Below are 56,024 nucleotides of genomic sequence, written 5' to 3' on the forward strand. Positions count from 1 at the left end.
CGTTGCCTACTCGCGTTGCCTTCTCGCGTCTCCCTCTCGCGCCGCCCTCTCGCATCGCCCGCCGCTCCCCAACGGCGATCGTGCAAACACGCGCCCGCCACACGACGCAACGACCTGCCCGCCACTCGCCCGACCAGCCCCCCGCGCTGAAAAGCAAAGCCCCCACGCAACGTATTGCCGCATGAGGGCTCGTTCCCAGGGGCGGCTCGCGCCGGCTACTGCTTTTTCGCCTTCGCGGCCTTCGCCGTATCCGCGAGAATCTTCTCGACCCGCTCCACGTAGGTTTCGGTGCCGAACCGGCGCACCGCCGTCGCACGCCCGCTCGCAACGAGCCGCTCGCGCAGCGCACCGTCGCGCTTCAGCGCATCCAGCGCCCCGGCCAGCGCGGCCGCATCGCCCGGCGTGCAGAGCAGCCCATTGTCGCCGTCCTCGATGATCTCGACGACGCCACCCGCGCGGGCCGCGACAACCGGCCGGCGCGCGAGCATCCCCTCGACGATCACGCGCCCGAACGGCTCCGGCGTGATGGACGTATGCGCGACGACGTCGACCGCCGTCATGCACGCGGCCACGTCGCGCTGGAACCCGAGGAAATGCACGCGCTCGTCCATCCCGTGCCGGGCGACGAATTCGTGCAGCTGCGCCGCGTATTCGTCCTCGCCGAACAGCGGCGCGCCAACCAGCACCACGTGCATGTCGGGATGCCGCGCGGCGGCCTCCAGCAGCACGTGCTGCCCCTTCCAGTGCGCGAGGCGGCTGAACGAACCGACGAGCCATGCGTGCTCGGGCAACCCCAGCCGCGCGCGCAGTGCGGCCTGGCTGACGCCTTCCAGCGCATCGAACGGCTCGGCCGAAATGCCGTTGAACACGACGTCGACGTGCTGCGGCGTGAAGCCCGTCAGCGCGCGGAACGCCTGCGCGGACGCGTCGGAGTTCGCGATCACGCGCGTGACGCCGAGCCGCGCGCAGTACTTGATCGCCAGCAACTGCTTGCTGCCGAAATGGTCGGTGCTCACGATGTCGCGCAGATGCCACACCACCGGCTTGCGCGCGAGCCGCCCGGCCAGCGCGGCGACCACCATCGCGCGCTGCGTGTTCGCGTAGATCACCTCGGCTCGGCGTGCCCGCCGCGCCACATCGCGCACAAGCCGCACGAGCTGCTTCACCGCGCCGACCGACACGCCGCCCTGCTTGCGCACGCCCGCGAGCGCCCCCTGGTCGACCACGTCGACGCGCGCGCCGATCTCGTCGAGCGCCGCACGGAACGGGCCGTCGTCGAACAGCAGCACGTCGGCGTTCGCGCGCATGTGCTTCATGATCTCGAGCAGCGACAGCTCGGCGCCGCCAAGCACGCCGCTCTGGTCGAGCACGAGCGTCGCCGGGCCGCGCGCGGCCGGCAGCGGCGCGACGGCCGTACCGCGCTGCGCGGTCGAGCCGGGCAGCGCGGCTTCCACGTAGTCGAGAAAGCGCCGCCGGAACGTATCGGCGGAAAACCGCTCCGCGTTCGCGCGGCATGCGTCCGGCGTGAAGCGCTGCGGCGCGCGCTCGAAATCGTCGACGGCCGCGACGATCGCGTGCGGCGTCTGTTCGTCGAAGAAGAGCCCGGTCGGATTCCGGTTCGATTGCGGGTCGAGCACGGTTTCGAGCGCGCCGCCCTTGCCGTAGGCGATCACGGGCGTGCCGCACGCCTGCGCCTCGACGACCGAGATCCCGAAATCCTCCTCGGCCGCGAACACGAACGCCTTCGCGCGCCGCATCCGGTCGTGCAGTACCGCGAACGGCTGGTAACCCATGATCTCGACGTTCGGGCCGGCTTTCGCGCGGATCTTCTGCATCTCGGGGCCGTCGCCGATCACGACGAGCTTGCGCTCGGGCGTCTTCGAGAACGCCTCGACGATCAGGTCGATCTTCTTGTAAGGCACCATCCGCGACGCGGTCAGGTAGAAATCGTCCTTCTCCGCGTTCAGCGAAAACGCGTCGACGTCGACCGGCGGGAAGATCACCGCCGCGTCGCGGTGGTAGACCTTCCTGATGCGCCGCGCGATGAACGCGGAGTTCGCGACGAAACCGTCCACCGCGTTCGCGGTGCGCGTATCCCAGTTGCGGATGTAGTGCAGGATCATCCGCGCGAGCAGCGATTTCGGCCCGCGCGTGAGGTTCGACTGTTCCAGGTACTGGTGCTGCAGGTCCCACGCATAGCGGATCGGCGAATGCACGTAGCTGATGTGCATCTGGTCCGGCCCCGTCAGCACGCCCTTCGCGACCGCGTGGCTGCTCGATATCACCAGGTCGTACTCCGACACGTCGAGCTGCTCGATCGCGAGCGGCATCAGCGGCAGGTAGCTGCGGTACTTGGTGCGCGCGAACGGCAGCTTCTGGATGAACGACGTCGTCACCGGCTTGCCGCGCACGAACGCGCGGTCGTCGAGGAAGTCGACGAGGCTGAACAGGTCGGCGTCGGGAAAACACGCGACGATCTGTTCGAGCACGCGCTCGGCGCCCGCGTAGGTCACGAGCCAGTCGTGGACGATCGCCACGCGCAGCGCGCGCGACGGTTGCCGCGCGCTGGCGCGCTCGGCCGGCACGGGCCGGCGCAGTGCGGCGACATCGCCGGCTTCGGCCGCGGCGGCATCGGCCGTGGCGAGATTCAACAAGGCGTGTTCCGCCAGATCGCGATTCATACTGTTCTCCTCGCATTGAGACGGACAAACAGGTCGCGCACGAGCGCACGCAGCCCCGGCGTCATCGTGAGCGACCACGCGACGTTCAGCAGCAGCACGACCGCGCACATGCCGATCGACTCGACGAGCCCCGGCCATGCCTGCGCCAGAAACAGGCTCGCCAGCAGGAACGCGAGATGCGCGAGCATGTCGAGCACGATCGCGCGCATCCGGATCGCCGACAGGTACAGCAGCACGCCGTAGTCGACGAACGCGCGCGCCGCGACGACCACCGCCGCGCCGATCAGCCCGAAGTGATGGATACCGAACCACAGGCCGCCGACGAAGAACGGCATCTGGACGAGCCCGGCCAAGGCCGCGCGGGACGGATTGACCTGCGACTGGATCAGGATGCGCGTGACGCTCGCCTGGCCGACGAGCCACACGCTGATCACCAGCACGCGGCCGACCGGCGCCGAATGCGCGGCGAGATCCGCGCCGACCCACAGCGTGAGGAACGGCGCGAGCGCGAAGATCGCGACGATGCCGACCGGCGTGAACACCCCGTTCAGGAATTCGAGCGACTGGCGCGCGAGCGTGTCCGCATGGTCGCGGCCGACGGCCGACAGGCGCGGGAACAGCGTGCGCACGAGCGCGTTCGGCAGCATGTTCAGGCGCATGACGAGGTTCTGCGGCACCGTGTAGTAAGTGACGAACTTCGCGCCCATGCCGGCGCCGAGCATCACGCGGTCGAGCGTGTCGGCGATCATGCTCGTCGTGCTCGCGATCAGCATCCAGCCGCCGAAATTGAACAGCCCTTTCGCGGTGCCCCATTGCGGCGGATCGATGCGCCGGATCCCGAGCACCTTGATGCTGGCGTGGCCGAGCATCACCGCCGCGATCAGGCGCGCGACGACCGCCGCGGCGAGCACCGTCTGCAGGTTCGGCGCGATCCACCATGCGGCGCCGAGCGGCAGCAGCTGGAACAGGAACGTGCCGATCGTCTGGTTCGTGTTGAACACGCCGAAGCGTTCGGCACCGTTGATCGCGCCGGCGAACACCCACGACACGTTCGCCAGCGGAATCGCGAGCGCGAGCCACGGCAGCGCGAGATACACCTCGTGCTGCATCGCCGCCGACACCTTCGTGAAGTAAGCGGTGTAGATGAACGCGCCGAAATAGATCAGCAGCCCGCCCACGATGCCGGTGCCGAGGTTCAGCCAGAACGCGCTCCAGAACACGCGCGCGCTTTCGTCGTCGTTGCCGCTCGCGAGCGCCTTCGAGATGTGGTTCTGCGCGGCCATGCTCATCCCGAGATCGAGGATCCCGAAATAGCCGATCAGCGTCCACACGAGGCTGACGACGCCATAACGTTCGACGCCGAGCGCGTGGATATACGCGGGCACCGTCACCAGCGACACGAAGGTCGGCAGGATCAGCCCGATGAAGTTGATCGAAACGTTCTTGAGTATGCCTTTGTCCATGCTTCTGCCTTGTGTGACGTCGTCCGTCACGGTTTCCAGCGATACATCAGCACCTTGCCGCGCGCGTCTTCCTCGACGAACACGAGGTACTCGCCGTTCTCGCGCCGGAACGCGCTGATGCCGAACGGCACGTCGACCCAGCCGGATGCCTTGCCGACCTCGGCGCCCGGGCTCATCACGCCCACTTCCTTGCCGGTTTCCTTGTCGTATACGTGGATCTTGCCGACCGGCTCCACCCCGAACAGGTAGCGGCCCTCGGCCGTGATCCCGATCAGGTCGAAGATCGGCTTCGCGTCGAGCTGCCACGGCAGCGCGACCTGGTAGCGCACGACCGGCGAGCCCGTCGACCACTTGTCGAAGCGGACCAGCACACGGCCCACTTCCTTGTTGATGCCCGGCTGCGGCGGCGCGTCGGCCGTGTAACCGGTCACGTACAGCGTGTCCGTCTGCGCGTCGTAGATCGAGCGGCGCAGCTGCGTGAACGGCTGCGGCATCGGATAGGTCGTGACCTTGTCATACGAGTAGATCGGGTTGCCGGCCTTGTCGACGCCGCCGTACTGGAAGCGGTGGATGCCGCGCACGTCGCTCGTGCGCCAGATGTCGCCCTTCGTGTCGACCCACCAGCCCCAGCCGCCCGCCTTCGCCTTGCCGGTGGTATTGATCTCGAACTCGTCGCCATCGAGCCGGCCGTTGCCGTTCGCGTCGCGCCACAGCCAGTCGCCGCCCGGCGGCTTGTTCGGCACGTTGTCGACCGGCCGCGCGCGGCCTGCGATCAGACCGGACGGAATCGCGACTTCGCCGTCGCGCTTCGCGTCGAAGCGGTAGATCTTCAGGTGATCGGCGTACATGTCCGTCAGGTACAGGAACGTGCGGCCGTCGAGGCGCCGCGCGATCGGCATGCCGGGCCACTGGTCCGTATGGAACACGGGGTCGTCCGGATACTTGAAGCGGTTCGACAGGAAGCCGACGTATTTCCAGTCCTGGCCCGGCGGCTTCGACAGGTCGAGCTCGAAGCGCTTGTTGCCCGTGTACACGCTGTTCGGCCGCGCCGGGTCGAGCCATGCGCCGTCGACGAACAGCAGCCCCTGCACCTGCCAGCGCAGCTTGCCGTCCGGCGTGTAGCTTTCGAGCACGGCGCCGAGCCCCGCGCCGATCGTGTCGTGACGCGGCCCGATGCCGTTCATCGACACGTAGATGTTGCCCGCCCGGTCGACACCGACGCCCGTCAGCCCGTTGAAACGCTGCGGCCCGGGCCGGCCCGGCACCGGGCCCGCGAAGATGCCGCCGCGCTCGCCGAGCGTGCCCGACTGCGCATAACCCTTGCCGCCTTTCGAGAAGATCAGGATCTGCTGGCGCGGCCCGTTGTCCGCGACGAGCACGCGCCCTTTCGCGTCGACTGCCACGTCCACCGCGTCGGTGCCTTCCGGCAGCGCGGGGGCGTCGTCGAGCTTGCGGCCGTCGGCGCGCACGTGCACGAGGTGCGCGGGCCCCTTGATCGTGTCCGTGAGCAGCCACAACGTGCCGTCGCCCGCGAGCGCGATGCGGCCCGGCTCGTGCGCGCTCCACGTGCCCTTCTGCTGCATCGTCTCCGCGTCGTACACGTCCACCGCGTCGCGCGTCGGATTGGTCGCGAACAGCGTCTTGTCGTCGGCCGCGAGGCCGCCCACTTCAGCCTTTACCTCGCCCACCTCCGAGCGCGCGGGCGCCGCCACCTCGTTCATCACCATGAAGCTCGCGGCCATCCGCGCGCGGCCGGCATCGGCACGCCCGCCCGGGGCCACCTGCGGCGCCGCGCGGAACGGCGCCGGCTGCTTCATGTCGCCGATCGTGCGGCGCGAGATGCCGAACCACTGCTTGCCCTTGTCCGGCCAGATGCCGGGCGACTGCAGGTGGCCGCGCTCGTTGCCGACACCGATCGCGACGTACGCATATTTGCTGTTCACGGCGATCGCGCTGCCGCCGAGGTTGCCCCAGCCGTGCGTGCCGCCGGCGAAGCCGAGCATCTTCCCGTCCTGGTAGACGCTCGCTTCGGCGCCGCTCTCGTCCCACGGCGCATTCGTATACACCTTGCCTTCAGGCGTCACCGCGATCGCGCGGATGTCGATCTGCGTCCAGCTGCCGTCGCCATAGCCGAACGTATTGCCGATCCACGACGTCGTCGCGGGCAACACCGTTTCGGCCGGTACGGCGCTCGTCAGCAGCGTCGCGCATACCGTCATGCCTACCAGAATCAGACGTCGCAATGCGCTTCTCCAGACTTGATGCAACAGCGACCGGCACCGCTGCCGGCGCACCCTGTCGCTAAATGGGTTTCAAACGTCGCGATGCAGGTTACAAGCAAAAATAATCACAAGAAATTTGGAAATATTTGGGGATGTTTCCGCCTGAAATATCGAACCGGAACAGACGCGCAAAGACACCCGAAAACGGCAATTACGACCGCCTTTCGCTTTCCAGTCTGTAGAAAGTGCCGCTTTTGACCGCCTGGCGGGCCTCCCGGGCGGCGACCATTCATCCCTCTACCGAATTAACCGGCATTTGAATGTTTGTCGTCGGATAAATGACGCACGTTTTTTTGCCGATTTCTTTTCCCTAGAATCGATTTCGATTCGATATTTCATTTAATGGCATGCATTACGTTCACGTTTACGCATCGGATGTGCGACTCGCCCCGGCTCAGGCCGCGCGTCGCGAAGGAGCGGCGCGATGACGGGCCTCTCGCGACCCGCGGCCCCCACGCCGCCGCAACACGGCCGCATCGTGCAGCTCGACGGGCTGCGCGCGATCGCGGTGGGCGCCGTGTTCCTGCAGCACGCGCTGAAGGCGCCGCTATGGATGGGCGTCGACCTGTTCTTCGTGCTGAGCGGCCTGCTGATCACCGGCATCCTGCTCGATCGCAAGGCGCGCGGGCAGTCGTACTTCAGCCACTTCTACGCACGCCGCGTGCGCCGCATCCTGCCGCCGTACGTGTTGCTGCTGGTGGTGTCGACGATCCTGTTCGGTGCGGGCTGGCTGCCGCACTGGCCGTGGTTCGCGTTCTTCTCGACCAACATCGGGCTGTCGCTCGGCAGCATCGGCCACGACAGCCTGAACGTGCTGTGGTCGCTCGCGGTCGAGGAGCAGTTCTACATCTTCTGGCCGTTCGTCGTGCTGTGGTGCTCGGAGCGCGCGCTGCTGTGGGTCGCTGCTGCGCTGATCGTCGCGGCCCCCGTGCTGCGCGCGATCGCGACGCCGTGGTTCGACTCGTTCTGGCCGATCTACTACCTGACGCCGTTCCGGATGGACCTGCTCGCCGCCGGTGCGCTGCTCGCGATCGTGCTGCGCCGCGACCGGCGCGCGCTGGAACCGTTCTATCCGCTCGCGATCGTCGGCACGCTCGTGTCGCTCGCGATCCTCGGCTGGCTGCACCTGTCGTTCCCGCGTTTCCGCGCCGCGAACACGCCGCTGTCGAACGCCGCGCTCTACAGCATCTCGCTGCTGCTGTGCACGTCGATCGTCGTGATCGCGCTGCGCGGACGCGGCCTCGTGCAGCGCGTGCTGACGAACCCGCTGCTCGTCTACGTGGGCACTGTCAGCTACACCGTGTACCTGATCCACCTCAGCGTGCTGTACGCGCTGTGGCCGCTGCACCTGAACCGCTTCGTCACGGCCGCGCTGGCGCTCGCGATCACGCTCGCGTACGCGACCCTGAGCTGGTACGGCTTCGAACGGCGCCTGACGCGCGGCCCCGCACGCCGTGCGCTGCCGGCCGCCGCCGGCACGACCGCCTGACTTTCACCCTCCATCGTTTCTACCAGGACAACGTCATGAGCCAAACTCGCAAGAAGGCCATCATTACCGGGATCTCGGGGCAAGACGGCGCCTACCTGACCAAGCTGCTGCTCGACAAGGGCTACGAGGTCACGGGCACCTACCGCCGCACCAGCTCGGTGAATTTCTGGCGCATCGCCGAGCTCGGCGTCGACGCGCACCCGAACCTCACGCTCGTCGAACACGACCTGACCGACGCCGGCTCGAGCCTGCGCCTGCTCGAACGCACGCAGCCCGACGAGCTGTACAACCTCGCCGCGCAAAGCTTCGTCGGCGTGTCGTTCGACCAGCCGGCGACGACCGCCGAAGTGACCGGCCTGGGTCCGTTGAACCTGCTCGAGGCGATTCGCGTCGTGAGCCCGAAGACGCGCTTCTACCAGGCGTCGACGTCGGAGATGTTCGGCAAGGTACAGTCGATTCCGCAGACGGAAGCGACCTCGTTCTATCCGCGCAGCCCGTACGGTGTCGCGAAGCTGTACGCGCACTGGATGACGGTGAACTACCGCGAATCGTATGGCCTGTTCGGCAGCAGCGGCATCCTGTTCAACCACGAATCGCCGCTGCGCGGCCGCGAGTTCGTCACGCGCAAGATCACCGACACCATCGCGAAGATCAAGCTCGGCAAGGCGACCCGCCTCGAGCTCGGCAACCTCGACGCGAAGCGCGACTGGGGTTTTGCACTTGAATATGTCGAAGGCATGTGGCGCATGCTGCAGGCCGACGAACCCGACACCTACGTGCTCGCGACCAACCGCACCGAGACCGTGCGCGATTTCGTGCGGATGGCGTTCGCGGCGGCCGGCTACCAGATCGAATGGACCGGCAAGGGCGAACAGGAACGCGGCCTCGACGCGTCGAACGGCAACGTGCTCGTGGAAGTGAACCCGAAGTTCTATCGCCCTGCCGAGGTCGACCTGCTGATCGGCTGCGCCGACAAGGCCAGGTCCAAACTCGGCTGGGAACCGAAGACGACGCTCGAACAACTTTGCCAGATGATGGTCGAAGCCGATTTGACGCGGAATCAACACCATGACACGTTCTGAAGCCGGACGCCCGTCGCGCCGTGCATTCGTCACCGGCCTGACGGGCTTCACGGGCCGCTACATGGCCGAGCGCCTGCAGGCGGCCGGCTATGAGGTCTGGGGCACGGTCGCGCCCGGCGCGGCGCGCCCCGACGATCCGGCCTTCGCGCACTGCACGCTGCTGCCCGTCGACCTGCTCGACGCGCAGGCGCTGCGCGCGGCGGCCGCCGACGCCCGGCCCGATGCGGTCGTGCATCTCGCCGCGCGCGCGCATGTCGCGCAGGACGAGCCGTCGGAAACCTACGCGGTCAACATCGTCGGCACCCGCAACCTGCTGGCCGCGCTTGCGGGCCTCGACCGCCGCCCGTCGGCCGTGCTGCTCGCCAGCAGCGCGAACATCTACGGCAATTCGACGGCCGGCGTGCTCGACGAAACCGTCGCCCCCGCCCCGGCGAACGACTATGCGGTCAGCAAGCTCGCGATGGAATACGCGGCGAAACTGTGGGCCGACCGTCTGCCGATCGTGATCGCGCGGCCGTTCAACTACACGGGTGTCGGCCAGAGCGATGCGTACCTGCTGCCGAAGCTCGTCGCGCACTACGCGCGCAACGCCCCGCGGATCTCGCTCGGCAACCTCGACGTGAGCCGCGATTTCTCCGACGTGCGCGACGTGACGGCCGCGTATCTGAAGCTGGTCGAAGCCGCGCCGGCCGGCGAGACGTTCAACGTGTGCTCCGAGCGCGCGTATTCGCTGAAGGAAGTGCTGGCGATGCTGTCGCGTATCGCCGGGTACGTGATCGACGTGACGATCGATCCGCGTTTCGTGCGGCACAACGAGGTGAAGAGCCTGTCCGGGTCGCGCGACAAGCTGCGGCGCGCGGTGGGCGAGCTGCCCGTCACGCCGCTCGACGACACGCTGCGGTGGATGGTGGAGGCGATGCGCAACGACACGCACGCCAGCGACGATCGCACCGGGTAAGCCGCGCGATTTCATCGGCACACAAAACGAAGGGCCGCTCGCTTGCGCGAACGGCCCTTCGTCCATCGTCACGTCAGATCACGTCACGGCATGCGTGACGTGCCGCGCTCAGCCTTCCAGCCCGCGCGCGAGATCTTTGCGCAGGTCGCCCGCATCCTCCAGGCCCACCGACAGGCGGATCAGCCCTTCGCTGATCCCCGCTGCCGCGCGCGCCTCCGGCGTGATGCGGCCATGCGTGGTGGTCGCCGGATGCGTAATGGTCGTACGCGTGTCGCCGAGGTTGCCGGTGATCGAGATCAGCTTCGTGTTGTCGATCACGCGCCAGGCATTCGCGCGCTGCTGTTCGGGGGTGTCGCCCTTCAGCTCGAACGACAGGATCGCCCCGCCCGCCTTCTGCTGACGCTTCGCGAGCTCGTGCTGCGGGTGCGATTCGAGGCCCGGATGAAACACGCGCGCGACCGCCGGATGCGAATCGAGCCAGCGCGCGATCTCCAGCGCGTTCGCCGATTGCTTCTCGACGCGCAGCGACAGCGTCTCCATCCCCTTCAGCAGCACCCACGCGTTGAACGCCGACAGCGTCGGGCCCGCGCTGCGCACGAACGGGAACACCTTGCCCATGATGAATTCCTTCGAGCCGACCAGCGCGCCGCCGAGCACGCGGCCCTGGCCGTCGAGGAATTTCGTCGCCGAGTGCATCACGACATCCGCGCCGAGCTTCAGCGGCTGCTGCAGCACCGGGCTGCAGAAACAGTTGTCGACGACGAACAGCGCGTTCGATGCCTTCGCGATCTTGCCGATCGCCTCGATGTCGGCGAGTTCGGTCAGCGGGTTCGACGGCGTCTCGAGGAAGAACATCTTCGTTTCCGGACGCACGGCTTCCTTCCACGCGTTCAGGTCGGTCGGGTCGACGAAGGTCGTCGTGATCCCGAACTTGTTGAAGATCTGCGAGAACATCCCGAGCGTCGAGCCGAACAGGCTGCGCGAGCTGACGAGGTGGTCGCCGGCCTGCAGCGCGGCCATCACGACCGACATGATCGCGGCCATCCCGGATGCCGTCGCAATGCACGCCTCGCCGCCTTCGAGCGCCGCGAGACGATCCTGGAACATCGTGACGGTCGGGTTCGTGAAGCGCGAATAGGTGAAGTAGTCTTCCGAATTCGCGAAGCGCTCGGCCGCGTCGGCCGCGCTCTGGAAGCAGAAGCTCGACGTGAGGAACAGCGCTTCCGAGTGCTCGTTGAAGTCGCTGCGCAGCGTGCCCGCGCGCACGGCAAGCGTGTCGAAGTTGAGGGAGTCGTCCATGTTCCGTTTTCCGTATCCGATGGCCACGCGCGTCGCGCAGGCCAGATCAAAACCAGGCCCAAAAACAAAAAGCCCGCTATGCGTCGGCATCAGCGGGCTTCGGTGCGGTACGACAGCGATCGACTCGGGCCGGTTGCCACCGGCCTTCGCTTTAGCTGTTTTGGGAAGTCGCCCCGCGTCCGCAAGCTGATATCAAATCGACGCAAGGCCACATCCTATCACGCCTCGATCAAAGCGTGCGCCGGTGTCACTCGACCGACAGCTGCAGGTTCATCTGCGAACGTTCGGTGTCGCCGGCCGTATCGCGATCGGCCTGCGACGCCGGCGTGAGGCGCGCGCGCTCGATCGCATCGAGATACTCGGGCGTCACGTCGCCGGTGATGTAGTTGCCGTCGAAGCACGACGCCTCGAAGCGCTCGAGCTTCGGGTTGATGTCGCGCACCGCGCGGCGCAGGTCGTCGACGTCCTGGTAGATCAGGTGGTCGGCGCCGATGATCTTCGCGACGTCTTCGTCGGTGCGGCCGTGTGCGACGAGCTCGCCGCGCGTCGGCATGTCGATGCCGTACACGTTCGGGAACTTCACGGGCGGCGCGGCCGACGCGAAGATCACCGACTTCGCGCCCGCGTCGCGCGCCATCTGCACGATCTCGTGCGAGGTCGTGCCGCGCACGATCGAATCGTCGACGATCAGCACGTTCTTGTCCTTGAACTCGATGCTCATCGCATTGAGCTTCTGGCGCACCGACTTCTTGCGCACGGCCTGCCCCGGCATGATGAAGGTGCGGCCGACGTAGCGGTTCTTGAAGAAGCCTTCGCGGTACTCGACGCCGAGCTTCGCGGCGACCTGCATCGCGGCCGGGCGCGACGAATCGGGAATCGGCATCACGACGTCGATCGGCACGTTCGGCAGTTCGCGCTTGATCTTCTCGGCGAGATAGTCGCCCATGCGCAGGCGCACGTTGTAGACCGGCACGCCGTCGAGGCACGAATCCGGACGCGCGAGGTACACGTATTCGAACATGCACGGGTTCAGCGTCGGGTTCTCCGCGCACTGCTGGCTGTGGAAGTTGCCGGCCTTGTCGATGAAGATCGCTTCGCCCGGCTCCAGGTCGCGCACGAATTCGAAACCGATGCCTTCGACCGCGACCGACTCCGACGCGACCATCCATTCGGTGCCGTGCTCGGTCTCGAGCTTGCCGATGCAGAGCGGGCGGATGCCGAACGGGTCGCGGAACGCGAGCAGGCCGTAGCCGGCGATCAGCGACACGATCGCATACGAACCCTGCAGGCGGCGATGCACGCCCGAGACGGCCTTGAACACCGAAGCCGGATCGAGCTCGAGGCCCGTGGTCGACAGTTGCAGCTCGTGCGCGAACACGTTGAGCAGCACTTCGCTGTCGGAATTGGTGTTGATGTGCCGGCGGTCGATCCGGAACATCTCGTCCTTCAGTTGCTGCCAGTTCGTCAGGTTGCCGTTGTGCGCGAGGATGATCCCGAACGGCGCGTTCACGTAGAACGGCTGCGCCTCGGCTTCGCTCGACGCCGAGCCGGCCGTCGGGTAGCGCACCTGGCCGATGCCGTAGGTGCCGGGCAGGCTGCGCATGTTGCGCGTGCGGAACACGTCGCGCACCATGCCGTTCGCCTTGTACATGTGGAAATTGCTGCCGTCCGCCGTCGCGATGCCCGCCGCGTCCTGACCGCGATGCTGCAGCAGCAGCAGGCTGTCATAGATCAGCTGGTTGACCGGGGATTGGGAGATAACGCCTACGATGCCGCACATGGCATGTCCTTCAGAATGACAAAATCGGTTCCGTCCTGCCCAGCCGCGTCGTCACACGCGTACGTACTGGGCCATGCCGTCGGGCAGGAGCTGCTTCAGCTCGTGCACGCCCTGTTCGGCGAAAGGACGCAATAGCGCATTGCGCCAGAAATCCTGTTTGGGCAGTTCGGTCAACCCGGCCGCCGCGACCAGCAGCACCACCAGCACGCAGCCGCGGACGAGCCCGAACATCATGCCCAGCGAGCGGTCGACGCCGCCCAGGCCACTGGCCTGCGCGATCCGCGACAGCAGCGCGTTCGCGACGCCGGCGACCAGCACCACGCCGATCACGACCAACGCGAAGGCGATCACCCACTGCGTCAGCGCACCGCCCGGCCAGTTCGCCGGTATATACGGTACGACCAATCCGACGTAGCGGCCCGCGATCACGATCGCCGCGATCCAGCCGATCAGCCCGAAAATCTCGGACACGAAGCCGCGCCACGCACCGCGCAGCGCCGACAACACGATCACCGCCAATACAGCGTAGTCGAAAGCCGTCAGCATCGTGCGTTACTGCGTCAGACCGGCTTCGCGCACCTTCGCGATCGCGGCGGAAGCCGCCGCGCGATCCGCGAACGGGCCTGCACGCAACAGTGTAGCCGTGCTGCCATCCGACTGCTTGCGATGCTCGACATATGCGGGCACGCCCGCCGATTTCAACTTGGTGGCCCACGAACGGGCCGTCGCGTCGTCCTTGAACGACCCGAGCTGCACCGCGAAGCGCGCACCGGCCGGCGACGACGGCGACGACGCGTCGCCGGTGTCAGGGCTCGCGGCGTCGGCATTCGCGACGGCCGCGGGTGCGGGCTTCGGCGCAGCCGGCTTCGCCGCGGGCGCAGCCGGTTTCGGCGCAGGCTTCGGCGGCGTCACGCTCGCCGTGGTCGTGGCATCGGGTTTCGCGGCCGGCTTGGCGGCATCCTTCGGCGCGGGCGCCGGTGCGGCCGCAACGGCCGTGTCGGATGCCGGCGGTTCGTCATGCGCGACGCCGGCCTGCACGTCGGACACATCGTCGTCGCGCGGCGCGACCGCCTGGTGCGCGGGCCGGTTCGGGATGTCGATCGCGATGTCGTCGGTGACCGGCTTCGGGTGCGAATCGAGCACCATCGGCAGCACGATCACCGCGGCGACGACGAGCGCGATCGCGCCGACGAGGCGACGGCGTGCGCGTTGCTTTTCTGGAAGGGTCGGATCGAGGAGCAGCGCGTCCGATTCCGGACGTTCGGTGCGGCGCGAGCGGCGCTCGACGCGTTCAGTGGTGCGCTCCGTGCGCACGTTCCGGGAGGTCCCGGTGCGACCGCCGCGCCGCGGGGGCGCGTCGTCGTCTTTCTTGCCGAACGAGAAAATTCCCATGAATGGCTGAGTCCGAAACTGCCCGTCAGTCAGTGTTGCTGCGATTTACGGTAGGCCAGCACGCCGGCAACCGTATGGAAACTGCCGAAAACCACGATTCTATCATTCTCGGATGCTCTTTTTAGTGCATCGCGAAACGCTTCGGCGGGCGACGCGTAACGCGTGACGCTCGAATCGGGCCCCTCCTCGACGCCGGCCTTGCGCAGCGCGGCTTCGAGCTGCTCGGCGGTGGCCGCACGCGGCAGCGGCAGGTCGGTCACGCACCAGTGGTCGATCTCGCCCTTCAGGTGCTGCAGCACGCCGTCGATGTCCTTGTCGTGCATCGCGCCGAACACCGCGTACGTGTACGGGAAGAAACCCATGTTGCCGAGGTTCTGCTCGAGCACGGCCGATGCATGCGGGTTGTGCGCGACGTCGAGCACGATCGCCGGCTTGCCGGGCAGCACCTGGAAGCGCCCCGGCAGCTCGACGTTCGCGAGGCCGAGCCGGATGTCCTGCGCCGACACCGGCAGCACCGGGCGCAGCGCCTCGAGCGCGGCAAGCGCGGCCGATGCATTGATCAGCTGATTCGCGCCGCGCAGCGCCGGATACGCCAGCGCCGGATAGCGCTTCTCGCGGCCGAGGTAGCTCCACTGCTGGCGCTCCGCGCCTGCCTGCGCCTCGTAGCGGAAATCGCGGCCGACGAGCCACAGGTCGGCGCCGATCGCTTCCGCGTGGTCGATCAGCGTTTGCGGCGCGGCCGGATCGCCGCAGATCGCCGGCTTGCCGGCACGGAAGATCCCGGCCTTCTCGAACGCGATCTTCTCGCGCGTGTCGCCGAGGTATTCGGTGTGGTCGATGTCGATGCTCGTGACGATCGCGCAATCGGTATCGATGATGTTGACCGCGTCGAGCCGGCCGCCGAGGCCGACTTCGAGGATCACCGCGTCCAGCCCGCGCGACGCGAACAGGTGCAGGATCGCGAGCGTCGTGAATTCGAAGTACGTGAGCGACACGGGCGCGGGCAACGACGTGCGCGCGGCTTCGACGGCCTCGAAGTGCGGCAGCAGTTCGTCATCGGTGACGTTCTGCCCGTTCACGCGCGCGCGCTCGTTGAATTCGAGCAGGTGCGGCGACGTGTGGCAGCCGACCTTGTAGCCTGCGCGCACGAGGATCGTCTCGAGGAACGCGCAGGTCGAGCCCTTGCCGTTCGTGCCGCCGACGGTAATGACGGGGCACGCGAATTCGAGCTGCAGCGCCGCCTTGACCTGCCCGATGCGGGTCAGGCCCATGTCGATGCCGACCGGGTGCGCGCGTTCGAGATGCGAAAGCCACGCGTCGAGAGTGGGAAAAGTGCTCATCGGTTCAAATCTGGATCGGTACCGCCACTACGCCAAAAAACGAAGCGCGTCGCCTGACGCGGAAGCCAGGCGACGCGCAGAGTTCACAACCTTGCGCCGGTCAAGCCAGCGCGTCGGCCGGCTGTCGCTGCAGCAGCGCGAGCAGTTGCGCGATCTCGTCGCGCATCTTGCGACGGTCGACGATCATGTCGATCGCGCCCGTCTTGATCAGGAATTCGGCGCGCTGGAAGCCTTCCGGCAGCTTCTCGCGGACCGTCTGCTCGATCACGCGCGGGCCGGCGAAGCCGATCAGCGCCTTCGGTTCGGCGATCACGACGTCGCCGAGGAATGCAAAGCTCGCCGACACGCCGCCCATCGTCGGGTCGGTCAGCACCGAAATGAACGGCAGCTTCGCTTCGGCCAGCTTGGTCAGCATCGCGGTGGTTTTCGCCATCTGCATCAGCGACAGCAGGCTTTCCTGCATCCGTGCACCGCCCGACGCGGTGAAGCAGATGAACGGCACCTGCTGTTCGAGCGCGTTCTGCGCGCCGCGTGCGAAGCGCTCGCCGACCACCGAGCCCATCGAGCCGCCCATGAACGAGAACTCGAAGCAGGCCGCGACCACCGGCAGCGTGTGGATCGCACCGCCCATCACGACCATCGCGTCGGTCTCGCCCGTGTCGTCCATCGCTTCCTTCAGACGATCGGGGTACTTGCGGCTGTCCTTGAACTTGAGCGTGTCGACCGGCACGACTTCCTGACCGATTTCATAACGGCCTTCCGGATCGAGCAGCCCGTCGAGGCGCTCACGCGCGCCGATGCGCATGTGGTGATCGCACTTCGGGCACACGTGCAGGTTCGCGTCCACGTCGTTGCGGTACAGCACGGCCTCGCAGGACGGGCACTTGACCCACAGGCCTTCCGGAATGCCCTTGCGGCTTTTCGGGTCGGTCTGCTTGATCTTCGGCGGCAACAGTTTGTCGAGCCAGCTCATCGTATGGTTTCCTGTTCCGTGGCGGGCCGGGCCGACCGGCCCGTTCCCGCTTCCTGTGTTGTGTTTATCGCGCCGTCTTGCCCGCGCCGTCCAGGGCGGCGCGCAGCTCGGCAATGAAAGTCTTCAGCGCGGCGGCGGCACCCTCCGGCGCAGCGCTTTCGAGCAGCTGCACGAGGCGGCTGCCGATCACGACCGCGTCCGACACCTCGGCCACCGCGCGCGCCGTTTCGGCGTCGCGGATACCGAAGCCGACGCCGACCGGAACCGGCACGCGCGACTTGATGGCCGGGATTTTACCCGCAATGCTCGAAACATCCAGATTTCCTGCGCCGGTCACGCCCTTGAGCGACACGTAATACACGTAGCCGCTCGCGATCTTGCCGACGTCGGCGATACGTTCGTCGGTCGACGTGGGCGCGAGCAGGAAGATCGGATCGATCTGCGCGGCGCGCATTTTCTCGGCGAACACGCCCGCCTCTTCCGGCGGATAGTCGACCACAAGCACGCCGTCGACACCGGCCGCCTGCGCTTCGGCCGCGAACGCGTCGACGCCCATCCGCTCGATCGGGTTCGCATAACCCATCAGCACGACGGGCGTTTTGGGGTCGGTTTCGCGAAAGCGCTTCACGTCGGCGAGCACGCTCTTCAGCGTGACGCCGCGCGCGAGCGCGCGCTCCGACGAGCGCTGGATCACCGGGCCGTCGGCCATCGGGTCCGAGAACGGCACGCCGAGTTCGATCACGTCCGCGCCGCCTGCGGCGAGCGCGTGCATGAATTCGACGGTTTTCGCGGGATCGGGATCGCCGGCCGTGATGAACGGGATCAGGCCCTTACGGCCTTGTTCGGCGAGCGCGGCGAAGGTTTGCTGAATACGGGACATGGCAATTTTTCCTCAATGCTTCGGCGACGCGGCGGCGCGATTCACGCGCACGCCGGCGCAGCGAGCGCGTTCACACGCTCGTGCGCGATCGCACAATAGCTTTCGTTGATCTCGTAGCCGACGAAGTCGCGCCCCTGCCGTGCGCAGGCCACCGCGGTCGTGCCGCTGCCCATGAACGGATCGAGCACGCGGCCGCCCGGCGGGCAGCTTGCGAGCACCATCCGCTCGATGATTTCCAGCGGCTTCTGGGTCGGATGATCGACGCGCTCCGCGTGCTGCCGGTGCAGGCGCGAAACCGACCAGACGTCCTTCGGGTTGTAGCCCATCTCCAGCCACTTGCTGCCTTCGAACAGCTTGCGCGAGCGTGCCTTCTTCGTGTCGGCGTCGTACGGGATGCGGACCGGATCGAGATCGAAGTAATACGCCCTGGAAACCGCGAAAAAGCCGATGTTGTCGTGCACCGACGTGAAACGGCGCGTCGTGCCGCCCATGCTCGGCACGCGCCGGTCCCAGATGATCTCGTTGACCATCGTGAGCTGCGTCTTCAGGAAACTGAAGATTTCCGGCGCGTACTGCCACGTGCAGAAGATGTACATCGACCCGCTCGGCTTCAGCTTCGGAATCGCGAGCTCGAGCCACTCGCGCGTCCACGCGAGAAAGTCGTCGCCCGAGCGCTTGTCCGAGTCGTTGCCGTAGTCCTTGCCGAGCCCGTACGGCGGATCGGCGACGATCAGGTCGATCGACGCGTCCGGCAGGTGCGCGGCATCGGTCAGGAAATCGCGGTTGTGCAGTTCGATCCCGGACGGCAGCGCGCGCGGCACGGCGGCGGCGGGTTGAACCGCCGCCCCCGCCTCGCTCGCGGCACCGCCGCCCGGTTCTTCGATCAGGTCACGCATCGGTCGGGGTCAGAGCTCGATGCCCGATCGCTCGGCGACCGTGTGCATGTCCTTGTCGCCGCGGCCCGACAGGTTGACGAGCAGGATCTTGTCCTTCGGCAACGTCGGCGCGAGCTTCACGCCGTACGCGATCGCGTGGCTCGACTCGAGCGCGGGAATGATCCCCTCGATCCGGCAGCAGTCGTGGAACGCCTTCAGCGCTTCCTCGTCGGTAATGCCGACGTACTGTGCGCGGCCGCTGTCTTTCAGCCATGCGTGCTCGGGGCCGACGCCCGGATAGTCGAGGCCCGCCGACACCGAATGCGTCTCGATGATCTGGCCGTTGTCGTCCTGCAGCAGGTAGGTACGGTTGCCGTGCAGCACGCCCGGGCTGCCGGCGATCAGCGACGCCGCGTGATGGCCCGTGTCGAGGCCGTCGCCGGCCGCTTCGACGCCGATCAGCTGCACCGACGTGTCGTCGATGTACGGATAGAAGATGCCCATCGCGTTCGAGCCGCCGCCGACGCAGGCGATCACCGCGTCCGGCTGCCGGCCCGCGAGCTCGGGCATCTGCACCTTGCACTCGTCGCCGATCACGCGCTGGAAGTCGCGCACCATCATCGGGTACGGGTGCGGGCCCGCGACCGTGCCGATGATGTAGAACGTGCTTTCGATGTTCGTGACCCAGTCGCGCATCGCTTCGTTCAGCGCGTCCTTCAGCGTGCGCGAACCCGATTCGACCGGCACGACCGTAGCGCCGAGCAGCTTCATCCGGTAGACGTTCGCGGCCTGGCGGCGCACGTCTTCCGAGCCCATGTAGACGACGCACTCCATCCCGAAGCGGGCGCAGATCGTCGCGGTCGCAACGCCGTGCTGGCCGGCGCCCGTCTCGGCGATCACGCGCTTCTTGCCCATGCGCTTCGCGAGCAGCGCCTGGCCGATCACGTTGTTGATCTTGTGCGCGCCCGTGTGGTTCAGGTCTTCACGCTTCAGGTAGATCTGCGCGCCGCCGAGCGTCTCGCTCCAGCGCTGCGCGTGATAGATCGGCGACGGGCGGCCGACGAAATGCTTCAGCTCACGCTCGAATTCGGCGACGAAATCGGGATCGTTCTGGAATTTTTCATACGCCGCGCGCAGTTCGTCCAGCGCGTGAATCAGCGTCTCGGCGACGAACACGCCGCCATACGGGCCGAAGTGGCCGCGGTCATCAGGAAGGTTGTACATGGTGTCTCTCTCGATCGGTCGGGGCGCCCCGCTTTTGGGGCCGCGCCGGCTTGCATCACCCGGCGTCCGCTTCGCGCACCGCGCGTACGAACGCCGCCATCCGGGCGTGATCCTTCACGCCCTTCGCGCCCTCCACTTCGATGCCACTCGAGACATCGACAGCAAACGGGCGCAACTGGCGAATCGCATCACCGACGTTTTGCGCGCTCAAGCCACCACTCAAAACGGCCCGATGCGCGAGCTCTGCGGGAATAAGAGACCAATCGAAGACCTTGCCGCTACCGCCGTAATCCGGCACCAGGGTGTCGAACAGGAGGCCGCGCGCTTTCGAATAATGAAGTGCCGATTCTACCAAATCGGCACGCTGCGTCGAGGGGCCGACGCGCACCGCGCGCAACCACGGCAGGCGGGCCGCGCGGCCGAGCGCATCGCACTGTTCCGGCGTCTCGTCGCCGTGGAACTGCAGCAGCGTGAGCGGCACGTCGCGCACGACGGCTTCGATCTCGGCTTCGGTCGCGTTCACGAACAGCCCGACCACCGACACGAACGGCGGCGCGAGGCGCGCCAGCTCGGCCGCCTGCGCGATCGTCACCGCGCGCGGGCTCTTCGGGTAGAACACGAGACCGATCGCGTCGGCGCCGAGCGCCGCCGCGTGCAGCACGTCCTCGGGACGCGACAGCCCGCACAGCTTGATGCGCGTGCGCGGCGGCAGGCCGGCCGCTGCGGGAGTCGAAGGAGACACGGCGTGATCCGTCATGGTTGAGGGTCCAGATCGGCCCAGACGCTGCTCCACGGCACGCTGCCGAGCTGCGCGGGCGGGACGGCGAATTCCGCCGGGTAGCCGACGTGGGCGAGGTACAGCCCGTCGGCCATGAACGTGGGCGCCGCGAGAGTGCGATCGCGCCCGGCCAGCACGTCGGCAAGCCAGCCGGCCGGATAACGGCCGCGGCCGACCGCGACGAGGCAGCCCATCAGGTTGCGCACCATGTGGTGCAGGAACGCGTTGGCGCGGAACCGGAAATGAATGAATTGGCCCACGCGCCGCACGTCGATCTGGTACAGGTGTTTGACCGGCGTCTTCGACTGGCATTCCGACGACCGGAACGACGAGAAGTCGTGCTCGCCGATCAGGTGCGCGGCGGCGGCGCGCATCGCGTCGTCGTCGAGCGGCGTGTGAATCCAGCCCGCGCGCCCCGCCAGCATCGGCGAGCGCACGGGATGCACGTACAGCGCGTAGTAATAGGTGCGCTCGAACGCCGAGAAACGCGCGTGGAACGTCTCCGGCATCGGCTTCGCCCATTGCACCGCCACGGTCGGCGGCAGGAACGCGTTGGTCCCGCGCACCCACGAGAACACCTCGCGATCCAGGTCGGTATCGAAATGCACGACCTGCCCGAGCCCGTGCACGCCCGTGTCGGTCCGCCCGGCCACCGTCGTATGCAGCGGCACGCGCGCGAACTCGGCCAGCGCGTGCTCGAGCCGGTCCTGCACCGTCTTGCCGTGCGGCTGCGCCTGCCAGCCGCAGAACGCCGCGCCGTCGTACTGAATGCCGAGCGCGATCCGCATCACGCCTCGTCCGCCAGTTTCGCGAGCAGCGCACGCGCATCGTCGCGCGTCGCGGTGTCGTTTGCGTCGACCACTTCCTGCAGCAGCGTCCGTGCGCCGGACAGGTCGCCCAGCTCGACGTATTCGGTCGCGAGGTCGAGCTTGTTGCGCGCGATGCGGGCAAGTTCGTCCGGCGTCAGCGCCGGCAACGCGGCGCCCGGCGTGGACGGCAGGTCCAGATCGAAGTCGAGCTTCAGCGCGCCGAACTGCGCGCCGCCGAGCGGCGGCAGCGACGACGTCGCGAACGGGCTGCCCGCCTGGCCGGCAGGCGTCGCCGCGTCCGGATCCCAATCGAACTCGTCGTCCTGGTCGGCCGGATGTTCGGGGGCCGGATCGATCGCGCCAATCGGGAGGCGCTGGCTGGCTTGACCGTTAGTTGCAACTTGATCGATGTCGGACTGCGTTGCCTGCGCGGCAGACTCGTCCGCCGCCAGCGACGGCTCGTCCTGCGTGCGCGGCGGCAGCGGCATGTCGAGGCTGTTGAGCGCGCTGATCGCGTTCTGCATCAGCGCCGCGTGCTGCGTTTCGGTGGCCGCGGGTGCGATCGGCGTCTCGGCAGGCTGTTCCGCGGGCTTTTCGGCAGCGATCTTCTCTACCGGCTCGGCATCGTGCGGAGCCGGAGCCGCCTCGCTCGCGGTCGGCACTACGGTGTGCCCGGCCGGTAATTCGGGCTGCTCGTCATGCGGCGGCACCACTTCCGGCGCCGGCGGCACATCCGTATCAGGCGTCTCGACCGTCTCCGCCGCTGCGGCAGTGGCCGCGGCAAGGCTCAAGTCGGAAGCCGCGTCGCGTGCGACCGGCATCTCGGGCCGGATCGGCAGTTCCGGCTCGAAGGACGGCGCGGCGTCGGTTTCTGCCGCAGCAGCCGCGGCCCCGCCCGCGACGACCGCAGCAGCCGTCGCGCTCGTACCCGCATCACCCGTTTCTTCCGCGCGCCGGCCCTTCCGGCGCTTGCGCCACGCAAAACCCGCGGCGAGGACGATCACGACCGCACCGGCCACCGCGGCCGGACGCCAGTCCATCTGCCCGGTACTGCGCGCAGGTGCCGCCACCGGCGCGGCCGGTTGCGCGGGCGCCGATACCGATGCCGTCTGGACTGCGCTGGCAGCAACGCCGGACGCGGCTTCACCTGCCGTCGGCGCGGCAGCGGACGCGCCCGTATCGTTCGCGGCCGGACGCGGCGCAACAGGTGCCGGCACGGGCGCCGGCGTGACCTCGTTCGTCGTGGCCGGCTTGCCGATGCCGTGCTTCTGCAGCTCCATCAGCACGCGGTTCTTCAACGCCAGCAGTTGCTGCAGGCTCGACGGCCGCGGCTGCGACGCGCCCGTGGCGGGCGCCGCACCGGCCGGTTCGTTCATGCCCGAAACCTGGCTGCCCGCAACAGGCGGAAGCGCGACACCGCTCGCGGACGACGGCACCGACTGGATCGCGCCGCTCCACACATGCGGACCGCTTGCACCGGCAACGGGCGCCGCCGGCTGCGTGCTTTCGACGGCCGATGCGCCGTGTGCCGTCGAAGCGCCGAGCGATGCCGCCGCACCGGCGGCCGTCGCGACGCTCGCACCGCTCACCGGAGCCGCATGCACGGCCGGCGCCACCGGCGCGGATGGCACGGTCGCCGCCGGGGTCGACCCCGGATGCGGCGCCGACGCACCATGCTGCGCGACCGCCGTGCCGCCGGATGCCGCCGCGGGCGCGGACGCTGCCGTCGTACCCGATGCACCGGATGCAGCAGATGCACCGGCCGGCACGAGTGCCGCGCCTGTCGCATCGAGCGCCGGCACGGTCAGCGTCGCGCCGACTTTCAGGCGGCTCGCGTCGTGCTTCATGAACGCCTGCGGATTGGCGTCGAACAGCGCGCGGCCGGCGCGCGCGAGCACACCGGGATCGCGCGACTGCGTGGCCGCTTTCGCAATGTCGTTCAGCGACTGGCCGGGCTGGACCGTCACGGTAAGCGGCACTGCACCGCCGGCAGCGGACGCCGGCAGTTCGCCGGTGCCGGCCGCCCAGGCCGATGCGGTTGCGCCGAGCGCCAGGATCGCCAGCGCGCCACGCATGGCGCGCGACAGACGGGACTGACGCGGAAACAAGGAAATTCGGGACATCGTTGGCTCTATCGCCGCGCGCGGGCGCGGCTCGGATTCGCGGTTGAAAGCGTCAATAAAGTTGCCGCAGAAATGCAAAAGCGTCGCGTTGAACGCGACGCTTTCGGCGGGTCTGTGCGTCGTAACCGCGTAGTTTACTTCACGTGATCGGGTTCGGGCCGAATTCGTCGCCGCTGGGTGCAACCGGCCGCGTTCGCGCGTCCGCGCACCCGCCGGCCGAGCCGCTCCGATGCCCGGGTTCACACGGTGCGACCAGCGTTCCCGATCGATCGGAAGCACACCTCCCTCGACTGAAAAACGCCCGGCCGCATCCCGTCCCGAACGATTGGCGCGCCCCTTGCCGCTCACCCGGCGGCCTGCCCACTCCAGGGCTCGATGCCGCGCCACGACCGCGAAATCGGGCACGTTTGCTCAATAAATCGCGCCACCTGCCGTTAATGAATTAGCAATATCCAATAAAAACAAATCCCGCCGATCCCCCAATCCATTGAAATAAATTTCAATTGATCGATAAGAGGCCAATTCCCCTATCTTATCGTCAAATTGGACATTTCCACCCACAAACCCCCGCCCCACAAGGCTTCCAAGCCTCACCCCCGTTTCATTGCTCATACGAAATTGATCATTTCGACAGCAATTCAATTACATTACACAAAATTACACAGATCGAATAATTGCCGTCGTTACGATCGTCTTCAAACAAGAATCGGCGCAGTTCGACCATCGCGCACGCACCTGCCGGAAAGGCGGGCACGCGCGTGGCCGGGCTGACGTCGTGAGGTGCCAGGGAGGCATCGCGCAGTCGCACGACTGCATCTACTCACCAGCTCGTTACGGGGATCGAACATGGGCTATCAGCAGGGTTTGAGCGGGTTGGCCGGCGCGGCGAACCATCTCGACGTGATCGGCAACAACATTGCGAACGCAAACACGGTCGGCTTCAAGCAGGGGCGCGCGAACTTCGCCGACATGTACGCGAATTCGGTTGCGACGTCGACCAACACGCAGATCGGCATCGGCACGCGGCTCGCGTCGGTGCAGCAGCAATTCGGCCAGGGGACGATCAACACGACGAAGTCGTCGCTCGACATCGCGATCAACGGCAACGGCTTCTTCCAGATGTCGAACAACGGCGTGACGACGTACTCGCGTGACGGCGTATTCCACCGCGACAAGAGCGGCGCCATCGTCGATTCGCAAAACCGCAACCTGATGGGCTATGCGGCAGGCCCGGGCGGCGCGATCAATACCGCGGCGACCGTGCCGCTGCAGGCGCCGACCAACAACATCGCCCCGCAGGCGACGACGAAGATCACCGGCCAGTTCAACCTGAATTCGCAGGACAAGGTGCCGGCCAAGACGCCGTTCAACCCGGGCGACAACACCACGTACAACTACAATTCGTCGATCCAGGTGTACGACACGCTCGGCGGCTCGCAGCAGGTGTCGATGTACTTCACGAAGAACGCAGCCGGCACCTGGCAGGCCTACGCGGGCGTGCAGGGCCAGACGCCGACGAATCTCGGCACTGTCACGTTCGACACATCGGGCCGGATCACCTCGACGACGTCGGCCGCCACCGGCCAGCCGACGCCGAGCCTCGGTCAGTTCGCGTTTTCGATCCCCAACGCGTCGGGCGGCGCCAATCCGCAGAACCTGACGCTCGACCTGGGCGGCACGACGCAGTTCGGCGGAAAGAGCGGCGTGACCAACCTCGCACAGGACGGCTTCGCGAGCGGCACGCTGACGACGTTCTCGATCGGCACCGACGGCAAGCTGACCGGCAACTACTCGAACGGCCAGAGCGCGGTGCTCGGCCTGATCGCGCTCGCGAACTTCAACAACCCGAACGGGCTCGAGAACATCGGCGGCAATCAGTATGTGGAAACCGCCGCGTCGGGCGTGCCGCAGATCTCCGCGCCGGGCAGCACGAACCACGGCACGCTGCAGGGAAGTGCGCTGGAAAACTCGAACGTCGACCTGACGACCGAGCTCGTGAACCTGATCAAGGCGCAGCGCGATTACCAGGCCAATGCGCAGACGATCAAGACCCAGCAGACCGTCGACCAGACGCTGCTGAACATGCGCTGACGCGCACATGAAAAACGCGCCGCGCCAGCCCTGATATCGTCAAGGCCGGCGCGGCGCGCCATCTTGTGCAACGCGGCCCGCGCATCGCGGGCCGGACACACGAGCTTACTTGTCGAGCAGGATGCGCAGCATGCGGCGCAGCGGCTCGGCCGCACCCCACAGCAGCTGGTCGCCGACCGTGAACGCCGACAGGTATTCGCCGCCCATCGCGAGCTTGCGCAGGCGGCCGACCGGCACCGTCAGCGTGCCCGTGACGTTCGCCGGCGACAGGTCGCGCATCGACACTTCACGCTCGTTCGGCACGACCTTCACCCAGTCGTTCGCCGACGCGAGGATGCCGTTGATCTCGTCGAGCGGCACGTCCTTGTTCAGCTTGATCGTCAGTGCCTGCGAGTGGCAGCGCATTGCGCCGATCCGCACGCACAGGCCGTCGACCGGGATCGAACCCGGCTCGCCCATTGCCGGCTTGCCGAGGATCTTGTTGGTTTCCGCGCCGCCCTTCCACTCTTCCTTCGACATCCCGTTGCCGAGATCCTTGTCGATCCACGGGATCAGCGAGCCGGCGAGCGGCACGCCGAAGTTGCTGGTCGGCATCGCGTCGCTGTTCATCGCGGCCAGCACGCGGCGGTCGATGTCGAGGATCGCGGATGCCGGATCGGCGAGTTGCTCCTTCACAGCGCCGTTCAGCGTGCCCATCTGCGACAGCAGTTCGCGCATGTTCTGCGCGCCCGCGCCCGATGCGGCCTGGTAGGTCATCGCCGTCATCCAGTCGACGAGGTTCTCGCGGAACAGGCCGCCGAGCGCCATCAGCATCAGGCTGACCGTGCAGTTGCCGCCGATGAAGTTCTTCGTGCCCTTGACGAGCGCGTCCTTGATCACGTCGAGGTTGACCGGATCGAGGATGATGACCGCGTCGTCCTTCATCCGCAGCGACGATGCCGCATCGATCCAGTACCCGTTCCAGCCCGCCGCACGCAGCTTCGGGAACACGTCGTTCGTGTAGTCGCCGCCCTGGCACGTGATGATCACGTCGCACTTCTTCAGCTCGTCGACGTTGGTCGCGTCCTTGAGCGTGGTCTCGTTTTTCGCGAACGACGGCGCTTTGCCGCCCGTGTTGCTGGTGCTGAAAAACACCGGTTCGATCAGGTCGAAATCGCCCTCTTCCTGCATGCGCTGCATCAGGACGCTGCCGACCATGCCGCGCCAACCTACGAGACCTACGTTCATGACTAACCCTTTGATGGAGCTTCCCCGCCATTTCCGTCCCCGGTGTGACCGCGCGGGGAAATAGGCGGGCACGACGGACGATCAGCGTTTAATGATCGTTTTCGTGGTAATGGTTTTCGTGATGACGATGGCGCGCGCACCCGCACGGGCAATGTTGCCGTGGAGTTTCAAGACCGGGGAGATCAGGGAAATTTGCGCCATCGTTCGAGTCTACACAAAGCCGGTTGCCCGCACAACGGCCAACCGCGCGCGAACCGGCCGATTTCGCGGCCCGTTCGCGCCCTTTCTACTTGCCTGCGTTACAGCGCCGCGACCACCGCGTCGCCCATCGCCGTCGTGCCGACCTGCTTGCCACCCGGCGTCGCGATATCGCCCGTGCGGTAGCCTTGTTCGAGCACCGTTTTCACCGCGCGCTCGATGCGATCGGCCTGCTCCGCACGATTCAGCGAGTAACGCAGCATCATCGCGGCCGACAGGATCGTCGCGAGCGGGTTCGCGATGCCCTTGCCCGCGATGTCCGGCGCCGAACCGTGCGACGGTTCGTACAGGCCCTTGTTGTTCTTGTCGAGCGACGCCGACGGCAGCATGCCGATCGAGCCCGTCAGCATCGACGCTTCATCCGACAGGATGTCGCCGAACATGTTGCCGGTGACGATCACGTCGAACTGCTTCGGCGCCTTCGCGAGCTGCATCGCCGCGTTGTCGACGTACATGTGCGACAGCTCGACGTCCGCGTACTCCTTCGACACGTCGATCATGATGTCGCGCCAGAACTGCGACGTTTCGAGCACGTTCGCCTTGTCGACCGACAGCAGCTTCTTCGCGCGCTTGCGGGCCGCCTGGAACGCGACGTGCGCGATACGGCGCACTTCAGGTTCCGAATAACGCATCGTGTCGAAGCCTTCGCGTTCGCCCGCGAACAGGCCGTCCGGTGCGGCACGCACGCCGCGCGGCTGGCCGAAGTAGATGTCGCCGTTCAGTTCGCGCACGATCAGGATGTCGAGGCCCGCGACCAGCTCGGGTTTCAGCGGCGACGCATCGACGAGCTGCGGGTAGCAGATCGCCGGGCGGAAGTTCGCGAACAGCTCGAGATGCTTGCGCAGCCCGAGGATCGCCTGCTCGGGGCGCAGCGCGCGCTCGAGCGAGTCGTACTTCCAGTCGCCCACGGCGCCGAACAGGATCGCGTCGGCTTCCTTCGCGAGCGCCAGCGTCACGTCCGGCAGCGGATGACCGCTTGCCTCGTAGCCCGCGCCGCCAACCGGCGCCTGTTCGAGTTCGAACTTCTCGTCGAGTGCGTTCAGCACCTTCACCGCTTCATTGACGATTTCCGGACCGATGCCGTCGCCGGGCAGCACTGCAATCTTCATGCGAAATTCCTGACTGGATAGGTTTTATGAGGCAGGCCGGCGGGCGCGCCGCCGGCGCGCCCACCCGAAAGGCACGTCAGCCGACCAGCTTGGTATTGAGCCACGGCTGCTTCACGAGGCGCTCGGCCTCGAACTGGCGAATCTTGTCCGCGTGGCGCAGCGTGAGGCCGATGTCGTCGAAGCCGTTCAGCAGGCAGTACTTGCGGAACGCGGCGATCTCGAACGGATATTCGCGGCCGTCGCCCGCACGCACGACCTGTGCGTCGAGGTCGATCGTCAGTTGAAAACCGTTGAACGCAGCCGTCTCGTTGAACAGGTGATCGACCTGCTGCTCGGTCAGCACGATCGGCAGCAGCCCGTTCTTGTAGCAGTTGTTGAAGAAGATGTCCGCAAAGCTCGGCGCGATGATCGCGCGGAAGCCGTACTGCTGCAACGCCCACGGCGCGTGCTCGCGCGAGCTGCCGCAGCCGAAGTTCTTGCGCGCGAGCAGCACGGATGCACCCTGGTAGCGCGGCTGGTTCAGCACGAAGTCGGGATTCAGCGGGCGCTTCGAGTTGTCCTGGCCCGGCTCGCCGTGATCGAGGTAACGCCATTCGTCGAACGCGTTCGGACCGAAGCCCGTGCGCTTGATCGACTTCAGGAACTGCTTCGGGATGATCGCGTCGGTGTCGACGTTCTCGCGATCGAGCGGCGCCACGACGCCGGTATGCACAATGAATTTTTCCATGATCCGTCTATCCGGTTGAAGGGCCGGCGTTCAGCCGGCGCACATCGACAAATTCTCGGCGGGACTCGTCACTCCGCGGCGCGCTTCAGCGCATTGCCGGCGGCGTTGACGTCCTGCCCGAAGCCCTGGACGGTATTGCAGCCCGCAAGGCCGAAACCCAGCCCCGCCAGCGCCAGCGCGGCAACCAGCCGCGCGATGACCTTCGATGCCGTCACGCGTCACCCCAGCTTGCGAATGTCGACGAAGTGACCTTCGATCGCCGCGGCCGCCGCCATCGCGGGGCTCACGAGGTGCGTGCGACCGCCCGCGCCCTGCCTGCCTTCGAAGTTGCGGTTCGACGTCGACGCGCAGCGCTCGCCCGGATCCAGCCGGTCGGCGTTCATCGCGAGGCACATCGAGCAGCCCGGCTCGCGCCATTCGAAACCGGCATCCGTGAACACCTTGTCGAGCCCTTCGCGCTCGGCCTGCGCCTTCACGAGGCCCGAGCCCGGCACGACCATCGCGAGCCGCACGTTCGACGCGACGCGACGGTTCAGCTTCTTCACGACGTACGCGGCTGCGCGGATGTCCTCGATGCGCGCGTTCGTGCACGAACCGATGAAGATCTTGTCAACCTTGATCGACTCGATCGGCGTGTTCGGCTCGAGTGCCATGTAGGCCAGCGCACGCTCCATCGCATCGCGCTTGACCGGATCCTTCTCGCGTTCGGGATCGGGCACGCGACCGTCGATCGACGTGACCATTTCCGGCGACGTGCCCCACGTGACCTGCGGCACGATCTCGGCCGCGTTCAGCTCGACCACGCGATCGAACTGCGCGCCTTCGTCCGACTTGAACTGACGCCAGTATTCGACGGCCTGATCCCATTCCGCGCCGGTCGGCACGAACGGACGGCCCTTCAGGTAATCGATGGTCGTGTCGTCCACCGCGACCATGCCCGCGCGCGCGCCGGCTTCGATCGCCATGTTGCAGACGGTCATGCGGCCTTCCATCGTCAGCGCGCGGATCGTCGAGCCGCCGAATTCGATCGCGTAGCCCGTGCCACCGGCCGTGCCGATCTTGCCGATGATCGCGAGCACGATGTCCTTCGCGGTACATCCGCGCGGCAGCGCACCCTCGACCTTCACGAGCATGTTCTTGCTCTTCTTCTGCAGCAGGGTTTGCGTGGCGAGCACGTGCTCGACTTCCGACGTGCCGATGCCGTGTGCGAGCGCGCCGAACGCGCCGTGCGTCGACGTATGCGAATCGCCGCACACGATCGTCATGCCCGGCAGCGTCGCGCCCTGCTCCGGCCCGATGATGTGGACGATGCCCTGGCGCACGTCGTTCATCTTGAACTGCGTGATGCCGAACGCATCGCAGTTCGCGTCGAGCGTGTCGACCTGCAGCTTCGAGACGGGATCGGCGATGCCGTGGCTGCGATCGGTGGTCGGCACGTTGTGGTCCGACACGGCCAGGTTCGCGCTGATGCGCCACACCGGACGCTGCGCGATCTTCAGCCCTTCGAATGCCTGCGGGCTCGTGACTTCATGCAGCAGCTGACGGTCGATGTAGAGCAAAGTCGTGCCGTCTTCCTCGGTGTGGACCACGTGGGTGTTCCACAGTTTGTCGTAGAGAGTCTGTGCCATGGGTATGCGGGGTCGTTGTGACTACAAGCCTTGCGGATGCGGTCGATTATGCCACGCAGAACGCGTCACGGCGCGGGCCGCACGCGAAAAAACCCATTAAAAACAGTGGTTTGGCTGGTAGTGCCAATACCTGTATCGGCATTACCCGGCAAATGCGGGCGCGCACGGCGCGACGGCGGTTGCAGCCGTCGCGTGGGATGCGTGTCACGGCGACACGCACCGGCTGGCCGCCTTCGTGGGGGCGGTATCGCGCTGCACGCGGAAGCGCTGCGCGTCCTTCGGCGAGTGGAAGCGGCCGTTGCGGAACAACGCCCTTCGCTGCGACGTGTCGTGCGGCGAAGGCGTCTTGAACGGCCCGTAGCTCGCGATTGCGCCGCACACCGGGCGCCCGGAACGTGAAGTCGTGCGGCAGCCGATGCCGCGAGTGCCCGCAGCGTCAGCCGTTCGGGTATTCGCGGTTGATCAGCTCGAGCCGCAACATCCCGAGTTGCACCCCGACGTTGCTCAGCAGGTAAAGATCGCGGCGCCGCAAGGCCGGCATCTGCGCGGACGCGTCGTAGAACGACGGCAGCGTCAGGCCCGCCGGCACCGCGGCCTGCATCCCCGCGGCATTCGACACGCGCACGGCAATCGACGCCTGATCCGAATGCGTGACGACACCGACGTTGCCGAGTGCCGACGCCGAGCCGGCCTGCCTGACGATCGCGGTTACGACGCCGTCGGGCGTCGGTATCGGGCTGCCGGCGGCCGGCGCCGGTGTCGCGATCGACGTCACGCCGGCCGTCAGCCCGTATTTCGACGCGAGCACGCTCGCGACTTCCTGCTGCGCAAAGATCCGCGCGGCAACCTTCTGGCGCAGCACGAACACGGCGTCGGCAATCGCCTCGTTCACGGGGCCGGGCACGGGCGCGGCGCCGGACGACGGCGCGGCGCGACTGCCGAATGCGAATGCGGCAATCGTGTTGATGGCCGTGGCCTGGACGGTCGGCGGCGTCCACGAGAAAAACGTCTCGAACAGGTAACCGGCCTCGTCGGCGGCGGCTGCGCGGTCGTTCAGTTCGTTCGTCAGCTTGCCGAGCATCTGGCGTTGCAGTTCGGCGTCTGAAGCGGGAGCGTCGCCGGCGAAGCCCGGCGTGCTGGCGGTACCGGTCGCGGCAAGCGCGGCAGCGGAAGCGAGGAAATGGCGGCGGGTCTGCATGGTCATCGGAATCGGGAGAAAGAAAGTGCGTCAGCCCTTCGGGAACGCCTGCATCGTCGCGCCGACCGCGCGGGCGAGCATCTGCGCATACATGTCGTGCACGAGGTACAGGCTGCGGTTGCGCGTCCACGGCTGGCCCGACTGCGGGTCGTAGCGCGTCGGCAACGGCACCTCGGCAACCGCGGCCGCCTTCATGCCCGCCTGCTGCGAGGTCTGGATGCAGCGCTTCGCATGATCCCGATGGCCGACCACCGCGACGCTGCCCATCGCGGCCGCGCCGCCCGCGCGCGACACGGCCTCGGCGGCCACGCCGGCCGTGCTGAGGTACACGATCGTGCCGTCGCTCGCGATCACGGGCTCGATCGACGACAGCACGTCGGCGCCCATCCCGTATTTCGACACGAGAAAGCGGGCGATCTCCCACTGCGCGTAGACCTTGACCGGCTTCAGTTGCCGAATGCGATAGACGGCATCCGCGAGCGCTTCGTTGACGGGCCCCGGATCGGGCAGCGCGGACTGGTTGCCGCCCGTGCTCGACGTATTGCCGCTTGCCGCGTTCGGACGATTGCCGAAGCTGTACGCGACGATCGCGCCGGCCTGGGCCGCCGGCATCGTCGGCAGGTCCCACGCAAACCCGACGTCGGTCAGCGCCGGCTGGATCGCGCCGACCGTCGCGGCATCGCCGAGCTGCGCATTCAGCTTCGCGGACATCTGCGCGGCCAGCGCGGCGTCGGTAACGGGCATCGACGTGACGTCGTCGCCGCCGCATGCGCTCAGCAGCGGCACCGCCGCGACGGCCGGCGCGGCGGCCAGGAATTTTCTGCGTGAAGAAGCCAGCGGATTCAGTTTCATGAGAAATACGAAATGATGCGAATGACGTCGACGCGATACCCCGGCATCGCATTCACGGTCACGGGAAATCGCAGTCGGGCGAGTCGCACAGGTGGCGACGGACGGCAGTACCGCAGCGCGGGCCTAATCGCCGCGCTTCCGTCGATTGACGAGCCCGGATCGTAGTCGGCGTTTGTTAAATTGCGGTGAAGCTTGCGAGCCAATACGCGCAATCGCGTCTTCGTTTCACGGATGGATGCCCGCGTTTCACATAGGGTGAGCACCTGCGCGATTCGTTCCACGGATGGCGATCATGCGCCCCGCACGCCGCGCGACTTCCCCCGCATGACGCGCTACGATGGCGCAACGCACATGGGCAATCCCCACGACCCGGACCCGGAGTACACGACGATGAAGCTCGGCCTGAACGAATCGCTCGCCCGTCTCGACGAAGCAGGCACGCTGTTCACGACGCTGTTTCGCCACGGCACGCTCGACGTCGAGCTGTACCGGCCGCGCATCGAGGACAAGCAGAAGCCGCATACGCGCGACGAGGTCTACGTGATCGCCACCGGCACGTCGCACTTCGTCGTCGACGGACGCGAATGCGCGGTCGCGGCCGGTGACGTGCTGTTCGTCCCGGCACACGCCGACCACCGCTTCACCGGCTTCTCCGGCGACTTCTCGACCTGGGTGTTCTTCTACGGCCCCGAAGGCGGCGAGCGCGGCGCGTAGCGCGTGATGGTGACGCGCGGCACTTTTCCCGCGATCGCCTAGACTGTCTATTCGCAGCGGGCGGCGCGCGACGCGCGGCCGCCCGATCGTCACGATGCCGGTGGCGGCCGCTTCAACGAACGGGAAAACACCATGCGATACGAACTGTATTACTGGCCCGAGATCCAGGGCCGAGGCGAATATGTGCGGCTCGCGCTCGAGGCGGCGGAAGCCGACTACGTCGACGTCGCGCGTGAATCGGGGCGCGGCATGGGAGTGCCGGCGATGATGCGCATGATGGACAGCGCGAAGGCGGAATGCGTGCCGTTTGCACCGCCGTTCCTGAAAGCCGGCGACCTGGTGGTCGGGCAGACCGCGAACATCCTGCTGTTTCTCGGCGCGCGGCTCGGGCTCGCGCCGGACGACGAAGCCGGCCGGCTGTGGGTGCACCAGCTTCAGTTGACCGTGGCCGATTTCGTCACCGAGATCCACGACACGCACCATCCGATCGCAAGCGGCCTCTACTACGAGGACCAGCAGGCGGAAGCCGCCGAGCGCGCAGCCGATTTCCTCGAGAACCGGCTGCCGAAATTCCTCGGTTACTTCGAGCGCGTACTCGACCAGAACCCGCACAAGAGCGGCTACATCGCCGGCCACGCACTCAGCTATGCGGACCTGTCGATGTTCCAGTTGATCGAGGGGCTGCGTTACGCGTTTCCGAAGGCGATGAAGCGCGCGGAGCGGAAAATCGCGGCGCTGGTCGCGCTGCACGACCGCGTCGCGGAGCATCCGCCGGTGGCGCGTTATCTCGCGTCGGAACGCCGCATCCCGTTCAACGACATGGGCATCTTCCGGCACTATCCGGAGCTGGACAAGTAACCCCGGCACTGCATCCGCGCCGCTTCACGCAGGGCGGCCGACGCCCCGCTCACGCGGCGACCGGCGTCTCGTGCAAATGGCGCCACACGATCAGCCCGTCCGCCTCGCGCCGGAACACGACCGTCGAGCGCCGCACCGTGCGTTGCCCTTGCGCGTCGGTCTGCGTCTCGCGATAGCCGATCGTCGCGCCATCGGACCACACGGCAAGCCCGCGCAACTCGTCGATGTCGATCACCAGCCCGGGGCGCGCGCCGTGCCCGTGTGAAAACAGCGCATCGATGCCCGCGTAATCGAGCACCGTGCCCGACATCGTGATCATCGAAAATCCCGGCGAAAAGCGCGCCATCAGCGTCGCGAGCCGCTCGGGGCCGGCACGGCCGGACAACCAGCACGCGATGTCGGCAACGGTGTCGACGACTTCCTTGAAATACGGATTCGGCAAATTCATAAGGCTCTCAGGTTCTCACGAGTGGGATGAAACGGGTTGCGCGACCGGCGCACGGTATGCGGGAAGCCGCGCAATCAGGCCCAGCGGCAGCAACGTCAGCACGACCGCCAGCCCGAAGCACCAGCGGTACGGCGCGAGCGACGGCCCGCCCGCGTCGAACGCCAGCAACGCATTGAGTGCGCTGCCGAGCACGGCCACGCCGACGCAGAAGCTCAACTGGCGGTTGATGTTCCACAGCGCGCTCGCGTCGCCCATCCGGTCGGCAGGCACATCGACGAACGCCGCGCTTTGCGACGTGCTCGTGCACAGGCTCGCGCCGAACCCCATCGCCGCGAATGCCGCGATGCGCACGGCTTCGACGTCGGCCCAGGGCGTCGCGAGCAGTGCGATGCCGACGCAATCGATCGCGATGCCGCTCGCGAACAAGGGTTTCGCGCCGTGGCGCGCAAAGCAGCGGCGCGTGGTCGCGATCGCGAAGCACGCCGCGATCGCCCACGGCAGCATCAGCGCGCCGACATGCGCGGCGCTCAACCCGAGCGCGTTCTGCAGATAGAGCGACGCGACGAGGTTGACGCCCGTGAAGATGCCCGGCACGCACAGATAGACCACCACGCCGGTTCGCAGCAGCGGCTGCGCGAGCAGGCGCAGGTCGACGACCGGCGACAGGGCGCGACGCGCATGCGCCGCATAGCCCGCGCCCGCCGCGCTCGCGACGGCCAGCATCGCGAGCGGGAATGCCGCGCCGCCGGGCTGCCCCGCGGCGGTCAGCCCGAGCAGCAGCGCGACGAGCGTGACCGCACTCAGGCCGAGCCCCGGCCAGTCGAGCCGCGGCGGCCGGTCGCGCGCGCCGTCGCGCGGCAGCCATGCGAACGCGAGCGCGCAGGTCGCGGCCGCGATCGGCAACATCGCGAAGAAGATCGCGCGCCACGAACCGCGATCGACGATCGCCCCGCCGATCGCCGGCGACAACGCGGGCACGAGCAGCGCCACCATCATCACGACCGACGTGAGCCGCGCCCGTGCCTGCGGCGGATACGCGCGATAGGCCATCGTCTGTCCGACCGGTATCAGCAGCCCGCCGCCGAGCCCCTGGACCAGCCGCCACGCGAGCAGCGTCTCGATCGACGGCGATGCGCCGACGCCGGCACTGCCGAGCCCGAACAGCAGCAGCGAAGCCGCGAACACGCGCCGCTCGCCGCAACGGCGCGCGAGCCACGTGCCGAACGGAATCACGACGGTCAGGCCGAGCACGTACATGTTGCCGACCCACGCAAGCTGCGCGACCGACGCGTGCAGTTCGCGCTGCAGCGCCGGATACGCGGCGTTCAGCATGAACATGTTCGCGAGGTCGATCGCGAAGCCGAGCAGGTAGACGGCGGCGATTCTGGAACGGTCTGGCATGGCGGCGGGAACATCACGAAACGCCGCAGTGTAGAAGCCGGCACGCGGATCGGTAAGCGGCCGGATGCGACGAGTCCCGTCGCAATTTTTTGACAATCGGATCGCGCCGCCACGATGCCACGACGACGCAACGCCGCACGGCCGCACATTCGGGTACCCTTCGAGCGATCCAACACCCAGACAGGACCCACGCCCCAACCATGGTGAGCCTCGATCGTTTCGCCGTTTTCCGTGCCGTGGTCGAAGCCGGTTCGTTCACGGCCGCCGCCACCGCACTGAACCAGGCGCGGGCGGCCGTCAGTTTCAACGTGAAGCAGCTCGAAGCCGAGCTCGGCGTCACGCTGTTCACGCGCACGACCCGGCGTGTCGAGCTGACCGACGCCGGCGAGCGCTTCTACCAGCGCTGCCTGCGCGTGCTCGACGAAGCCGAAGGGGCGATCGACGAAGTGCGCGGCGAGCATGGCGGGATGCAGGGCATACTGCGCGTGACGTCGACGGTCGAGTATGCGGCGCGCGTCCTGGCACCGATGCTGCATGCGTTCACCGCGCAGCATCCCGCGTTACGCGTGCGGCTCGAAACACATACGTCGCAGGCCGATCTCGTGCGCGACCGCTTCGACGTCGCGATCCGGCTCGGGCGTCACGAGCATTTTCGCGACCTGCCCTATCGCGGCGTCTGCCTCGCCACCTACGACGTCCTCGCCGTGATGGCACCCGACCTGCCGGCGAAGGCCGGGCGCCCGAAACCGGCGTCGCCCGACGACCTCGCCCGCCTCCCGCAGCTCGGCCACAGCCGGCTCGAGCGAATCGCGGAATGGACGCTCACCGATCGCGCGGGCAACGAACATGCGTTTCGACCGGCCGCGAAGCCTCGCGTCGTCGTCGACAACGCATCGGTGTTGACCGAACTCGCGCGCCGGGGCAGCGGCGTCGCACTGCTGCCCGAATGGCTCGTGCGCGACGATCTCGAAAGCGGCACGCTGGTCGATGCGCTGCCCGCGTACCGGTTTCCGCAGCAGAACGTCTACGCGCTATACGTCGCGACGCGGCACGTGCCGCAGAAAGTGCGCGCGTGGGTGGACTTCATGAAGGCGCGGTTGCAGCACGCGCACTGAGCGCGGTTTGCGTGCGCCGCCGCGTGCGTGCCGTCGTTGCGGAGCCGGCCGTCCGATACGACCGGCTTCCGTTGCCGCGCTTTCGGTGCCGCGCCTTCAATACCGACAAGTCAGTGCGGGTGCCCGTGCTGCGTGGCCGCCGCATCGACGGCCTCGACCGAGCGCGTCAGCCACGGCCCGATGTCCATCTCCTCGTAGCGCACGAGCCGGCTCTTGCGCGCCCGGCGATATGCCCACCAGATCGCGACGAACAGCGGAATCCACACGTAGATCGACAGCACTTCCATCCAGTCGATGCGGGCCGCGAAGAACGCCTGGTAATCCTGCCCGAGCGAGATCACGATGCAGATCGCGATCGCGAACAGCGGCCCGAACGGGAACCATTTCGCGCGGTACGGCAGCTGATCGAGCCGGTAGCCCTGCTTCAGGAACCCCTTGCGGAACCGGTAATGGCAGACCGCGATGCCGAGCCACGCGATGAAGCCCGTGATGCCGACCGTGTTCAGCAGCCACAGATAGATGCTCTGGTTGTTGGTCAACGACGTGAGGAAGCACAGCCCGCCGACGGCCATCGTCGCGTACAGCGCGTTGCGCGGCACGCCGCCCGGCGACAGCGTCGCGAACATCGCCGGCGCGCGCCCTTCCGACGCGAGGTTGTACAGCATCCGCGTCGCCGCGTAAGTGCCGGAGTTGCCGGCCGACAGCACGGCCGTCAGGATCACGAGATTCATGGCGCCGGCGGCGAGCCGGAAACCCGCATGGCTGAACACCAGCGTGAACGGGCTCACGCCGATGTCGGTCACGTCGCTCTTCAGCAGGTTCGGGTCCGTGTACGGCACCAGCAGGCCGATCACGAAGATCGCGAGCACGTAGAACAGCATGATCCGCCAGAAAATCTGCTTCACCGCACGCGGGATCGTCTTGCGCGGATTCTCCGATTCGCCGGCGGTGATCCCGACCAGCTCGGTGCCGAGAAACGAGAATCCCGCGATCAGCGCGACGCTCATCATCGCGTGCACGCCGCCGACAAACGGCGCGTCGCCGGTCGTGAAGTTGCGCAAGCCGACCGGATGCCCGTTCCCGATCAGGCCGGCGGCGATCAGCAGCCCGGCCGCGATGAACGCGACCACGGTCACGACCTTGATCAGCGAGAACCAGTATTCCGACTCCCCGAAGCCGCGCACCGACAGCGTATTCAGCAGGAAGATCAGCACGAGGAAGCCCGCGCCCCACCAGATGCCGGGTATGGTCGGAAACCAGTAGCGCATCACGATCTGCGCGGCGACCAACTCGATCGCGATCGTCACGGCCCAGCTGTACCAGTAGGTCCAGCCGAGCGCGACGCCGAAGCCTTCGTCGACGTACTTCTAGCCGTAGATCGCAAACGACCCCGATACCGGCATCAGTGCGGCCATCTCGCCGAGGCCCGTAACGACGAAGTACACCATCAGCCCGATCGCGATATACGCGGCGATCGCACCGCCCGGCCCCGCCTGCGCGACCGACGCACCCGACGCGACGAACAGCCCCGTGCCGATCGATCCGCCGATCGCGATCATCGCGATGTGGCGGCCCTGCAGACGGCGCTTCAGCGTCGTGCCCGACGGCGCGGCCGTCTCCACTGCCGCTTGCATAGCATCCATAGTGTTCACCCTGATTGGATTCGGGCCGGACAATTTGATTCGGAATACAAATCGTCAGGCCCGGTCATTCGCGTCGAAACCGGCCGTTCCCGGCCGGACGCATCACACGACGCTGCGCTTGATCGCCTGCAGTTCGGCCGTCGTCACGATCTTCTCGATCCGGAATCGCGGGCTTTCCAGCCACACGTTCGCGATCCGCCGGTACTCGTCGAGATCCTCGCACGCGAGCCGCACGAGAAAATCGAACGTGCCGCTCACGAGCCAGCAATCGAGCACGGCCGGATTCGCACGCATCTCGTCCTCGAACGGCGCCTGCGAACGCCCGTGGTCGGCCAGCACGATCTGCGCGATCACGACGATCGGCTTGGTCGCGCGCGGCGCCTTGATCACCGCACGGTAGCCCTCGATCACGCCGAGCGCCTCGAGCCGCTCCACGCGCGCCTGGCACGGCCGCGGCGTGAGGTTCACGAGCTCCGACAGCTTCCGGTATGAAATGCGCCCGTCGGTACGCAGGATGTCGAGGATCCGGAGATCGATCTTGTCGAGCTGCATCTTCTTGTCGGTCATCCGCGTTCGCTCCGGTCGGGTCGTGGCTGGTGCGCGGAACGTCTCCTGTTCCGCGCGGGGGCCACATTATCCGGCCGAAGCGGCCGCGCGCCAATCGGCTAGAACCGCAGCGACAGGCAGGTCAGGCCGCCGTCCATCTTGCGGAACTCGCTCGTGTCGATCACGTGCAGCGGCAGCCCGAGCGACGCGATCGCGTCGTGCACGCGCGGGTAGCCGGCCGGCGTGATCAGCGTGCCGTTCACGCGCAGCGTGTTGCCCGCGTATTCGTCGGCGGCCGAGATCGCGATCCGGCGATAGTCGGCGAATGCCGGATGCGCGGCCAGCGCTTCGGTCACGAGCAGCGTGTCGTCGCCGAGCGCGTTGACGACCGACTTCAGATGCAGGCCGGCACCCACCGGCACCGCGACGACCGAATAGCCGTAGCGCGACACGAGCGATTCGAACGCGGCGATGCCTTCGGCGTCGGTACGGCCTGTCAGGCCGATGTAGAAGCGCTTGCCGACCAGCATCACGTCGCCGCCGTCGAGACGGCCGTCCTGCATCGGCAGCAGGTCGCGATGCGCGGCGAGCGCCGCTTCGATGTGCGCCGTCTCGCCGCGCCGGGCGGGCGCACCGGGGCGCGTGATCACCGCGAATTCCGGCGTCACGACCGCGACGTCCTCGACGAAGTGCGAATCGGGAAACGCGTCCAGCGGCGGCAGTTCGGTCAGCTCGACGCCCAGCGTGCGCAGCGCGTCGCAGTATGCGTGGAACTGCGTGAGCGTCTTGTCGTAGTCGGGCGCGCCGAGCGCGGCAGTGGTCAGGCCCGCGCCACAGGACGGCGCGGGACGGCGAACGATCGCTTGCGTGAATTGCATCGACTCCTCCATGGTCAGCGCCACACCCGTTCGGCACACGGGGCGGCTGCGTTGTGTCCGGACCATTATCGGAAGCCAAATTGCGCAATTCGCGTCGATTTCGGCTGCGCCGACAGCCGATTGCGTCGAATTGCACGCTGCCCGCAGCGGATTCGGCAGACGGCCGTTCACTCATGTTGCGCAACGCGCAACCGCGTGGCGAACGGCCGCTTTCCCGTGCGACGCGGGCTAAGCGCCCGGCCCGAACCCCATCTGCGAACGGCCGAGCGCCGAGAGATCGCCCTCCCCGCCACGTCCGTCGAATTCGACCTCGAAATGGTCGGCCGGAAAATCGGGCGGGCTCTCGCCGCGCAGGAACGCGGCCCGCTGGCGCAGCAGGTACGCGTCGTTCTTCGCGCAACCAGGCGCGGCCGCGATGTACATCACGTTGCTGTCGCCGCTGCCGCGGTGCGCATCCTCGACCGCGTGCACGACGTCGCCGTGCCAGAACACCGCGTCGCCCGGCTCCATGTGCGGGATCGGCACCAGCGCATCGAGCAACAGTGCGTGCCATTCAGGCCGGATCGACAGCGCGCGACCCGGACGCGCGCCGCACAGGTCGTCGTCGGCGACATCGTCCTGCAGCGCGCGCAGCACGACATAGGCCATCGCGTTCGCAACCGGGATCAACTGCAGCGTGCCGTCGCCCGGCCCCTGCGGCGTGAGCGCGGTCCAGCCCTGGAACGTGCGGAACATCGAGCACACGGCCGGCGACGGAATCTCCTCGACGTCCGGACGGAACGCCGCATCGAACGGGTCGTAATCACGCCAGCGGCCGGCCAGCACGTGACGGTAGACCCGGCGGAAGTTCGCGCCGAGCCAGCGTTCGACGGAACCGCCGTCGACATGCGGCGACAGCCCGAGCGACGTCGAACCGGGCGGGCGGCGGCGAATCCGGTCCGCATAGGCCGGCACCTGGTCGGGATCGAAGTGCGTACGCCCGCCGTCGGCGTGCCGCCACAGGCGGTTCAGGAACACGCGCGCCTGCGTCAGCGCCGGCGACTGGCGCGCAGCCACCTGCGGCTTCGACCAATAAACGCCGTATATCTGCGGCTTGCCCGACGCAAGGTTGCCGAAATAGCGGTCCTCGGCGCGCGCATCGAGCCGCTCGGCGAAGCGGTTCGCGTCCAGGTACGCGCCGATCTCGTCGTTCCAGTCGCGCGCCTGCCGCGCATCGAATACGCGACGGATCACGACCGCGCCATGCGTGCGGATCGCTGCGACCGCGCGCGGATCGACGGTCCCGCCCGCGATGTCCGCGAACGGCACCACCGGAATCACGTCGTGGCCATGCGCATGCGCGCGGCGGATCGCGTCGACCTGCCGCGCGATGTCGCCCTCCAGCTCGCGGAACGTGGCCGCATAACCGGGCAGGTCGGCGCGCAGCCGCTTTTTCGCGTCGCGAATCGCGGCTGGCAAATCGTCAATCGTCAGTTGCATCGTGGTCTCCTCGCTGACAGGTGTCGTGATGTGCCGTCAGCGTACGGCCGGCGCGCAGCCGAGATCACCGTTATCCGGCCAACTATCGATACAATCCTGACAACCCTGAATCACTCGGGACGATGGCAGACCACGCACAGCTTGTTACCGTCCGGATCGCGGAAATAGGCGCCGTAGTAATCGCGGTGATAGTCCGGCCGCAGGCCCGGCGGCCCTTCGCAGGTGCCGCCGTGGCGCAGCGCGAGCGCGTGGCAGCGATCGACATGCGCGCGCGTCGGCGCAACGAACGCGATCGTGTGGCCGTTGCCCGGTTCGGGCGCGCGGCCGTCGAGCGGCTGGCCGAAGAAGAACAGCGGCCGGTCGGCGTCGGCCGGCATCCAGCCCGACCAGCCGTCCGGCTCGCGGAATTTCAGGCGCAGCCCGAGTTCCGCGAACAGCGGCGCGTAGAAATCGTAGGCGCGCGCGGTATCGCTGACGCCCACGCAAACATGTGAAAACATGGCATTGCTCCGTCGTGACGATCGCCCTCGATCATGCCATGGCGCGATGCCCGCCCTCTCCCGGAGGCCGCGATGAAACCGCAGTACGAGCACGTGACGTTCGCTCCCGGCTGTTCGATCCGTGTCTATCACCGCCAGCTCGCGCGCATTCCGTTCGAATGGCATCGCCATCCCGAGTACGAACTGACGCTGACGCTCAACAGCCGCGGCCGGCGCTTCATCGGCGATCACGTCGCGCACTATGCGGACGACGACCTGGTGCTCGTGCCGCCCAACCTGCCGCATACCTGGTCGTCGAACGCACGCATCGATCGCGATGCGCCCGAAGTCGCCGTCGTCATCTGGTTCGACGGCGACTGGGCGCGGCGGCTGGCCGACTGTTGTCCCGAATACGCGCCGCTGCGTTCGCTGCTGCGGCGTGCCGCACCGGGCCTGCGCTTCGACCCGGACACAGCCCGCGCGATTCGGGCGCGGCTGCCGCACCTGCTCGATCCGTCGCCCCGCACCAGGCTCGCGGCCGCGCTCGACACGCTCGCCGATCTCGCGGAAGCCGGCGGCGAGCCGCTCGCCACAGCGCACGCCTACGACCGGACCGAACGCACGACACCGCACGCCAATACGGCCGCCCCCGAAGCCGAGCGCCTCGACCGCGTGCTCGACGCGATCGACCGGCACTTCCACGAACCGCTGCGCATCGACGCGCTCGCCGCCGCTGCGCACATGTCCGAACGCACGCTGCAGCGCCTGTTCGTCCGGCATCTCGGCGAAAGCGTCGGGCGCTACGTGCAGCGACTGCGGCTCGCGCACGCGTGCCGCCATCTCGTCGGCACCGACTGGCCGATCGCGACCGTGGCCGCGCGCTGCGGCATTCCGAATGCCGCGAACTTCAACCGCCAGTTCCTCGCCGCACGCGGGATGACGCCCGGCGCCTACCGGCAGTTCTTCGTGCGGCACGGCCACGCGCCCGATGACGACGCGCCCGCACTCGACACCCGCCCGCCGTCGCTGGAGCATCGCGCCGATCCGGCGCGTAAATGAAAACACCCCGACGGGATGACCCGTCGGGGTGTCGTGGCGTTGCGATTGCCCGACGCGAGCGGCCTGCCGGCCGTTCGCGCCACACACGGCTTAACGTGCGTTGAGCGGCTTCGCTTCGCGCGGCGTGTCGCCGATGAACAGCTGACGCGGACGGCCGATCTTCTGCTCCGGATCGCCGATCATTTCGTTCCACTGTGCGATCCAGCCGACCGTACGTGCCATCGCGAAGATACACGTGAACATCGACGTCGGGATGCCCAGCGCGCGCTGAACGATGCCCGAGTAGAAGTCGACGTTCGGGTACAGCTTGCGCGACACGAAGTATTCGTCTTCCAGCGCGATCTTCTCGAGCTGCATCGCGAGCTTGAACAGCGGGTCGTCGTGCAGGCCCAGTTCGTTCAGCACTTCGTAGCACGTTTCGCGCATCAGCTTCGCACGCGGGTCGTAGTTCTTGTACACGCGGTGACCGAAGCCCATCAGCTTCACGCCCGAATTCTTGTCCTTCACCTGCTTGATGAATTCGGGGATGTTGTCCGGCGAACCGATCTGCTCGAGCATGTTCAGCGCGGCTTCGTTCGCACCACCGTGCGCCGGGCCCCACAGACACGCGATACCGGCCGCGATACATGCGAACGGGTTCGCGCCCGACGAGCCGGCCAGGCGGACGGTCGACGTCGATGCGTTCTGCTCGTGGTCGGCGTGCAGGATCAGGATACGGTCGAGTGCGCGGACGAGCACGTCGTTGACCTTGTACTCTTCGCACGGGTTCGAGAACATCATGTGCATGAAGTTCGCGCTGTACGACAGCGAGTTCTTCGGATACACGAACGGCTGGCCGATGCTGTACTTGTATGCCATCGCGACGAGCGTCGGCAGCTTCGCGATCATGCGGATCGCCGACACTTCACGGTGACGCGGATCGTTGATGTCGAGCGAGTCGTGGTAGAACGCCGACAGCGCGCCGACTGCGGCGACCAGGATCGCCATCGGGTGCGCGTCGCGGCGGAAACCACGGAAGAAGAAGTGCATCTGCTCGTGCACCATCGTGTGCTTCGTGACGGTGTCGACGAATTCCTTCTTCTGCGCTGCGTTCGGCAGTTCGCCCTTCAGCAGCAGGTAGCAGCTTTCGAGGAAGTCCGCGTTTTGCGCGAGGTTGTCGATCGGGTAGCCGCGGTACAGCAACTCGCCCTTGTCGCCGTCGATGTACGTGATCGCCGAATTACAAGCTGCCGTCGACATGAAGCCCGGGTCGTACGTGAACTTGCCGGTCTGGCCGTACAGCTTGCGGATGTCGATCACGTCCGGGCCCATCGTGCCCTTGTAGATCGGCAGTTCGACGCTCGGCGAGTTGTCGCTGAACGATAGCGTGGCTTTAACATCAGACGGAGTCATGGCACATCCTCAATCGAAATAAAGAAACGGGATTCGATAACGGGCACAACGTGTCACACCTTGGCGTTACACGTTGCGCAGCATCTCCAACAGCCGGTGAATGTCCGGGCTGTCTAGGTCGCCTTCTGGTTCCTTGCGCGCGAGGAGCAAGTCCATCAGGTCGTTGTCGCTCAGATCGAGCAGGCGCGACAACGCGCCTACGTCTGCATCGGTGAGGTCATGCTCGTATCTGCCGAAGAAACGCTCGAATACGATGTCGTTTTCCAGCAGACCCCGCCGCGCGCGCCAGCGAAGGCGCGCGCGACGGTGCGGGTCGGATTGATGCGAATCGTCGCTCATTGCAGCCCGGCCTTAAACCGCGCGGCGAACCATCAGTTCCTTGATCTTGCCGATCGCCTTCGTCGGGTTCAGGCCCTTCGGGCAAACGTCGACGCAGTTCATGATCGTATGGCAACGGAACAGACGGTACGGGTCTTCCAGGTTGTCGAGACGCTCGCCGGTAGCGGTGTCGCGGCTGTCCGCGATGAAGCGGTAAGCCTGCAGCAGGCCGGCCGGGCCGACGAACTTGTCCGGGTTCCACCAGAAGCTCGGGCACGACGTCGAGCAGCTCGCGCACAGAATGCACTCGTACACGCCGTCGAGCTCGTCGCGTTCTTCCGGCGACTGGAGGCGTTCCTTCTCCGGCGGCGGCGCGTCGTTGATCAGGTACGGCTTGATCGAGTGGTACTGGTTGAAGAAGTGCGTCATGTCGACGATCAGGTCGCGCACGACGGGCAGGCCCGGCAGCGGACGCAGCACGATCTTCTGCGGCAGGTCGTTCAGGTTCGTCAGGCACGCGAGACCGTTCTTGCCGTTGATGTTCATCGCGTCCGAGCCGCACACGCCTTCACGGCACGAACGGCGGAACGACAGCGTCTCGTCCAGTGCCTTCAGCTTCACCAGTGCGTCGAGCAGCATGCGCTCATGCTGGATCTCGAGCTCGTACGTCTGCATGCGCGGCGCTGCGTCCTTGTCCGGATCGTAGCGGTAGACTTCAAAAATGCGTTTTGCCATTTCGGATTCCTTTGACTCGGCTTAGAACGTGCGCGGCTTCGGCGGCACGGAGTCGACCGTCAGCGGCTTCATTTGAACCGGCTTGTAGTCGAGGCGATCGCCTTCGCTGTACCACAGCGTGTGGCGCAGCCAGTTCTCGTCGTCGCGGTGTTCGTAGTCGCTGTGTGCGTGCGCGCCACGGCTTTCCTTGCGCGCTTCCGCCGACACCATCGTGGCGCGGGCCACTTCGATCAGGTTCTCCAGCTCGAGCGCTTCGACGCGCGCGGTGTTGAACACCTTCGACTTGTCCTTCAGGTGGATGTTTTCCACGCGCGCCTTCAGGCCGGCCATCTGGTCGACGCCTTCCTTCAGCAGCTCCGACGTGCGGAACACACCTGCGTGCTTCTGCATCGTCGAACGGATGTCGTTCGCGACGTCCTGCGTGTATTCGCCCGAGGTCGACTTGTCCAGCTTCGCCAGGCGCGCCAGCGAGAATTCGCCTGCATCGGCCGGCAGCGGCTTGTGTTCCTTCTGGCTCTTCACGTGCTCGACGATGTGGTTGCCGGCCGCACGGCCGAACACCACGAGGTCCAGCAGCGAGTTCGTGCCGAGGCGGTTCGCGCCGTGCACGGACACGCACGAGCATTCGCCCACTGCGTAGAAGCCGTTGACCGGATCCTTGTGACCGCGCGACGTGCCGACGACCTGGCCGTGGATGTTGGTCGGGATGCCGCCCATCTGGTAGTGGATCGTCGGGACGACCGGGATCGGTTCCTTGATCGCGTCGACGTTCGCGAACTTCAGCGCGATTTCGCGGATCGACGGCAGACGCTTCATGATCGTCTCGGCGCCGATGTGCGACAGGTCGAGCAGCACGTGATCCTTGTTCGGACCCACGCCGCGGCCTTCCTTGATTTCCTGGTCCATCGAACGCGACACGAAGTCACGCGGCGCCAGGTCCTTCAGCGTCGGTGCATAGCGTTCCATGAAGCGCTCGCCGTTCGCGTTGCGCAGGATACCGCCTTCGCCGCGCACGCCTTCGGTGATCAGCACGCCCGCGCCGGCCACGCCGGTCGGGTGGAACTGCCAGAACTCCATGTCCTGCAGCGCGATGCCCGAGCGCGCAGCCATGCCGAGGCCGTCGCCGGTGTTGATGAACGCGTTGGTCGATGCCGCGAAGATCCGGCCTGCGCCGCCCGTCGCGAACAGCGTCGTCTTGCCTTCCATGATGTAGACGTCGCCCGTCTCCATCTCGAGGGCCGTCACGCCGAGCACGTCGCCGTCCGCGTCGCGGATCAGGTCGAGCGCCATCCATTCGACGAAGAACTGCGTCTTCGCTTCGACGTTCTGCTGGTACAGCGTATGCAGCAGCGCGTGACCGGTACGGTCGGCGGCCGCGCATGCGCGCTGGACCGGCTTCTCGCCGTAGTTCGCGGTATGGCCGCCGAACGGGCGCTGGTAGATCGTGCCGTCCGCATTGCGGTCGAACGGCATGCCGAAGTGTTCGAGTTCGTACACGACGTTCGGCGCTTCACGGCACATGAACTCGATCGCGTCCTGGTCGCCGAGCCAGTCGGAGCCCTTGATCGTGTCGTAGAAGTGGAAGTGCCAGTTGTCTTCGCTCATGTTGCCGAGCGACGCACCGATACCGCCCTGCGCGGCCACCGTGTGCGAACGCGTCGGGAACACCTTCGACAGCACGCCGACCGACAGGCCCGCGCGCGACAGTTGCAGCGCTGCGCGCAAGCCGGAGCCGCCCGCGCCGACGATCACGACGTCAAACTTGCGGCGCGGGAGATTAGTTTTGATTGCAGCCATTCTTTACACTCTCCAGAGAATCTGCGCGGCGTAGCCCGCACATGCGAGCAGCCAGACGATGGTCAGCGATTGCAGCAGCAGGCGCACACCGACGGGCTTCACGTAGTCCATCCAGATGTCGCGCACGCCGACCCATGCGTGGTAGAAGAGGGAAAGCAGCATCACGAAGGTCGCGAGCTTCATCCATTGCGCGGCGAAGATCGATGCCCAGCCTTCGTACGAGAAATCGTGCGCGCCGAAGAACAGGACGAGCAGAATGACCGTGTAGACCGCCATGATCGTGGCGGTGATGCGCTGCGCAAGCCAGTCGCGCAGGCCGTAATGTGCGCCGACGACGAGGCGCTTCGAGCCGATTCGGTTATTGGCTGCCATTTTCTTAGAATGCTCCGAACAGTTTGAGTGCCATGGCGATCGTCAGGGCGATCGAGACGACAAAGACGACGACTGCCGTCCGCTTGCCGCCTTCCTTCGTGACGGCGTCGTGGTTGACGTCCATCAGCAGGTGGCGAATGCCGGCGCAGAAATGGTGGAAGAAGGCCCACGACAGTGCGAGGACGATCAGCTTGACGATGATGTTGGAGAGGAAAGCCTTGAAGACTTCGAAGCTGAGCTCGGACGTGAGGCTCTGGTCGAAGAGGAACAGCAGGAACGGCAGGAACAAGAACAGCAGCGCGCCGCTGACTCGATGGAGAATCGACAATATCGCTGCCAGCGGCATGCGATATTTCATCGTGATATCGGCGAATCCGATGTTCCGGTATTCCGGCCTCGGCTTTCTTACTGCATCAGTCATGCTAGACCCCTACTATGTTGTCACACTAATCCGCGATTTTAGCGCCTTTTTATATCGCGCTGCAGCGAAAGTCTGCTCTGGATAGTTGCGCGAACTAGAACAAAAGGCGGCCCGAAACGTGCTTCGCGAGCGTGGGAAACGCGAACGCACTCGGCTTGAGCCGAAACTCCGTCAACTCAAGTCATTCTGATAGTAGTACCCGGTTGTGACATACCAGCCGCGACGCACCTCCACCGGCCGGTCACCATATGTATAGGACACGCGCTCGACCGACAGCAACGGAAAACCCGCCGGCACGTGCAGCAGGTCGGCCACCGCCGGCTCCGCCGCCACCGCGCGGATCTTCTCCGTCGCGCGAATCATCCGCGTGCCGAACTCCGTCTCGAACATCGCGTAGAGCGGCCCCTTGTACTCGCTCAGCCGCTCGAACGTGAGCCCGCGGAACATCGCGCCCGGCAGCCAGATCTCGTCGAGCACCGTCACTTCGTTCTCGAACTCCAGCAGGCGGCGCACCTGCACGACCGGATCGGCCGGCTTCAGGTCGAGCTGCCGCGCGATCTCGGCCGGCGCGCGCAGGCGCCGGCATTCGAGCAGGCGGCTCACGTGCGGATGCTCGGCACCGTCGTCGGCCAGCAGGCGCAGGAAGCGGAACTGCGCGCGATCTTCATTGTGCGTCGCAACAAAAGTACCCTTGCCCTGCCTCCGGACCACGAGGTTTTCCGCGGCCAGTTCGTCGATCGCCTTGCGGACGGTGCCCTGGCTGACCTTGTAGCGGGCCGCGAGCTCCACCTCGCTCGGGATGATCTCGCCCGGCTTCCATTCACCGGATTCGAGACTTTGCGTGATCAATGACTTAATCTGCTGGTATAACGGGCTGAACGTCGGCGACGGCGGCGCCGCAGGCGAAGGCGCGGGATCGCTCGCGCCCGGCTGCCCTGGGCCGCCTGCGCCGGTCTGATTCGCGGTATTCGCCTGGTTCGATGTCATGGCGCGCATTTCATCACAAACCGCACTTTTTCGTCCACTCAATTTCCGCAAAACATCTGTCTTATATAAGACATATGATACCGTTTGACTTTGCGCGTGACGGCTCCTACACTCCCGGTCGAGCAAGGGTTCGCGGGTGCAAAAGCGCGTCCCCGGCTACGTGCCACGGCCGTCTCCAGGTTCACCGCGTCTGCCATCGCGAGTCCTCCGCCCTGCTTCAATGCAACGCTTCGCACAACGCGCATAGAATGGCGTTTTCGCTAGCGTCCAACGCTTCACCCGTCCTGGAGATTTTCAATGGCTAAGCCCGCAAAGCGCGTTGCCGTCACCGGCGCCGCAGGTCAAATCGCTTACTCCCTGCTGTTCCGCATCGCGAACGGCGACCTGCTCGGCAAGGACCAGCCGGTCATCCTGCAACTGCTCGACCTCCCGCAAGCCCAAGCCGCCGTCAAAGGCGTCGTGATGGAACTCGACGATTGCGCGTTCCCGCTGCTGGCGGGCGTCGTGATCACCGACGATCCGAAGGTCGCATTCAAGGATGCCGACGTCGCACTGCTGGTCGGCGCACGTCCGCGCTCGAAGGGCATGGAGCGCAAGGACCTGCTGTCGGCGAACGCCGAAATCTTCACGGTTCAGGGCGCTGCGCTGAACGAAGTCGCCAGCCGCGACGTGAAGGTGCTGGTCGTCGGCAACCCGGCGAACACGAACGCCTACATCGCGATGAAGTCGGCGCCGGATCTGCCGAAGAAGAACTTCACGGCGATGCTGCGCCTCGACCACAACCGCGCGCTGTCGCAGCTCGCAGCGAAGTCGGGCAAGCCGGTCGCCTCGATCGAGAAGCTCGCCGTGTGGGGCAACCACTCGCCGACGATGTACCCCGACTTCCGCTTCGCGACCGCCGAAGGCGAATCGCTGCTGAAACTGATCAACGACGACGTGTGGAACCGCGACACGTTCATCCCGACCGTCGGCAAGCGCGGCGCGGCGATCATCGAAGCGCGCGGCCTGTCGTCGGCGGCGTCGGCAGCCAACGCGGCGATCGACCACGTGCGTGACTGGGTCCTCGGCACGAACGGCAAGTGGGTCACGATGGGCATCCCGTCGGACGGCTCGTACGGCATCCCCGAAGACATCATCTACGGCGTGCCGGTCGTGTGCGAAAACGGCGAGTACAAGCGCATCGAAGGCCTGGAAATCGACGCATTCTCGCGCGAGAAGATGGACGGCACGCTGGCCGAGCTGCTCGAAGAGCGCGATGGCGTTGCCCACCTGCTGAAGAACTAAGCATCACGTGCCTTTGCCGGGCGGCTCTCGGGCCGCCCGGTTCCGGCCCGGGCCGGCGCCAGCCGCCGGCCCGGCCGTACGATCGGATCCGCGCCCGTTTTGCCGCCCCGCGCCCGCGCGCACGGGCCCAGAACGCGCCCGAATCCGATTTTCTCCACGTTGACCCGCTTCCCTGACGTAGACGAGATGGCCGCGCTCACTCCTGCACAAGTGCTGTACGACGGGGCGTCCCCGCCCGCGATCCTGCCCTGTTGCGATCACTACGCGGGCAGCGAAAAGCTGATGCGCAAGTCGCTCGCGCTGCAGGCCGAAACGGGCCCCGTGTTCGACATCACGCTCGACTGCGAAGACGGCGCGGCCGTCGGCCAGGAAGCCGCGCACGCGGCACTCGTCGCCGACATGCTCGGCAGCGACGAAAACCGCTTCGGCCGCGTCGGCGTCCGCATCCACGACTTTTCCCATCCGCACTGGCGCGACGACGTGCGCATCGTGCTGCGCGCGTCGCGCGCCCCCGCCTACATCACGCTCCCGAAGATCGCGAGTGCCGCCGACGCAGCCGAAATGACCGCGTTCATCGAAGGCACGCGCCGCGAGCTCGGCATCGCGCAGCCGATCCCGGTCGACGTGCTGGTCGAGACGCACGGCGCGCTCGCGCAGGCGGCCGCCCTCGCCGCGCTGCCGACGGTCGGCACGCTGAGCTTCGGGCTGATGGATTTCGTCTCCGCGCACCATGGCGCGATTCCCGATGCCGCGATGCGCTCGCCCGGCCAGTTCGAGCACCCGCTCGTGCGCCGCGCGAAGCTGGAAATCGCCGCGGCCTGCCACGCGCACGGCAAGACGCCGTCGCACAACGTGACGACCGAGGTGCGCGACATGAGCGTCGTCGCCGCAGATGCGCGCCGCGCGCGCGACGAATTCGCCTTCACGCGGATGTGGAGCATCCACCCCGCGCAGATCCGCCCGATCGTCGACGCATTCGCACCGCGTACCGACGAGGTCACGCTGGCCGCCGAGATCCTGCTGGCCGCGCAGGCCGCCGACTGGGGGCCGACACGCCACGGTGATACGCTGCACGATCGCGCGAGCTACCGGTATTACTGGTCGGTGCTGCGCCGCGCGCGGGCCACCGGCCAGCCCGTACCGGCCGAGGCCGCGCCGCTGTTCGGCCCGGCCGCCGCGGGCAGTGCGCCGTAAGCGCGCGGCGCCCGCCGATACACGAGTTTCATGCATTCGACGACACGCGAACCGGATAGAGGTTTGCGAAACGACAAAAAACGTAACGGAGCCCGAAAACCTGATATGGACGCGGCCAAATAGGTGAAAATAGCGGCCGCTGCGCGCTTTCGGGGCGCGTGCAGTTTCAAACCGGCCGGCAATTCGATTGCCGGCCCTTGTCAACTGATTATCGAAAGGTTCTGACTCCATGAAGAAACTCCTGATCGCTACCGCCATCGGCGCCTTGTCCGCCACGATGCTGGTGTCGGCTCCGAGCGCGTTTGCCCAGGGTACGACCACGACGACCGCAAAGAAGGCAACGGCCAAGCGCCCGGCGCCGGCCAAGCGCATCATCCCGCGCAGCAAGAAGGCACAGGCACGCGCCGCAGCCAAGGTCGATCCGGTACCGGACGGCGCGGTCAAGTGGTCCTGCAAGGAAGGTCTGTCGTTCGACCTCGCCGGTGACATGAAGCGCGACCAGGTGGTCACGGTTCACTGGGCGAAGAAGAACTACAAGCTGCCGCGTCAGGCCACGACGACGGGCGCGGACACGTTCTACGATCCGGCAGCAGGCTTCAAGCTGATCGTGATCCCGACCAAGGCGATGCTGTTCTCCGACGCAAACGGCGGCGAGCGCCTCGCGGACGAATGCGTGACGCCGGAAATGGCACAAGGCACGCCGGCACCGACGCAGTCGAACGAGCTGAAGCCCGCAACGAACTAAGCGCGTTCCCATCGGCCCCTCGATGTCCGCCCCGGTCTCCAACGTCCGCCCTGCTCCGGATACGGTACTCGTCGATATCGTCGACTACGTGCTGAATGCCGGCATCGACAGCGCGCTCGCGCTGGAGACGGCGCGTCATTGCCTGATCGACACGCTCGGATGCGGACTCGAGGCGCTGTCCTACCCTGCCTGCACCAAGCTGCTCGGCCCCGTCGTGCCCGGCACGATCGTGCCGAACGGCGCGAAGGTGCCCGGCACGTCCTTCCAGCTCGATCCCGTCCAGGCCGCGTTCGGCATCGGCGCGATGATCCGCTGGCTGGACTTCAACGACACCTGGCTCGCCGCCGAATGGGGCCATCCGTCCGACAATCTCGGCGGCATCCTGGCGACGGCCGACTGGCTCTCCCGCACGGCCGTCGCGGCCGGCAGGAAGCCGCTCACGATGCGCGACGTGCTGGTCGCGATGATCCAGGCCCACGAGATCCAGGGCTGCCTCGCACTCGAGAATTCGTTCAATGCGGTCGGGCTCGACCACGTGCTGCTCGTGAAGGTCGCATCGACGGCCGTCGTCGGCCGGCTGCTCGGGCTCACGCGCGACGAGCTGATCAACGCGGTGTCCAACGCGTTCGTCGACGGCCAGGCGCTGCGCACCTACCGCCACGCGCCGAACACGGGCTCGCGCAAATCATGGGCGGCCGGCGACGCGACCTCCCGCGCGGTGCGCCTCGCGCTGATCGCGAAAACGGGTGAAATGGGCTACCCGTCGGCACTCACCGCCAAGACCTGGGGCTTCTACGACGTGCTGTTCGACGGCAAGCCGTTCCGCTTCCAGCGCCCGTACGGCACGTACGTGATGGAAAACGTGCTGTTCAAGATCGCGTTCCCTGCCGAATTCCACGCGCAGACGGCCGCCGAGGCCGCGCTGCAGCTGCATGCGCAGCTCGCCGCCGCGGGCCGCACGACCGACGACATCAGCCGGATCACGATCCGCACGCATGCGGCCGCGATCCGCATCATCGACAAGCAGGGCCCGCTCGCCAATCCGGCCGACCGCGACCACTGCATCCAGTACATGGTCGCCGTGCCGCTGCTGTTCGGCCGGCTGACCGCGGCCGATTACGAAGACTCGGCCGCCGCCGATCCCCGCATCGACGCGCTGCGCGCGAAAACGGTCTGCGTCGAGGATCCGCAGTTCACGAAGGATTACCACGACCCGGACAAGCGCTCGATCGCGAATGCACTGACGATCGAGTTCACGGACGGGTCGAAGCTTGCCGAGGTGGCGGTCGAATACCCGCTCGGCCATCGGCGGCGGCGTGCGGAAGGCATCCCGCTCCTGGTCGAGAAGTTCAGGACCAACCTTGCCCGCCGCTTCCCGGCAAAGCAGCAACAAGCGATTCTCGACGTGTCGCTGGACCAGGCAAAGCTCGAAGCGATGCCGGTCGATGAGTACGTCGACTTGTATGTGATATAGCCGTCATTTACAGGACACGTAGTTTCCTAGCCTTAAACCCAGGAAAATCACCATGGCCCACAATCTCCACAAGACCCTCAAGGAATTCGACAGCGGTTCCGGCAAAGGCAAGTTCTACTCGCTGCCGCAGCTCGGCAAGGAACTGAAGACGAAGATCGAACGCCTGCCGGTGTCGATCCGTATCGTGCTCGAGTCCGTGCTGCGCAACTACGACGGCAAGAAGATCACCGAAGAGCACATCGAGCAGCTCGCGAACTGGAAGCCGACCGCGAAGCGCGTCGACGAGATTCCGTTCGTGGTGTCGCGCGTCGTGCTGCAGGACTTCACGGGCGTGCCACTGCTCGCCGACATCGCGGCCATGCGCGGCGTCGCGGAGCGTACGGGCAAGAACCCGAAGAAGATCGAGCCGCTGGTCCCGGTCGATCTCGTCGTCGACCACTCGGTCCAGATCGACTACTTCCGCCAGAAGGACGCGCTCGACCTGAACATGAAGCTGGAATTCCAGCGCAACAACGAGCGCTACCAGTTCATGAAGTGGGGCATGCAGGCATTCGACACGTTCAAGGTCGTGCCGCCGGGCGTCGGCATCGTCCACCAGGTGAACCTCGAGTACCTGGCGCGCGGCGTGCACAAGAAGGCCGACGGCGCGGACACCGTGTACTACCCGGACACCCTCGTCGGCACGGACAGCCACACGACGATGATCAACGGCATCGGCGTGGTCGGCTGGGGCGTGGGCGGCATCGAGGCGGAAGCCGGCATGCTCGGCCAGCCGGTGTACTTCCTGACGCCGGACGTCGTCGGCGTCGAGCTGAAGGGCAAGCTGCGCGAAGGCGTGACGGCCACCGACCTGGTGCTGACGATCACCGAAATGCTGCGCAAGGAGAAGGTCGTCGGCAAGTTCGTCGAGTTCTTCGGCGAAGGCACGAAGTCGCTGTCGCTGCCGGATCGCGCAACGATCGGCAACATGGCGCCGGAATACGGCGCGACGATGGGCTTCTTCCCGGTCGACGAAAAGACGATCGACTACTTCGAAGGCACGGGCCGCACGAAGGCGGAAATCGCCGCGTTCGAAAACTACTTCAAGGCGCAGAAGCTGTTCGGCATCCCGAAGGCCGGCGACATCGACTACACGAAGGTCGTGACGCTGGACCTGACGACGGTCGCCCCGTCGCTGGCCGGCCCGAAGCGCCCGCAGGACCGCATCGAGATCGGCCACGTCAAGTCGACGTTCACCGACCTGTTCTCGAAGCCGGTCGCGGAAAACGGCTTCGCGAAGAAGGCGGACGACCTCGGCACGCAGTACACGACGAGCAACGGCGTCGACGTGAAGAACGGCGACATCCTGATCGCCGCGATCACGTCGTGCACGAACACGTCGAACCCGAGCGTGCTGCTGGCCGCCGGCCTGCTCGCGAAGAAGGCGGTCGAGGCTGGCCTCACGGTCGATCCGAAGATCAAGACCTCGCTCGCGCCGGGATCGCGCATCGTCACCGAGTACCTGACGAAGACGGGCCTGCTGCCCTACCTGTCGAAGCTCGGTTTCGAAGTCGCGGCGTATGGCTGCACGACCTGTATCGGCAACGCGGGCGACCTGACGCCGGAGCTGAACGAAGCGATCACGAAGAACGACATCGTCGCGGCAGCCGTGCTGTCGGGCAACCGTAACTTCGAAGCGCGTATCCACCCGAACATCCGCGCGAACTTCCTCGCGTCGCCGCCGCTCGTCGTCGCGTACGCGATCGCCGGCAACATCACGCGCGACCTGATGACCGAGCCGGTCGGCAAGGGCAAGGGCGGCCGCGACATCTACCTCGGCGACATCTGGCCGACGAGCGACGAAATCCACGCGCTGCTCAAGTTCGCGCTCGATCCGAAGAAGTTCGAGGACAACTACTCGAAGCTGACCAAGAAGGGCGACCTCTGGAGCAAGATCGAGGGCGAATCGGGCCAGGTCTACGACTGGCCGAAGTCGACCTACATCGCCGAGCCGCCGTTCTTCGGCAACGACTTCTCGATGGAACCGGCTGCATCGATCCCGACGGTCAAGGGCGCGCGCGCGCTGGGCATCTTCGGTGACTCGGTCACGACCGACCACATCAGCCCGGCAGGCTCGATCAAGGAAGACTCGCCGGCGGGCAAGTGGCTGAAGGAAAACGGCGTGCAG

At 66.6% G+C, this 56,024-nt stretch carries 51 protein-coding genes and 1 pseudogene (1 of these 52 running past the window's edge); 13 read left to right on the forward strand and 39 right to left on the reverse strand.

The features are described from left to right. Positions 1 to 215: 215 nt before the first annotated feature. The 3 genes from FOZ70_RS05485 to FOZ70_RS05495 are packed head-to-tail and all read right to left on the reverse strand — an operon-like array spanning position 216 to position 6,387. Positions 216 to 2,681, reverse strand: coding sequence for a glycosyltransferase family 4 protein (locus FOZ70_RS05485; RefSeq protein ID WP_219705139.1), 2,466 nt, complete (start codon positions 2,679 to 2,681; stop codon positions 216 to 218). Next, complete coding sequence (locus FOZ70_RS05490) at positions 2,678 to 4,144, reverse strand: flippase (RefSeq protein ID WP_219705141.1); 1,467 nt, start codon at positions 4,142 to 4,144, stop codon at positions 2,678 to 2,680. The genes FOZ70_RS05485 and FOZ70_RS05490 overlap by 4 nt, the downstream gene beginning before the upstream one ends. A 26-nt stretch (positions 4,145 to 4,170) precedes the next feature. Beyond that, complete coding sequence (locus tag FOZ70_RS05495) at positions 4,171 to 6,387, reverse strand: hypothetical protein (protein WP_219705142.1); 2,217 nt, start codon at positions 6,385 to 6,387, stop codon at positions 4,171 to 4,173. A 463-nt stretch (positions 6,388 to 6,850) separates the two neighbouring features. Between FOZ70_RS05495 and FOZ70_RS05500 the strand changes: the two genes are divergently transcribed. Genes FOZ70_RS05500 through FOZ70_RS05510 form a run of 3 tightly spaced genes read left to right on the forward strand, consistent with a single transcriptional unit; the run spans position 6,851 to position 9,955 of the window. After that, positions 6,851 to 7,915 (forward strand): acyltransferase, encoded by a 1,065-nt coding sequence (locus FOZ70_RS05500; RefSeq protein ID WP_219705144.1) that lies wholly within the window; start codon positions 6,851 to 6,853, stop codon positions 7,913 to 7,915. 35 nt (positions 7,916 to 7,950) lie between these two features. Further along, positions 7,951 to 8,997 (forward strand): GDP-mannose 4,6-dehydratase, encoded by a 1,047-nt coding sequence (gene gmd / locus FOZ70_RS05505; protein WP_021158735.1) that lies wholly within the window; start codon positions 7,951 to 7,953, stop codon positions 8,995 to 8,997. Continuing rightward, positions 8,984 to 9,955, forward strand: coding sequence for an NAD-dependent epimerase/dehydratase family protein (locus tag FOZ70_RS05510; RefSeq protein WP_048022066.1), 972 nt, complete (start codon positions 8,984 to 8,986; stop codon positions 9,953 to 9,955). The genes gmd and FOZ70_RS05510 overlap by 14 nt, the downstream gene beginning before the upstream one ends. Positions 9,956 to 10,063: 108 nt before the next feature. On the opposite strand, the gene FOZ70_RS05515 is transcribed toward FOZ70_RS05510, so the two are convergent. From FOZ70_RS05515 to FOZ70_RS05580, 14 genes are all read right to left on the reverse strand, one after another. Next, positions 10,064 to 11,254, reverse strand: a complete 1,191-nt coding sequence (locus FOZ70_RS05515; protein WP_048022068.1) for an O-succinylhomoserine sulfhydrylase — start codon at positions 11,252 to 11,254, stop codon at positions 10,064 to 10,066. Between the two features lie 247 nt (positions 11,255 to 11,501). Further along, complete coding sequence (gene purF, locus FOZ70_RS05520; protein WP_021158732.1) at positions 11,502 to 13,034, reverse strand: amidophosphoribosyltransferase; 1,533 nt, start codon at positions 13,032 to 13,034, stop codon at positions 11,502 to 11,504. A 51-nt stretch (positions 13,035 to 13,085) separates the two neighbouring features. Continuing rightward, positions 13,086 to 13,580: a CvpA family protein gene (locus FOZ70_RS05525; RefSeq protein WP_006491262.1), complete on the reverse strand. Its 495-nt coding sequence runs from the start codon at positions 13,578 to 13,580 to the stop codon at positions 13,086 to 13,088. Positions 13,581 to 13,586: 6 nt separating this feature from the next. Further along, on the reverse strand, positions 13,587 to 14,426 hold the full coding sequence (locus tag FOZ70_RS05530; RefSeq protein ID WP_059554687.1) for an SPOR domain-containing protein: 840 nt from the start codon (positions 14,424 to 14,426) through the stop codon (positions 13,587 to 13,589). 29 nt (positions 14,427 to 14,455) lie between these two features. Next, positions 14,456 to 15,766 (reverse strand): bifunctional tetrahydrofolate synthase/dihydrofolate synthase, encoded by a 1,311-nt coding sequence (gene folC / locus FOZ70_RS05535; protein WP_219705146.1) that lies wholly within the window; start codon positions 15,764 to 15,766, stop codon positions 14,456 to 14,458. A gap of 100 nt (positions 15,767 to 15,866) precedes the next feature. Beyond that, positions 15,867 to 16,739, reverse strand: a complete 873-nt coding sequence (gene accD, locus FOZ70_RS05540; protein WP_021158729.1) for an acetyl-CoA carboxylase, carboxyltransferase subunit beta — start codon at positions 16,737 to 16,739, stop codon at positions 15,867 to 15,869. Between the two features lie 64 nt (positions 16,740 to 16,803). Next, complete coding sequence (trpA, locus tag FOZ70_RS05545) at positions 16,804 to 17,619, reverse strand: tryptophan synthase subunit alpha (protein WP_042974247.1); 816 nt, start codon at positions 17,617 to 17,619, stop codon at positions 16,804 to 16,806. A gap of 41 nt (positions 17,620 to 17,660) precedes the next feature. Then, positions 17,661 to 18,515, reverse strand: a complete 855-nt coding sequence (locus FOZ70_RS05550; protein ID WP_021158728.1) for a site-specific DNA-methyltransferase — start codon at positions 18,513 to 18,515, stop codon at positions 17,661 to 17,663. 9 nt (positions 18,516 to 18,524) lie between these two features. Next, positions 18,525 to 19,718: a tryptophan synthase subunit beta gene (trpB, locus tag FOZ70_RS05555; protein ID WP_027791145.1), complete on the reverse strand. Its 1,194-nt coding sequence runs from the start codon at positions 19,716 to 19,718 to the stop codon at positions 18,525 to 18,527. A 55-nt stretch (positions 19,719 to 19,773) separates the two neighbouring features. Further along, the gene (locus FOZ70_RS05560; RefSeq protein ID WP_042974244.1) at positions 19,774 to 20,475 is read right to left on the reverse strand and encodes a phosphoribosylanthranilate isomerase; all 702 of its coding nucleotides are present in this window, start codon (positions 20,473 to 20,475) and stop codon (positions 19,774 to 19,776) included. Then, positions 20,472 to 21,284, reverse strand: a complete 813-nt coding sequence (truA, locus tag FOZ70_RS05565) for a tRNA pseudouridine(38-40) synthase TruA (protein ID WP_219705148.1) — start codon at positions 21,282 to 21,284, stop codon at positions 20,472 to 20,474. The genes FOZ70_RS05560 and truA overlap by 4 nt, the downstream gene beginning before the upstream one ends. Then, positions 21,284 to 23,428 carry a FimV/HubP family polar landmark protein gene (locus FOZ70_RS05570; RefSeq protein ID WP_219705150.1) on the reverse strand — a complete coding sequence of 715 codons (2,145 nt, stop codon included), beginning with the start codon at positions 23,426 to 23,428 and terminating at the stop codon, positions 21,284 to 21,286. Before FOZ70_RS05570 ends, truA begins: the two co-directional genes overlap by 1 nt. Before the next feature lie 411 nt (positions 23,429 to 23,839). Next, on the reverse strand, positions 23,840 to 24,040 hold the full coding sequence (locus FOZ70_RS05575) for a hypothetical protein (protein ID WP_219705151.1): 201 nt from the start codon (positions 24,038 to 24,040) through the stop codon (positions 23,840 to 23,842). Positions 24,041 to 24,050: 10 nt separating this feature from the next. Next, positions 24,051 to 24,236 (reverse strand): hypothetical protein, encoded by a 186-nt coding sequence (locus FOZ70_RS05580; RefSeq protein ID WP_124922314.1) that lies wholly within the window; start codon positions 24,234 to 24,236, stop codon positions 24,051 to 24,053. A 38-nt stretch (positions 24,237 to 24,274) separates the two neighbouring features. Here FOZ70_RS05580 and flgE point away from each other — a divergent pair, with 38 nt between their 5' ends. Next, positions 24,275 to 25,519, forward strand: a complete 1,245-nt coding sequence (gene flgE / locus FOZ70_RS05585) for a flagellar hook protein FlgE (RefSeq protein ID WP_048022078.1) — start codon at positions 24,275 to 24,277, stop codon at positions 25,517 to 25,519. A 105-nt stretch (positions 25,520 to 25,624) separates the two neighbouring features. On the opposite strand, the gene asd is transcribed toward flgE, so the two are convergent. From asd to FOZ70_RS05625, 8 genes are all read right to left on the reverse strand, one after another. Next, on the reverse strand, positions 25,625 to 26,746 hold the full coding sequence (gene asd, locus FOZ70_RS05590) for an aspartate-semialdehyde dehydrogenase (protein WP_153489800.1): 1,122 nt from the start codon (positions 26,744 to 26,746) through the stop codon (positions 25,625 to 25,627). An 81-nt stretch (positions 26,747 to 26,827) separates the two neighbouring features. Beyond that, positions 26,828 to 26,947 (reverse strand): hypothetical protein, encoded by a 120-nt coding sequence (locus tag FOZ70_RS05595; protein WP_021158720.1) that lies wholly within the window; start codon positions 26,945 to 26,947, stop codon positions 26,828 to 26,830. Positions 26,948 to 27,045: 98 nt separating this feature from the next. Further along, the gene (gene leuB, locus FOZ70_RS05600; protein ID WP_060230400.1) at positions 27,046 to 28,113 is read right to left on the reverse strand and encodes a 3-isopropylmalate dehydrogenase; all 1,068 of its coding nucleotides are present in this window, start codon (positions 28,111 to 28,113) and stop codon (positions 27,046 to 27,048) included. Positions 28,114 to 28,189: 76 nt separating this feature from the next. Next, complete coding sequence (gene leuD, locus FOZ70_RS05605) at positions 28,190 to 28,840, reverse strand: 3-isopropylmalate dehydratase small subunit (protein ID WP_021158718.1); 651 nt, start codon at positions 28,838 to 28,840, stop codon at positions 28,190 to 28,192. Positions 28,841 to 28,908: 68 nt separating this feature from the next. Further along, positions 28,909 to 29,055, reverse strand: coding sequence for an entericidin A/B family lipoprotein (locus tag FOZ70_RS05610; protein WP_021158717.1), 147 nt, complete (start codon positions 29,053 to 29,055; stop codon positions 28,909 to 28,911). Between the two features lie 3 nt (positions 29,056 to 29,058). Continuing rightward, positions 29,059 to 30,468: a 3-isopropylmalate dehydratase large subunit gene (gene leuC / locus FOZ70_RS05615; protein WP_021158716.1), complete on the reverse strand. Its 1,410-nt coding sequence runs from the start codon at positions 30,466 to 30,468 to the stop codon at positions 29,059 to 29,061. Positions 30,469 to 30,904: 436 nt separating this feature from the next. Further along, positions 30,905 to 31,666: a Tat pathway signal protein gene (locus tag FOZ70_RS05620; RefSeq protein WP_219705169.1), complete on the reverse strand. Its 762-nt coding sequence runs from the start codon at positions 31,664 to 31,666 to the stop codon at positions 30,905 to 30,907. A 30-nt stretch (positions 31,667 to 31,696) separates the two neighbouring features. Further along, a complete protein-coding gene (locus FOZ70_RS05625) occupies positions 31,697 to 32,518 on the reverse strand; it encodes a hypothetical protein (protein ID WP_042974240.1) in 822 nt (273 codons plus the stop codon). A gap of 390 nt (positions 32,519 to 32,908) precedes the next feature. Here FOZ70_RS05625 and FOZ70_RS05630 point away from each other — a divergent pair, with 390 nt between their 5' ends. Continuing rightward, the gene (locus FOZ70_RS05630; protein ID WP_059622071.1) at positions 32,909 to 33,232 is read left to right on the forward strand and encodes a cupin domain-containing protein; all 324 of its coding nucleotides are present in this window, start codon (positions 32,909 to 32,911) and stop codon (positions 33,230 to 33,232) included. Positions 33,233 to 33,364: 132 nt separating this feature from the next. Beyond that, complete coding sequence (locus tag FOZ70_RS05635) at positions 33,365 to 34,090, forward strand: glutathione S-transferase (RefSeq protein WP_048022087.1); 726 nt, start codon at positions 33,365 to 33,367, stop codon at positions 34,088 to 34,090. 49 nt (positions 34,091 to 34,139) lie between these two features. Here FOZ70_RS05635 and FOZ70_RS05640 read toward each other — a convergent pair whose 3' ends face one another. After that, a complete protein-coding gene (locus FOZ70_RS05640) occupies positions 34,140 to 34,538 on the reverse strand; it encodes a hypothetical protein (RefSeq protein WP_021158714.1) in 399 nt (132 codons plus the stop codon). A gap of 15 nt (positions 34,539 to 34,553) precedes the next feature. Continuing rightward, complete coding sequence (locus FOZ70_RS05645; protein ID WP_219705153.1) at positions 34,554 to 35,939, reverse strand: MFS transporter; 1,386 nt, start codon at positions 35,937 to 35,939, stop codon at positions 34,554 to 34,556. Positions 35,940 to 36,139: 200 nt separating this feature from the next. Between FOZ70_RS05645 and FOZ70_RS05650 the strand changes: the two genes are divergently transcribed. Further along, positions 36,140 to 37,054, forward strand: coding sequence for a LysR family transcriptional regulator (locus FOZ70_RS05650; protein ID WP_219705155.1), 915 nt, complete (start codon positions 36,140 to 36,142; stop codon positions 37,052 to 37,054). Between the two features lie 110 nt (positions 37,055 to 37,164). Here FOZ70_RS05650 and FOZ70_RS05655 read toward each other — a convergent pair. The 5 genes and pseudogenes from FOZ70_RS05655 to FOZ70_RS05675 all read right to left on the reverse strand — a co-directional run bounded on the left by FOZ70_RS05655 (position 37,165) and on the right by FOZ70_RS05675 (position 42,100). After that, positions 37,165 to 38,697, reverse strand: a pseudogene (locus FOZ70_RS05655) (amino acid permease). A gap of 102 nt (positions 38,698 to 38,799) precedes the next feature. After that, positions 38,800 to 39,264: an Lrp/AsnC family transcriptional regulator gene (locus FOZ70_RS05660; RefSeq protein ID WP_021158710.1), complete on the reverse strand. Its 465-nt coding sequence runs from the start codon at positions 39,262 to 39,264 to the stop codon at positions 38,800 to 38,802. Between the two features lie 98 nt (positions 39,265 to 39,362). Continuing rightward, on the reverse strand, positions 39,363 to 40,121 hold the full coding sequence (locus FOZ70_RS05665) for an arginine deiminase family protein (RefSeq protein ID WP_021158709.1): 759 nt from the start codon (positions 40,119 to 40,121) through the stop codon (positions 39,363 to 39,365). A gap of 228 nt (positions 40,122 to 40,349) precedes the next feature. Then, positions 40,350 to 41,600: a DUF1479 domain-containing protein gene (locus FOZ70_RS05670; RefSeq protein WP_219705157.1), complete on the reverse strand. Its 1,251-nt coding sequence runs from the start codon at positions 41,598 to 41,600 to the stop codon at positions 40,350 to 40,352. Between the two features lie 110 nt (positions 41,601 to 41,710). Continuing rightward, entirely contained in the window at positions 41,711 to 42,100 is a 390-nt protein-coding gene (locus tag FOZ70_RS05675) for a VOC family protein (RefSeq protein WP_021158706.1), read from the reverse strand. A gap of 72 nt (positions 42,101 to 42,172) precedes the next feature. Between FOZ70_RS05675 and FOZ70_RS05680 the strand changes: the two genes are divergently transcribed. Beyond that, positions 42,173 to 43,138: an AraC family transcriptional regulator gene (locus FOZ70_RS05680; protein ID WP_219705158.1), complete on the forward strand. Its 966-nt coding sequence runs from the start codon at positions 42,173 to 42,175 to the stop codon at positions 43,136 to 43,138. A 90-nt stretch (positions 43,139 to 43,228) separates the two neighbouring features. Here FOZ70_RS05680 and gltA read toward each other — a convergent pair whose 3' ends face one another. From gltA to FOZ70_RS05715, 7 genes are all read right to left on the reverse strand, one after another. Next, a complete protein-coding gene (gene gltA, locus FOZ70_RS05685; RefSeq protein ID WP_011355741.1) occupies positions 43,229 to 44,530 on the reverse strand; it encodes a citrate synthase in 1,302 nt (433 codons plus the stop codon). A gap of 66 nt (positions 44,531 to 44,596) precedes the next feature. Further along, the gene (locus FOZ70_RS05690; protein ID WP_011548107.1) at positions 44,597 to 44,869 is read right to left on the reverse strand and encodes a succinate dehydrogenase assembly factor 2; all 273 of its coding nucleotides are present in this window, start codon (positions 44,867 to 44,869) and stop codon (positions 44,597 to 44,599) included. A 12-nt stretch (positions 44,870 to 44,881) separates the two neighbouring features. Continuing rightward, positions 44,882 to 45,583, reverse strand: a complete 702-nt coding sequence (locus FOZ70_RS05695) for a succinate dehydrogenase iron-sulfur subunit (protein ID WP_006479352.1) — start codon at positions 45,581 to 45,583, stop codon at positions 44,882 to 44,884. 21 nt (positions 45,584 to 45,604) lie between these two features. After that, a complete protein-coding gene (gene sdhA, locus FOZ70_RS05700; RefSeq protein ID WP_021158704.1) occupies positions 45,605 to 47,380 on the reverse strand; it encodes a succinate dehydrogenase flavoprotein subunit in 1,776 nt (591 codons plus the stop codon). Between the two features lie 3 nt (positions 47,381 to 47,383). After that, a complete protein-coding gene (gene sdhD / locus FOZ70_RS05705; protein ID WP_011355745.1) occupies positions 47,384 to 47,752 on the reverse strand; it encodes a succinate dehydrogenase, hydrophobic membrane anchor protein in 369 nt (122 codons plus the stop codon). 4 nt (positions 47,753 to 47,756) lie between these two features. Next, positions 47,757 to 48,173, reverse strand: coding sequence for a succinate dehydrogenase, cytochrome b556 subunit (gene sdhC / locus FOZ70_RS05710; protein ID WP_021158703.1), 417 nt, complete (start codon positions 48,171 to 48,173; stop codon positions 47,757 to 47,759). A 171-nt stretch (positions 48,174 to 48,344) separates the two neighbouring features. Beyond that, the gene (locus FOZ70_RS05715; RefSeq protein WP_034196031.1) at positions 48,345 to 49,169 is read right to left on the reverse strand and encodes a GntR family transcriptional regulator; all 825 of its coding nucleotides are present in this window, start codon (positions 49,167 to 49,169) and stop codon (positions 48,345 to 48,347) included. A gap of 288 nt (positions 49,170 to 49,457) precedes the next feature. On the opposite strand from FOZ70_RS05715, the gene FOZ70_RS05720 reads away from it, so the two are divergent. The 5 genes from FOZ70_RS05720 to acnA all read left to right on the forward strand — a co-directional run. Then, positions 49,458 to 50,444: a malate dehydrogenase gene (locus tag FOZ70_RS05720; RefSeq protein WP_027791119.1), complete on the forward strand. Its 987-nt coding sequence runs from the start codon at positions 49,458 to 49,460 to the stop codon at positions 50,442 to 50,444. Between the two features lie 186 nt (positions 50,445 to 50,630). After that, the gene (locus FOZ70_RS05725) at positions 50,631 to 51,638 is read left to right on the forward strand and encodes an aldolase/citrate lyase family protein (RefSeq protein WP_124588397.1); all 1,008 of its coding nucleotides are present in this window, start codon (positions 50,631 to 50,633) and stop codon (positions 51,636 to 51,638) included. A 229-nt stretch (positions 51,639 to 51,867) separates the two neighbouring features. Continuing rightward, positions 51,868 to 52,383 (forward strand): hypothetical protein, encoded by a 516-nt coding sequence (locus FOZ70_RS05730; protein WP_027791117.1) that lies wholly within the window; start codon positions 51,868 to 51,870, stop codon positions 52,381 to 52,383. A 22-nt stretch (positions 52,384 to 52,405) separates the two neighbouring features. Beyond that, the gene (locus FOZ70_RS05735) at positions 52,406 to 53,857 is read left to right on the forward strand and encodes a bifunctional 2-methylcitrate dehydratase/aconitate hydratase (protein ID WP_059493498.1); all 1,452 of its coding nucleotides are present in this window, start codon (positions 52,406 to 52,408) and stop codon (positions 53,855 to 53,857) included. A 52-nt stretch (positions 53,858 to 53,909) separates the two neighbouring features. Then, positions 53,910 to 56,024 carry the 5' portion of an aconitate hydratase AcnA gene (acnA, locus tag FOZ70_RS05740; protein WP_219705160.1) on the forward strand. The gene runs 603 nt beyond the window's last position, so the window shows 2,115 of its 2,718 coding nt (coding positions 1–2,115); it begins with the start codon at positions 53,910 to 53,912; its stop codon lies off the right edge, out of view.

It is taken from the genome of Burkholderia sp. COPS, assembly GCF_019425585.1.
In the GTDB taxonomy this organism is placed as follows: domain Bacteria; phylum Pseudomonadota; class Gammaproteobacteria; order Burkholderiales; family Burkholderiaceae; genus Burkholderia; species Burkholderia cepacia.

What these genes read in the sequence shown, in the direction of transcription:
- FOZ70_RS05485 (WP_219705139.1), bottom strand. Translation starts at nt 2,681, where the DNA reads ATGAATCGCGATCTGGCGGAACACGCCTTGTTGAATCTCGCCACGGCC.
- FOZ70_RS05490 (WP_219705141.1), bottom strand. Translation starts at nt 4,144, where the DNA reads ATGGACAAAGGCATACTCAAGAACGTTTCGATCAACTTCATCGGGCTG.
- FOZ70_RS05500 (WP_219705144.1), top strand. Translation starts at nt 6,851, where the DNA reads ATGACGGGCCTCTCGCGACCCGCGGCCCCCACGCCGCCGCAACACGGC.
- gmd (WP_021158735.1), top strand. Translation starts at nt 7,951, where the DNA reads ATGAGCCAAACTCGCAAGAAGGCCATCATTACCGGGATCTCGGGGCAA.
- FOZ70_RS05510 (WP_048022066.1), top strand. Translation starts at nt 8,984, where the DNA reads ATGACACGTTCTGAAGCCGGACGCCCGTCGCGCCGTGCATTCGTCACC.
- FOZ70_RS05515 (WP_048022068.1), bottom strand. Translation starts at nt 11,254, where the DNA reads ATGGACGACTCCCTCAACTTCGACACGCTTGCCGTGCGCGCGGGCACG.
- purF (WP_021158732.1), bottom strand. Translation starts at nt 13,034, where the DNA reads ATGTGCGGCATCGTAGGCGTTATCTCCCAATCCCCGGTCAACCAGCTG.
- FOZ70_RS05525 (WP_006491262.1), bottom strand. Translation starts at nt 13,580, where the DNA reads ATGCTGACGGCTTTCGACTACGCTGTATTGGCGGTGATCGTGTTGTCG.
- FOZ70_RS05530 (WP_059554687.1), bottom strand. Translation starts at nt 14,426, where the DNA reads ATGGGAATTTTCTCGTTCGGCAAGAAAGACGACGACGCGCCCCCGCGG.
- folC (WP_219705146.1), bottom strand. Translation starts at nt 15,766, where the DNA reads ATGAGCACTTTTCCCACTCTCGACGCGTGGCTTTCGCATCTCGAACGC.
- accD (WP_021158729.1), bottom strand. Translation starts at nt 16,739, where the DNA reads ATGAGCTGGCTCGACAAACTGTTGCCGCCGAAGATCAAGCAGACCGAC.
- trpA (WP_042974247.1), bottom strand. Translation starts at nt 17,619, where the DNA reads ATGTCCCGTATTCAGCAAACCTTCGCCGCGCTCGCCGAACAAGGCCGT.
- FOZ70_RS05550 (WP_021158728.1), bottom strand. Translation starts at nt 18,515, where the DNA reads ATGCGTGACCTGATCGAAGAACCGGGCGGCGGTGCCGCGAGCGAGGCG.
- trpB (WP_027791145.1), bottom strand. Translation starts at nt 19,718, where the DNA reads ATGTACAACCTTCCTGATGACCGCGGCCACTTCGGCCCGTATGGCGGC.
- FOZ70_RS05560 (WP_042974244.1), bottom strand. Translation starts at nt 20,475, where the DNA reads ATGACGGATCACGCCGTGTCTCCTTCGACTCCCGCAGCGGCCGGCCTG.
- truA (WP_219705148.1), bottom strand. Translation starts at nt 21,284, where the DNA reads ATGCGGATCGCGCTCGGCATTCAGTACGACGGCGCGGCGTTCTGCGGC.
- FOZ70_RS05570 (WP_219705150.1), bottom strand. Translation starts at nt 23,428, where the DNA reads ATGTCCCGAATTTCCTTGTTTCCGCGTCAGTCCCGTCTGTCGCGCGCC.
- FOZ70_RS05575 (WP_219705151.1), bottom strand. Translation starts at nt 24,040, where the DNA reads ATGAGCAATGAAACGGGGGTGAGGCTTGGAAGCCTTGTGGGGCGGGGG.
- flgE (WP_048022078.1), top strand. Translation starts at nt 24,275, where the DNA reads ATGGGCTATCAGCAGGGTTTGAGCGGGTTGGCCGGCGCGGCGAACCAT.
- asd (WP_153489800.1), bottom strand. Translation starts at nt 26,746, where the DNA reads ATGAACGTAGGTCTCGTAGGTTGGCGCGGCATGGTCGGCAGCGTCCTG.
- FOZ70_RS05595 (WP_021158720.1), bottom strand. Translation starts at nt 26,947, where the DNA reads ATGGCGCAAATTTCCCTGATCTCCCCGGTCTTGAAACTCCACGGCAAC.
- leuB (WP_060230400.1), bottom strand. Translation starts at nt 28,113, where the DNA reads ATGAAGATTGCAGTGCTGCCCGGCGACGGCATCGGTCCGGAAATCGTC.
- leuD (WP_021158718.1), bottom strand. Translation starts at nt 28,840, where the DNA reads ATGGAAAAATTCATTGTGCATACCGGCGTCGTGGCGCCGCTCGATCGC.
- leuC (WP_021158716.1), bottom strand. Translation starts at nt 30,468, where the DNA reads ATGGCACAGACTCTCTACGACAAACTGTGGAACACCCACGTGGTCCAC.
- FOZ70_RS05620 (WP_219705169.1), bottom strand. Translation starts at nt 31,666, where the DNA reads ATGCAGACCCGCCGCCATTTCCTCGCTTCCGCTGCCGCGCTTGCCGCG.
- FOZ70_RS05625 (WP_042974240.1), bottom strand. Translation starts at nt 32,518, where the DNA reads ATGAAACTGAATCCGCTGGCTTCTTCACGCAGAAAATTCCTGGCCGCC.
- FOZ70_RS05630 (WP_059622071.1), top strand. Translation starts at nt 32,909, where the DNA reads ATGAAGCTCGGCCTGAACGAATCGCTCGCCCGTCTCGACGAAGCAGGC.
- FOZ70_RS05635 (WP_048022087.1), top strand. Translation starts at nt 33,365, where the DNA reads ATGCGATACGAACTGTATTACTGGCCCGAGATCCAGGGCCGAGGCGAA.
- FOZ70_RS05640 (WP_021158714.1), bottom strand. Translation starts at nt 34,538, where the DNA reads ATGAATTTGCCGAATCCGTATTTCAAGGAAGTCGTCGACACCGTTGCC.
- FOZ70_RS05645 (WP_219705153.1), bottom strand. Translation starts at nt 35,939, where the DNA reads ATGCCAGACCGTTCCAGAATCGCCGCCGTCTACCTGCTCGGCTTCGCG.
- FOZ70_RS05650 (WP_219705155.1), top strand. Translation starts at nt 36,140, where the DNA reads ATGGTGAGCCTCGATCGTTTCGCCGTTTTCCGTGCCGTGGTCGAAGCC.
- FOZ70_RS05660 (WP_021158710.1), bottom strand. Translation starts at nt 39,264, where the DNA reads ATGACCGACAAGAAGATGCAGCTCGACAAGATCGATCTCCGGATCCTC.
- FOZ70_RS05665 (WP_021158709.1), bottom strand. Translation starts at nt 40,121, where the DNA reads ATGCAATTCACGCAAGCGATCGTTCGCCGTCCCGCGCCGTCCTGTGGC.
- FOZ70_RS05670 (WP_219705157.1), bottom strand. Translation starts at nt 41,600, where the DNA reads ATGCAACTGACGATTGACGATTTGCCAGCCGCGATTCGCGACGCGAAA.
- FOZ70_RS05675 (WP_021158706.1), bottom strand. Translation starts at nt 42,100, where the DNA reads ATGTTTTCACATGTTTGCGTGGGCGTCAGCGATACCGCGCGCGCCTAC.
- FOZ70_RS05680 (WP_219705158.1), top strand. Translation starts at nt 42,173, where the DNA reads ATGAAACCGCAGTACGAGCACGTGACGTTCGCTCCCGGCTGTTCGATC.
- gltA (WP_011355741.1), bottom strand. Translation starts at nt 44,530, where the DNA reads ATGACTCCGTCTGATGTTAAAGCCACGCTATCGTTCAGCGACAACTCG.
- FOZ70_RS05690 (WP_011548107.1), bottom strand. Translation starts at nt 44,869, where the DNA reads ATGAGCGACGATTCGCATCAATCCGACCCGCACCGTCGCGCGCGCCTT.
- FOZ70_RS05695 (WP_006479352.1), bottom strand. Translation starts at nt 45,583, where the DNA reads ATGGCAAAACGCATTTTTGAAGTCTACCGCTACGATCCGGACAAGGAC.
- sdhA (WP_021158704.1), bottom strand. Translation starts at nt 47,380, where the DNA reads ATGGCTGCAATCAAAACTAATCTCCCGCGCCGCAAGTTTGACGTCGTG.
- sdhD (WP_011355745.1), bottom strand. Translation starts at nt 47,752, where the DNA reads ATGGCAGCCAATAACCGAATCGGCTCGAAGCGCCTCGTCGTCGGCGCA.
- sdhC (WP_021158703.1), bottom strand. Translation starts at nt 48,173, where the DNA reads ATGACTGATGCAGTAAGAAAGCCGAGGCCGGAATACCGGAACATCGGA.
- FOZ70_RS05715 (WP_034196031.1), bottom strand. Translation starts at nt 49,169, where the DNA reads ATGCGCGCCATGACATCGAACCAGGCGAATACCGCGAATCAGACCGGC.
- FOZ70_RS05720 (WP_027791119.1), top strand. Translation starts at nt 49,458, where the DNA reads ATGGCTAAGCCCGCAAAGCGCGTTGCCGTCACCGGCGCCGCAGGTCAA.
- FOZ70_RS05725 (WP_124588397.1), top strand. Translation starts at nt 50,631, where the DNA reads ATGGCCGCGCTCACTCCTGCACAAGTGCTGTACGACGGGGCGTCCCCG.
- FOZ70_RS05730 (WP_027791117.1), top strand. Translation starts at nt 51,868, where the DNA reads ATGAAGAAACTCCTGATCGCTACCGCCATCGGCGCCTTGTCCGCCACG.
- FOZ70_RS05735 (WP_059493498.1), top strand. Translation starts at nt 52,406, where the DNA reads ATGTCCGCCCCGGTCTCCAACGTCCGCCCTGCTCCGGATACGGTACTC.